Origin of the sequence: Providencia sp. PROV268, assembly GCF_028477805.1 — a bacterium.
Taxonomy (GTDB): Bacteria; Pseudomonadota; Gammaproteobacteria; order Enterobacterales; family Enterobacteriaceae; genus Providencia; species Providencia stuartii.
In genome coordinates, this window is sequence record NZ_JAMPLW010000005.1 from 115,343 (window position 1) to 173,013 (window position 57,671).

Genomic DNA, 57,671 nt, shown 5'->3' on the forward strand with positions numbered 1-57,671 from the left:
TGATAATAGTATCAGAATTAAATCTGCCTCAGGGATTGAGAAAATATTGGGGATCACATGCCATAGTTCTTGAAAGAACTTAATCGTTAATGCAAATAGAGTCAGTGATAGGCCAAAGTAGATAGGGGCAAGTAACCAACGTGATGCATACAGCGTCTTTTCAAACAATTTTTCCATATAAACCTTTTACTGTGTGATGAATTAATCGTGTTAAAAGTAAACTCGTCTATTTTAGCGAGTCTAAATTCAGACTGCGATATTTAGTTTGGTTATGAAGATATAATCACTGAGAAAAACGTATTATTATGGCTTAGTGGCGTTTAAGATAAGTGATAGATAAACATTTAGCCTCACAATTCCTTTTGTTATTTGTTGCGTTATACTGACATTCGAATTAGGTTTGGGTAACGATTATGATCATTGCGAGTAAGGTATAAAACTCGCGGCGATAACAACATGGAAGAAAAAGGTATTTATTGATGTTGCGATTTCGTCATAGGCTAAAGAAACTTAAAAAAATTAAAATGTTACGTCGTCAACGAGCTCGCGATCGTTTTTTTTACAGTGAAAATAGAATAACCAATATGAAAAATGTGAAAGTCGTCGTACTAACTGGGGCGGGTATTTCTGCTGAATCAGGCATTCAAACTTTTCGTTCTTCGGATGGTTTATGGGAAGAACACCGCGTTGAAGATGTGGCAACACCGGAAGGGTTTGCTCGTGACCCACAATTAGTGCAGCGTTTTTATAATGAACGCCGCCGCCAACTTCAACAAGAGAATATTAAACCAAACCCTGCACATTATGCTTTAGCGCAATTAGAAGATTTGTTAGGGGATAATTTTCTGCTAGTGACTCAAAATATCGACAACTTACATGAGCGTGCGGGTAGTAAGCGTATTATTCATATGCACGGTGAGTTATTAAAAGTCCGGTGTAGTTGGTCAAATCAGGTATTAGAGTGGAAAGGGGATTTATCCACAGATGAACGCTGCCATTGTTGCCAATTTCCTCAACCGCTAAGGCCGCATATAGTTTGGTTTGGTGAGATGCCATTAGGTATGGATGAAATTTATCAGGCTATTGAGAATGCGACACTCTTTATCGCAATTGGCACGTCTGGTCACGTCTATCCTGCGGCAGGTTTTGTGCATGAGGCAAGGCTAAATGGTGCACATACTGTCGAGCTAAATTTAGAGCCAAGTCAGGTTGAGAGTGAATTTGAAGAAAAACATTATGGTTTGGCTAGTGAGGTCGTGGTTGATTATGTGAAGCATCTTATTGCCGAACTGACGATGGCGAGTGAAAGCAAGATTTAACACGCGATTTAATGAAGGGGGGTAAAACCCCTTCATCATATCACTTTCTTGCATGGCGTGATGTTAGACGTTTTCATCTAACATAGCAGGCATTGTAATCTCTTTTACACAAGTTGCGTTACTCGTACTTAAAATAAACTTGACGGCATTAAGGACGTCTTGCAAGGGGATTAATGCACCTTCAGTGCGTGAAATAACGTCATCGACAGGCACTGATAGGGGGTATTCCGTTGCTAAATAACCGAGATTAATCACAGAAATAGCTATTTTATCTTGGCGTAATGTCTCCCTTAGCGAGTGAACAATACCGCGTAGTGCATACTTTGAGGCAGAAAAAGCCACTTCATGACCGTTATGGTTATCTAATCCCCACGTTGAGCCAATTAAGATGATTTTGCTATTTTGGCCAAGTCGTAAATTAGGCAACATTGCCTTGAGGTGCAAGATACAGGCACTGATATTGGTTTGGATCATCGTGAGCAGTTCAACATCATCCGTTGATTCAAATCGATAATCGTCGGTGAACGCATATTTTTCCCAAATGCCGACATTATAAATTAGGCAGTCAATCGGGCTATCTTGCAGGGTGCTCTTTACGGTTTGTACAGAATTCGTTTCCGATAAATCAGCTTGGATCCAATGAAAATTGTTATTGGAGAAAGAAGGCATAGAGCGAGAAACGCCATAAATAGTATCTTGTGCGGTAGGAATACCTTCAATTAATGCTTTTCCCAACCCTTTACTGACACCATAAACTAAAAATTTTTTTGTCATCGATATTCTCTTTATTTTAAGCTGAATGAAATAGATACCGTCGCGATGGTTTGCTTTGCATAGATAATAATAGAGGAATAAAAATAATGCTATTGGGAAGTATAAGCTTTAATTCAGCGATGGCTAAAATAAATAATAGGCAAAGTTAAACAGTTGACTAAAAAATAATAATCCCCTGATAACTGGATAATAATAAGTATAAGAATAGTTTTATTTTGTTGAATGCTGCTATCAAAAATAGGGTTAGGCGATTTATTTTATGGAATTTATTATTTGTTATTAGATATAAATAAATATGCTTATGATAAATATGTTCTGACTAAGAACAAATAATTATTTCTGTTTATCAGAGTAACTCGATAAAGATTAAGGACGGTTAGTTCTTAATGCGAGATAAATATGAATGTCTTAATCATTTCAGGTAGCCCCATGCTAAAGTCGCGTTCATCAGCATTGCTTGATTATGCTCAACAATGGCTGAGTCAGTTTAATTTGATAATTCAACGGATAAGTGTGAATGAATTTGATGCGAGTGTGCTGTTACAGGGTAAATATCAACATGCACAAATTCAAAAATTTATCCAACAAGTCAAAGAAGCTGACGGTATTATTATTGCGTCGCCGGTTTACCAATCCTCATACAGCGGCGTACTTAAAGCCGTGATAGACCTATTACCTCAACGCTCTTTATTACATAAAACAGTATTACCCATCATGACAGGGGGGAGTGAACATCATCAGCTAGCATTAGATTATGCCTTTAAACCATTACTTACCGCATTGAAAGCAGAAGAGATTATTAGTGGCATCTATACCAGTGACCAGCATTTTCAGTATTCAGAAAATACGCATCAATATCTTATTTCCCAAGAAATAATTGAGCGACTAAATAGTAATTTACAGGCTTTTTATCACACGTTAAATAAAAATTATTTTCAGCATATTAACTATCAGACTCAATTACCATTAATCAATGAAATGAGGCTTTAAGTATGGGCTACTCACGTATTGTTATTTTGAGTTGGTTAGTGCCACTGAGTTTATTAATCGTTTGGCAATTTTCAGTCAGTACAGGTTGGCTTTCGAGCCGAATATTACCTGAGCCTCTACAAGTTTTTAGTGCGGGGTGGAACCTTATAAAAAATGGTGAACTTTGGGAGAACTTAGGAATTAGTGCATTACGTGCGGGCATTGGATTTATTATTGGCAGCTCAATCGGATTAATATTGGGATTAATAACAGGACTTTCTCGATTAGGTGAACTCTTATTAGATAGTTCCATTCAAATGATCCGTAATGTGCCCCATTTAGCACTAATTCCCTTGGTGATCCTTTGGTTTGGTATTGATGAATCGGCAAAAATATTTCTTGTCGCACTAGGAACCTTTTTCCCAATTTATTTGAATACGTTGCATGGTATTAAACATCTCGACCATAAATTAATTGAAATGGCAAAAAGCTATGGTTTACACGGTTATAGCCTATTTCGCCATGTTATTTTCCCGGGAGCACTACCTGCAATATTTGTAGGGGTACGTTTTTCATTGGGCTTGATGTGGCTGACATTAATTGTTGCAGAGACGATTTCGGCTAATGCGGGGATCGGCTACTTAGCGATGAACGCTCGCGAGTTTTTAAGAACGGATATCGTGGTTTTCACCTTAATTATTTACGCCTTATTAGGAAAAACAGCCGATACACTCACCTATTTACTCGAAAGGGTTCTACTTCAATGGCATCCCAAATGGCATAAAAAAGAGGTCACAGCATGATAACGAAAACACAATGTTTTGCAGCCAATACGGGGATCCCAATTCAATTAGAGGGCGTGATAAAAGGCTTTAGGGGAAATAACGTCTTACGGTCACTCAATTTTGCTATCCCCGCTGGGCAATTCGTGACCATCGTGGGGCACAGTGGTTGCGGAAAAAGTACCTTATTACGTTTGTTGGCTAATTTAGATTCGCCAACATCAGGGGAGATCACCGTGGCAAAACAGCCTTTATCCAATTTTCATGGGGATATTCGCATCATGTTTCAGGAGCCTCGGCTCTTACCTTGGAAAACGGTGATTGAAAATGTGGCGCTCGGGTTAAACAGAACGTCGCACAATGAGGCACTTAAGGTGCTAGCCTCCGTGGGTCTGTCAGACAAGGCGGGTGAATGGCCAGAAGAACTTTCAGGAGGACAAAAACAACGAGTCGCTTTAGCGAGAGCATTAATCCATCAGCCTCGTTTGTTACTACTCGACGAGCCTTTTGGGGCATTGGACGCCTTAACACGTATGGAAATGCAACAACTGCTGATCAAATTATGGCACCAGTATCAATTTACGGTGGTTTTGGTCACGCATGATATTCATGAAGCAGTATGGACCTCGGAGCGAGTATTGATGCTAAAGGAAGGGATGCTGCATCTGGATATTAATATCAACGAAAACTACCCCAGAAACTTAACCAATGCCTTTTTAATTGATTTGGAATCACAAGTACTCAATGCGTTGACTGAGCGAAAGTTTGCTTGATCACTGAAAATAAGGAATCTCAAGATGACGATACAACAAAAACTGCAATTGTTTTGGTTTTTACCAACGCAAGGGGAAGGGCGTTATTTAGGAACTCAAAAAGGCGGTCGAGCAGTCACACTCCAATATTTACAGCAGATTGCGATTGCAGCCGATAGCCTTGGTTTTCATGGTGTCCTGATCCCGACAGGAAAAAGTTGTGAGGATCCGTGGATAACGGCGGCATCCTTACTCTCAGTCACACAAAAATTACGCTTTTTAGTCGCGGTGAGACCCGGCTTACAGTCACCGACATTGGCGGCTCGAATGACATCAACATTGGATAGGCTCTCTGATGGTCGTGTGTTAATCAATGTGGTGACAGGTGGTGATCCTGTTGAAAACAGAGGCGATGGTATTTTTTTAAATCACAGTGACAGATATAAAGTAACTAAAGAGTTCCTTGATATATACAGACGCCTGATGAGAGGGGAAGCGGTTGATTATCAGGGTGAACATATACAGGTCGAAGATGCCAGTTTGCTATTTCCTCCGGCACAACCATACGGGCCTCCTCTCTATTTTGGCGGGTCATCACCAGAAGCAATGGAGATTGCCGCTGAACAGATTGATACCTATTTAACATGGGGAGAGCCACTTGCGGAGGTTAGTGAGAAAATTAATGCGGTGAAAAGACATGCTCAAGCTAAAGGGAATCATGTGGAATTTGGTATTCGGTTGCATGTGATTGTGCGAGAGACGGAGCAAGAGGCCATTGATGCCGCCAACCGCCTTATTTCACACATTGATGATGAAACAATTGCCAAGGCGCAATCGGTCTTTTCTCGGATGGACTCCGCCGGCCAAAAACGCATGCAATCATTGCACAGCGGTTCAAAAGATAACCTTTTCATTGCCCCTAATTTATGGGCGGGGATTGGCTTGGTGCGTTCTGGGGCTGGTACAGCTTTAGTGGGCGATCCTCAGCAAGTTGCGGCACGTATCAGGGAGTACCAATCGCTTGGGATCAGCAAATTTATTTTTTCAGGGTATCCACACTTAGACGAAGCCCATCAATTTGCAGAATTAGTGATGCCGCTGTTAGTGGATAAAGAGGCCGCGGTATCACCGCAACACGTTAGGTCACTTGGTGAAACGATCGGTATCCACATGCGACCAAAGCAGGCAGTGTAGGGTAATAGCCTCACTATTTTATTCGATTCTTGCCAATAATTATTGTTGGCAATGCAACACTATTTAGCGTGTTAGGAGAGCCTTGGTGAAAAAGTTTATTTTATTGATGGTATTGTGGGTTATGTATACCTTTACCAGTTTTGCTTATTCAGAAACGAAAGTGATTAATATTGGGTATCAGAAAGCGAATATTTTAGCATTGCTTAAATATCGAGGAACGCTAGAGCCGGTATTTAAAGAATATAATGTGAATGTTCGCTGGATTGAGTTTCCAGCAGGCCCTCAAATGCTAGAAGGCTTAAATATTGGCAGTATTGACCTTGCGGCAACAGGGGATGCACCACCAATATTTGCTCAGGCGGCTCAAGCAGATTTTGTATATTTAGGCCATTCCCCCAGTAACCCTCAATCAGAAGCGATTGTCGTACCTAAAAACTCGCCCATTCAATCCGTAAGTGATTTAAAAGGCAAGCGGGTTGCCTTAAATAAAGGCTCCGATGTTAACTATTTGCTAGTTGCTGCCTTACAGCGGGCCGGATTGAAATATAACGAAATAACGCCAGTTTATTTACCACCATCAGATGCCAGAGTGGCTTTTGAACAAGGTGCTGTCGATGCATGGGCAATTTGGGACCCTTTTTTAGCAGAAGTTGAAACAAGCTTGCCTGTACGTGAAATTGTGAATGGGGAAAATTTAGCTTCTCACTATACGTTTTTCCTTGCTAGTCGGCAGTTTGCTGAAAAACAACCACAATACGCTGAAGCGATTATTACGCAATTGAGCCAGCAAAGTGAGTGGGCAAATGCCAACCCGCAAGAAACGGCTGCAATTTTGTCTGCATCAACGGGGCTCGATAAAAAAATATGGTTAAAAGCGTTACAACGCACAAATTATGGTTTTATTCGTATGAGTGATAGTGCATTTTTAGAGCAACAAAATATTGCGAATATCTTCGCGAAGATACGTTTAATACCTGTTGCTATTGATGTCAAAAAGGCACAATGGAAAGTAGAAGCTAATGCAAATAAAGCCTAACTTTATCAACAATAAGTCATAACAAGATAAATTTTATTAAATATTGATAAGGCGACAAAACTTATCAATAAGTGGTACTCGATTTATCTTATCAGTATTATTTTATCGGAAATAAGCCACCATTAGCCCCAAAGGTGATTTAAAACAAGAATTATTCATACGTTCTTTCTCATAATAATCTTATTGATACTTGGGGGAATTACGTATGGATAAACTTTTAGAGCGGTTTTTTGAATATACTGCTTTTGATACACAATCAAAATTAAATGCTAAAACAATACCTAGTAGCACAGGCCAGCTAAAATTTGCTCGTGCACTGGTCAAGGAACTAAGAGAGCTCGGTTTTGAAGATGTCGCTCTTTCAGAACAGGGGTGTGTGACCGCTTGTTTATCTGCGAATGTTGATTGGGATGTTCCTACTATTGGTTTTATTTCACATTTAGACACTTCCCCGGATTGCTCTGGTAAACATGTTTCCCCCCAGATTTTAGAAAATTATCGAGGTGGTGATATTGCTTTAGGCATTGGTGATGAGGTGCTATCTCCAGTGATGTTTCCTGTATTGCATGAGATGATCGGCAAAACATTGATCATGACAGATGGTAAAACCTTACTTGGTGCGGATGATAAAGCAGGTATAGCAGAGATAATAACCGCATTTGTGCGTTTAAAGGCCAATAATGTGCCACATGGTAAAATTTGTCTTGCCTTTACTCCTGATGAAGAGATAGGGCGTGGTGCTCAATATATTGATTTAAATGTTTTTGACGCACGCTGGGCTTATACCGTTGATGGGGGGGCGGTCGGTGAACTCGAGTATGAAAACTTTAATGCCGCGAATGTAGCGATAAAAATCGTGGGAAATAATGTACACCCAGGTACGGCAAAAGGGGTGATGGTGAATGCGTTAACACTGGCAAACCGTATTCACGCTGAATTACCGAGAGAAGAAACACCGGAAAATACCGATGGTTACGAAGGTTTTTATCACCTGAACTCCATGAAGGGGACAGTTGAAAAAGCAGAAATGAACTATATTATTCGTGACTTTGATAGCCAAAAATTTGAAGAGCGTAAGAAAAATATTATCCGTATTGCAGAAAAAGTAGGGCAGGGATTACACCCAAGCTGCTACATTGAACTGACTATCGATGATAGCTATTACAATATGCATAAAGAGGTAATGAAACATCCACATGTTATTGAAATAGCTCACCAAGCCATGAGAGATTGCGGTATTGAACCTATCGTGAAGCCGATTCGTGGTGGAACCGATGGCGCTCAACTGTCATACCGAGGCCTACCTTGCCCGAATATTTTTACGGGTGGCTATAACTTTCACAGTAAGCATGAATTTATTACCCAAGAGGGCATGGAGCAGGCTGTAAGCGTGATAATGCGTATTGTTGAGTTGACGGCTGAACGTGCGCGCAATTAAACCGTAGGCGTAGGCTAAGAGTCTGCACCTTATGAATTCACCATAAGGTGCAGAATGATATTATTGATTAGTCATCAAAGTACCAATAACCACTATTGATGAGCGCAGTCATTAGCGCAATAAAATTCACGTCATCAATTGCATCACCAAGCTGCTGAGCATTCACCGCGTCATAACGGCATAGGCTATCTGCCGCAGCATAACAAGTCGTTTCTAAGCATTCACCATTAACAAAGAATTGATCGCCGACACGTAATGCCCTGAGGCCATTGAGTTTATACAAGGTCTCTTGCTGTGTTTTAAGCAGATCGTACACCTCATCTTGCTCATAAGGCGGCTCTGGCGGTGCAAGGTCTAGCTCATGGCGTGATTGTGAAATAAATTCACCGAGCCATTTACGGAAAAGCTCAGGGTCGTGGAGCATGGACTCCATCATTTCACGTAACTTGATTTGTTCGCCCTGCAAGATTTCAGCTGGGTTATCTCGGAATGAGAGGTCAGGGTCACTATAGCGGTAGCTCCCCAAATCATTGGAAATCAAATAATCCGCAAAGCTACTAATAAGCTCACGGGTATTCGGTGCACGGAAGCCAACAGAGTAGTTGAGAGAAGGCTCAATGGCGTAACCTTCATGTGGGAACCCAGGTGGAATATACAGAATATCCCCCGGCTCCATCTCTTCATCAATGATGGCATCGAATGGTTGCACTTGCAGAAGATCAGGGTGAGGGCAGTGTTGTTTCATCGGCACTTTTTCACCAACGCGCCAACGCCTACGACCTTCACCTTGAATGATAAAAACATCATATTGGTCTAAATGTGGGCCGACACCGCCGCCAGGAACAGAGTAGGAGATCATTAAGTCATCCATTCGCCAGTCAGACAAGACTCTAAAGGGTTTCATCAACGCCGCGCTGGGATGATGCCAATGGTCAACGGCTTGTACTAGGATAGACCAATTATCTTCGCCTAAGTGGTCATAACTTTCAAAAGGACCATGAGCAACTTCCCATAACCCTTCTTTATGGCTGACTAAACGGCTGTCAACCTCATCTTCCATCGCCAGTCCCGCGAGTTCATCAGGCGAGATAGGATCAATAAAACGTGTAAAACCATTTTTAATGAGTAAAGGGCGTTTCTGCCAATGACTATCCAGAAAACTCTGCCAGTCAAGATTCAGTTTATAATCCATCTTATTGTCCTGCGTTAACATATCTATTGATAGTATACCTGAATTTGCCGCCATAGCAGGGGTTAAACAAGCGCGATGATCACAGATTAATTATCTTGATTCACTTCTTGCCGACGAAAAGTTACTTCCACTCGTGCACCACCGAGCGGGCTGTCACTGATCGTAATATCGCCATCATATTGGTCAATAATTTCAACGGCGATAGATAAGCCAAGGCCTTGACCGGGCCTTAAGGTATCAACACGTTGCCCCCGCGCAAAAATAAGGTTACGTTGGCTTTCGGGTACACCGGGGCCATCATCATCGACAGTGATCACCAAATGGTCATCCCCAACACGGGCGGTCACTTCGACGAACTCAAGGCAGTACTTACAGGCGTTTTCCATTATGTTGCCCATCACTTCCATAAAGTCATTCGGCTGGCCTAGCCAAGTCACTTCAGGCGAAATATCAACGGTAATCGAGACACCTTTATTTTGATAAACCTTATGTAAGGCGCTAGCAAGGCTATCGAGCAAAGAGGGAACTGAGGATATCTCGCGCAACATAAGGTTATTGTCACCTTGAGCAGAAGCCCGATGCAAGTAATAACCCACTTGTTGAGAAATACGACCAATTTGCTCAAGCATCACAGGCTCTGCTTGCTCAATCGTCATCTGTTTACCTGTTCTTAGTGAACGCAAAGTGGACTGTAAAACGGCAAGAGGAGTTTTTAGGCTATGGGTTAAATCAGAAAGCGTGGTGCGATATTTGCTATAACGCTTACGCTCGTTAGTCAGCAAATTATTTAAGTTTCGAACCAAGCCACGCAACTCATAAGGTGGATTTTCATCCAACATCTCGCGTTCACCTTTTTCTAGGCTACTAATTTGTGAAACGAGCGATTTAATGGGGCGCAAGCTCCAATAAGCGGCGAGCCAAAGTAGAGGGATCACTAAAATAAGATTAGCAAGCAGTACATAGCCAAACCATTCCCAGACTAACCCCGTTTTTTGTAAGTCCTGAGGCAATGTATCAACGACCACAATAGTCAGCGGTGGGAGATTTTCTGTCGCACCATATTGATTGACGGACACTGAGTGGGTTAGCGGCTCGTCATTATGGTTCATATCATCAAGTTTACTGTTAAATTCAGGGTTGTTTTGTAACAATAGGCGAGTTTCACCGATATCAGTGTCAATTTCATACAACCCTTCTTTTTTTAACCAATCACGGCGAATGAGGTTTTCGACGTTAGGCATTTCCCGTTGGCGCCATAGGACCTGCCCGTTTTCATTGTATATTATGATTAACGTTGGATTATTTAAGGTGAAATTAGGCGGCACGCGAATATCAATTTTGTTATTTTGCCACTGCACTAAACTATAAATAAGATTGCTTTGGCTACGTAACAAGGTATAGGTCGTTTTATCAAAACTAATTAAATAGCCTAATATGGCGACAATACCATAGGAGAGCGTTAGGGCGAGGATCACCGCTGAGGTCGCACACAAAAAGCGTGCCCTCAGGGATAAAGGCTTAAATTTAAATTTCTTTAGCCGCATATTAGCCATTCACATCAAAACGATAGCCTTGCCCACGGACAGTCACTATCACGTCATTAGCATGAAACTGCTGTATTTTTTTACGTAAACGGCCCATTAACACATCAATTGTATGGCTTTCACGTAGCTCAGCATCAGGGTAGAGCTGGCGCATCAACGAATCTTTGCTAACCACTTTCCCATTGTTACGTAGCAAAGTTTCAATAATCGTGTATTCAAAAGCGGTTAATTTAACGGGTTCACCATTTACCGTGAACTCTTTTCTTGATAAATCAATGACGAAGCCATCTAATTCTAATACCTGAGAGGCGAGGCCACTATTTCTGCGCATCAGAGCTTGCATACGTGCAACCAGCTCTTCAAGATGAAAAGGCTTAGTAACATAATCATCTGCACCACTATTGAGCGCTTGGACCTTTTCTTGCCAACTTTCACGTGCAGTTAGTACCAGTACAGGAATGTTGATTTGTGTACTGCGCCAGCGCTTGATCATAGATAAACCATCTTCATCAGGTAACCCTAGGTCGACCATCGCAATATCGGGACAGCTTTCACGTAAAAAATAGTCAGCTTCTTTAGCGTCTTCGGCTGCATCGACTTGATGACCAAGCTCTTTGAGTTGAACCGTTAGGTGGTGACGAAGAAGAGCATTGTCTTCAACGATAAGAATACGCATCTAAAACCTCACATTAAAAAGAGAGAATTGCTCGATATTATTGCAACAAGAATAGCATTAGAAGCTCTATGGTAAAAAGATAAGCGCTTTACAACAAGTGATTAAGTAAACCAAAGGCAAACAAACCCAAGATATGGGCAGAAACAGTAAAAGTAGGCGGGATATTTCCTGCCTACTTTTGCTTAGAGAGAGGACTTAAAAAGGTGAAAATTATTTTAACTCATCAATAAAAGTGACAGCGTAACCAATGTAATTAGCTGGCGTCATCCCTTTCAAGCGCGTTTTTTCTTCTTCTGGAAGGGCAAGTCCGTCGATAAATTGCTGCATGCCTTCAGCCGTGACGCGTTTACCGCGAGTAAGCTCTTTAAGCTTCTCATAAGGTTTTTCAATGCCATAACGGCGCATAACGGTCTGAATAGGCTCAGCAAGTACTTCCCAGTTTTGGTCTAATTCATCGAGCAGGTGTTGCTCATTAACTTCTAATTTATTTAAACCTTTTAGGGTAGATTGATAAGCGATTAGCGAATAGCCAAGACCAACCCCCAGATTACGCAATACAGTCGAGTCAGTCAGGTCACGTTGCCAACGTGAAACCGGCAGTTTGCTCGCTAAATGGCCCAATACTGCATTCGCTAAACCTAAGTTACCCTCTGAGTTCTCAAAATCAATAGGGTTAACCTTATGTGGCATGGTTGAAGAACCAATTTCACCAGCAATGGTTTTTTGTTTGAAGTGATTCAGTGCAATGTAGCCCCAGATATCACGGTCAAAATCTAACACAATGGTATTAAAGCGTGCGACACAATCGAACAACTCGGCAATATAATCATGCGGCTCGATTTGCGTGGTGAATGGGTTCCAAGTAATATCTAAAGAAGTGACAAATGTTTCGCTAAACTCGTGCCAGTTAACTTCTGGGTAAGCTGCGATATGCGCATTATAGTTACCAACCGCACCATTAATTTTACCTAAGATCTCAACTTGCTCTAACTGACGGTATTGGCGCTCCATACGGTAAGCAACGTTCGCAAACTCTTTACCGATTGTTGACGGTGTTGCCGGTTGACCATGGGTACGTGACAGCAAAGGTAGGTGACGATATTCCTGAGCCATTGCTTTAACTTTGTCAATAATTTGACGCCATTGTGGCAGTAGCACTTCTTCTCGCGCTGTTTTTAGCATCAGCGCATGAGATAAGTTGTTAATGTCTTCAGAAGTACAGGCAAAGTGAATAAATTCAGAAACAGCGTGTAATGCAGGTACTTGCGCCACTTTTTCTTTTAGAAAGTACTCGACGGCTTTCACATCATGGTTAGTTGTACGCTCGATCTCTTTAATGCGCATAGCATCTTTTTCGCTGAAGTTCGCAACAATTGCATCTAGGTAAGCGTTTGCGTCATCGTCAAATGATGGAACTTCTTTGATTTGAGCGGTTGCCGCCAGTTTTTGTAGCCAGCGAACTTCAACTTGCACGCGAAATTTCAGTAAGCCAAACTCACTAAAAATAGTGCGTAGTGCGCTGACTTTATCACCGTAACGGCCGTCAATCGGGGATACAGCGGTCAGTGAGGATAATTCCATTGGTAGCAACTCCAAATTTTAAAAGTGAGACAGAATTTCTTTCGCCTGATTACTCAGACGGCTTCGGGAAAACATTAATTGCAGACGACTTCCCCCAACTTGCTGCCAGAGCACAGCACTACGGATACCACTGAGCAAAAGTGTTCTGACTTTCGCTTGAACCAGTGAATTTTTTAAAATATCAGGGGAGCCAGTCACTTGAATCCGAGGGCCTAGTGGACTAATTACATCCACGTAGATCCCCGCTAGTGCGTTAAAAACACCGTCAGACATAGGGTCAAAATAGCTTGCTTGACGCTCAAACTGTTCGATTCGTTGCCCGAGCTTATCCATAGCTTGTTGATTCTTATTGAGGCGGCGTTCTAGTACGATAATACTGAGCATATAGCGGGTCACTTCAGCGGATAATGCGCTTGCGTTATTGCCGCCAGATAACATGCCAAGCATCGCACCAAGACCTGTTTTTAGGTTGACAGGGTCATTCCCATAAACATCGATGGTGGAAGATGGATTCATGTTGGTTAAGCTATTGACCATGACTTCAAGATCATGGTCGTTACAACTACCTTCTTGTGCAAGTTTTTGAACCATGTAACTGGCTTGGCAGATGCCCGCGAGCGCAAGTGTAATATCGCGATAATTTTTAGCCACAACTACTCCTGAATACGAGATTCGATAATACCGCCACCTAGACACACTTCATCAAGGTAAAATACGGCTGATTGACCTGGAGTCACTGCTGCAACAGGGTAATCAAAAATAACTTCAACTTTCCCGTCATTAAGTGGCGTGACAGTACAGGGGATGTCAGCTTGACGATAGCGGGTTTTGACAGCACAACGCAGTGTTTGTGTTAAAGGCTCTCTGTCGACCCAATCTAATTGTTGGGCGATCAAACCTGTTGACATCAGACGAGGATGTTCATGCCCTTGTGCAACAATTAGGCGATTATTTTCAACGTCTTTATCGACAACGTACCAAGGTTCATCCGAGCCTTCTTTCATACCACCAATACCCAGCCCTTTACGTTGGCCTAGCGTGTGGTACATCAAACCTTCGTGTTGACCAATGGTTTCACCATCAACGGTCACAATAGGGCCTGGTTGTGCAGGTAAATAGCGCCCAAGGAAATCACGGAATTTACGCTCACCAATAAAGCAAATCCCCGTAGAGTCTTTTTTCTTTGCGGTGACTAAACCGACTTCTTCTGCAATACGGCGGACTTCTGGTTTCTCTAATTCACCAACAGGGAATAGGCTTTTAGCAATTTGCGCATAGCTGAGGGTATAGAGAAAATAGCTTTGGTCTTTATTGTTATCTAAGCCTCGAAGCAATTGGCTTTTACCATTCACATCGTGGCGGCGCACATAATGGCCCGTTGCGATATAGTCGGCACCGAGATCTTCTGCGGCAAATTCAAGGAAGGCTTTGAATTTGATCTCTTTGTTACACAAAATATCAGGGTTTGGCGTACGGCCTGCTTTGTACTCGGACAAAAAGTGTTCAAACACATTATCCCAATATTCTGCTGCAAAATTAATGGTATGAAGTTCAATGCCTAATTTATCGCAAACAGATTGTGCATCAGCAAGATCGGTCGCGGCGGAACAATACTCTTCGTCATCATCCTCTTCCCAGTTTTTCATGAACAGACCAACAACCTGATACCCTTGCTGTTGAAGCAAATAAGCTGAAACGGATGAGTCTACACCTCCGGACATACCGACGATGACTTTTTTTTGGCTGTTATCTGACATGGAATACTCTCACTGCGGAAAAATTAAGCCCCATACTTTACCATGTTGTACCCTTGTTACGCCAGCGTTAGCAGGGGGAATATTCTAATCATGATTTCTGCTCGAAATGGGTATTGGCATACCCGCAAACGATAAGTATCTGTTAGCGCTTAGAGCCAGCCGTGTTGTGACACAACGTGAATCAGCCAAAGTGCTCCCCAAATGCGGATAACACATCAAGTGGATATTGGGTGCCTTCGAGAAAACAGCGTATGCTTTCGGCGACAATCGGTGAACGCAAGCAATCACTGTTCAAAATATCCTGCGCGCTCACCCAATAGCAGCAAGTGATATCGCTATCTTGTGGCTGGGTATCACAACGCTCAGGCAGTTCCAATGCAAAGAGAAAGCGAATAAAGGGGGTGTTATCGGGAGCTATCCATTGGTGAATTTTAAGCAGTTTTTGCGGTCGCCCTTTAATGCCCGTTTCTTCGAATAATTCACGTTCAGCAGCGGCTAATAGTGTTTCATCTGCTTCTAGATGACCTGCGGGTTGGTTCCACGTCGGTTTGCCATTAACCCATTCTTCAACAACCAAAAACTTATCCTTCGCATGGACAATCGTTGCGACAGTAACATGAGGTTTAAACAAGAGTGATCTCCTTCCATTCACCAGGTGCTAAATTATTAAGAGTATACTCACCAATTTGATAGCGAATTAGCCGCAAAGTCGGATAACCAATATGCGCCGTCATGCGCCTAACTTGACGATTTCTTCCTTCACTAAGTGTGATTTTTAGCCAGCTAGTCGGGATGTTCTTACGTTCACGAATTGGTGGGGTTCTCGGCCATAACCAATCAGGTTCATTGACTCGTTCTATACCAGCAGGGCGTGTCGGACCATCTTTAAGAGTCAGACCTTGGCGAAATTTCACAAGAGCCGCGTCATCAGGGATACCTTCAACTTGCGCATAATAGACTTTATTGGTGTTTTTTTGCGGTTGTGTTAAACGCGCTTGTAATTTCCCATCATTAGTCAAAATGAGTAATCCTTCGCTGTCACGATCTAACCTGCCAGCCGCATAAACATCGGTTATTGGAATATATTTTTTTAGGGTATCTCGGCCTTGCTCATCGGTAAACTGCGGTAATACATCGAAAGGTTTATTAAATAAGATCACTTTACGCGACGTAAGGGGCTTAGATTGAGTCCGAGATGACAATGAAGAACGAAAATGCTCAGAGGTGGCTTTTGACCCAAACTTGCGCGGCGCTTTCTTACTGGCTGGTGGTCTAGCTTTATAATTCGATGTAGACATGAGAATCCATTTTAACAGATTAACTAAATATTGATAAAAACAGGCCAACAAAATGTTGGCTGAGCTTTCAGTGTAGTTGATTTTTAAGAAAAATGACACAAAAGAGCAAGGAGGGAGATGAGGTTTATTGTCAATCACAAAGAGAAGATAAAAAATGTCATTTAAAGAGGGGCATTTAAAAAAGTTCAAAATGAAAGATATAAAAGTATAAGGAGACGGAGATAGTTTATTATTTATTAAGCTTGAGAATAATTTTTTATATTTAAAGTTGTATCTCTATCTAGAGATGTTAATTTTATACATCTAAGGCGTATGAGCTTATCTTATTGATAAACTTAATAGAAGAATAATAGAGCTTATTTTTATCAGTGGTTATTAATTAAAAAAAACAAATAATATAATAAAAAACTTTAAAATCATTAAATCTGTTAAAACCTATTAATTTACAATGATAAATTGCTTTAATAAACCTAGTTTATGTGAGCAAAACGAATTTTTCTTAATAGCATTTAAGATAAACTGCAAATAGTCTCTTTTTTCAACAACTATTCATTTATTCACTAAATCATCGAAGCAACATCTTGGTTACGTAATTTCTTTAAGATTAGACTTTTATCGTACCTTGTTGATTTAATGGGAAATGTGTTAACTAAATCAACAAAAAATGTGAGTCAGTTAGTACGTTTAATGCGATCCGCATAAAACCTTGAACGACTAACCATTGGCGTTAGAGAAAGTTTGAAGTAGTATTGACAGGTCTCTTACAAAAAATTAACAAGCAAATGCGCAAGTGAAAGGAGAGGTTAATGGAAAGCAAAGTAGTAGTTCCGGCAGAAGGCGCTAAAATTACCATTGATGCTAAAGGCAAACTGAATGTTCCGAACAACCCGATCATTCCTTACATCGAAGGTGATGGTATTGGTGTTGATGTGACGCCAGCGATGTTGAAAGTGGTTGATGCAGCAGTTAAAAAAGCCTACAACGGCGAGCGCAAGATTTCTTGGATGGAAATCTATACCGGCGAAAAATCTACTCAAGTTTATGGTAAAGATGTTTGGTTACCGCAAGAAACTCTCGATTTAATCCGTGATTACCGTGTTTCAATTAAAGGCCCTCTGACAACCCCAGTTGGCGGTGGTATTCGTTCTTTGAACGTAGCGCTACGTCAACAACTCGACCTCTATATCTGTCTACGCCCTGTGCGTTACTATAAAGGTACGCCAAGTCCTGTTAAGCAACCTGAACTCACTGATATGGTTATCTTCCGCGAAAACTCAGAAGATATCTATGCGGGTATTGAATGGAAAGCAGGTAGCGCAGAAGCAGATAAAGTCATTAATTTCCTGAAAAATGAAATGGGTGTAACTAAGATCCGTTTCCCAGAAAATTGTGGTATTGGCGTTAAACCTTGCTCAGAAGAAGGAACAAAACGTCTAGTTCGTGCTGCGATTGAATATGCTATCGATAACGGTCGTGATTCAGTGACTTTGGTTCATAAAGGCAACATTATGAAGTTCACTGAAGGTGCCTTTAAAGATTGGGGTTACCAACTGGCATTAGAAGAGTTCGGTGGTGAGCTACTTGATGGCGGCCCATGGGTGAAAATTAAGAATCCAAAAAATGGCAAAGACATCATTATCAAAGATGTGATTGCTGATGCGTTCTTACAACAAATTCTTCTGCGCCCAGCGGAATATGATGTTATCGCATGTATGAACCTAAATGGTGACTATATTTCTGATGCATTGGCGGCACAAGTTGGTGGTATCGGTATCGCTCCAGGTGCAAACATTGGTTCAGAATGCGCACTGTTTGAAGCAACACATGGTACAGCACCTAAGTATGCAGGTCAGGATAAAGTGAACCCAGGTTCAATTATTCTTTCCGCAGAGATGATGTTACGTCACATGGGCTGGACTGAAGCGGCTGACCTAATCGTTAAAGGTATGGAAGGCGCAATCGAAGCTAAGACCGTAACTTATGACTTCGAACGTCTGATGGACGGCGCTAAACTACTGAAATGTAGCGAGTTCGGCGACGCAATTATTAGCCATATGTAATTTGTTGCGTAATATAATTAATAACGGGAGCGTAATGGCTCCCGTTTTTTGTTGTCTTAAATTAATTTGATTGTTCTTTTTGGGTTACCTGCCTTAAGGTAGGTATTATATTATTTCTACCATAATTAATTTACCAAAAGACAAAAGTGATAGACCTAGTATTGAAGAGCTTAGAAAAAAATATATGGGGAAGATATAAAAATATTTGTTGGTTTGTATTGGTATAAAAGTAATACAATAACATATTAATAACAGGAGTTTTATGGATGGGCTAATTGTTATTACATTCTCAATCATTATCGGTTTTATTGCTCTGGTCCTTATCCTTCCGGTTATTATTTTGTCACTGTTTGATAAAAGCAGGGAAGCAAAGAAGCAATCAGTAACAAAGTATCAACGTGAAATGGAGAAAATAGAGAAGCCAGAGGTAATAGCAAAACAGATTGATAATGAAGAAAGGATGACCTTGATAATTTTTAGTATAGTTATTCTTATCGTATTGGTAGTAATAATTTATATTCTCTTTTGCTACAGATAACCCGCTTCTTAAGGCGAATTACTCGGGAAATGTAGCTGATTATCGTGAGCAACAGCGATAAAAATGACGGGATCATTTAGACATGCTAGAAATATGATGGATGTTTTTAGTTAGGGTTTAGTGTTTGTGCGGAATTTTGCTATTATTATTACCTATCGCATTTTGAGCTAAAAGTGGAGGGAAAATGTTATCCATCCAGACAGAGAGAATGCCCTTCTGATTAAAGTCATTTAGTAAATAAAAATTCAGAAGGGATATGTTATGAACTATACAAAATTTGATGTAAAAAATTGGGTTCGCCGTGAGCATTTTGAGTTTTATCGGCATCGTTTACCATGTGGTTTTAGCTTAACAAGCAAAATTGATATCACGACGTTAAAAAAGTCATTGGATGATTCAGCGTATAAGTTTTATCCGGTAATGATCTATCTGATTGCTCAGGCCGTGAATCAATTTGATGAGTTGAGAATGGCGATAAAAGATGATGAATTGATCGTATGGGATTCAGTCGACCCACAATTCACCGTATTCCATCAAGAAACAGAGACATTTTCAGCACTGAGTTGCCCATACTCATCCGATATTGATCAATTTATGGTGAATTATTTATCGGTAATGGAACGTTATAAAAGTGATACCAAGTTATTTCCTCAAGGGGTAACACCAGAAAATCATTTAAATATTTCAGCATTACCTTGGGTTAATTTTGATAGCTTTAATTTAAATGTTGCTAATTTTACCGATTATTTTGCACCCATTATAACAATGGCAAAATATCAGCAAGAAGGGGATAGACTGTTATTGCCGCTCTCAGTACAGGTTCATCATGCAGTTTGTGATGGCTTCCATGTTGCACGCTTTATTAATCGGCTACAAGAGTTGTGTAACAGTAAATTAAAATAAGCTCAGGTTAAATTAAAGGGTTTCATATCTAGTGAAGCCCTGTTTTATTATGTTTTGAGTTAACTTATCTTCAATGGCGGTCATAGAACCGACTGTTTACCCTCAAATAAATGTGTGAGCCGAATTATTATATCATCCTTCCGCAAAAGGCTAAAAACCATAAACAATAAAATGTTTTTTGTCGGCTTTTGTTCGCACTTTTTATCTGTTTCTAGGCATTTTATGATAATTTTTTAAAGGTAAGCTTGAAATAACACGTCGATGCCAAGATATCTATCAAATCATGATATATAAACTAAATGGGATAAAGAATGAATAAGATAAAATTTGTTGAACAAGCTCTAACGGATGTGCTTGGCAAAGAGATTGGTTCAGTGGAAGTGATTGAACAATATTTTTCGCCAAACTACATACAAATTGTCGACGGTAAAAAAATTAATTATGAAGAATTTGTTGCGCATCTTAAGGTATTAAAAGAGGCCACGAATAATATTAGTATTACCATAAAATCCATTGCCGAAGGGCAAGACTGTGTACATACCCAACATATTGCACATGCTGAGAAAAAGAGCGGCGATGTCAGTGAATTTGAAGTATTTGCCTGCTTCCATTTATCTGAAGGGAAAATCGTGCGTTGTGAAGAATTAACACGCATGATTGCTGGTGAAAAAGCAGATGGTGACCTTGGCTCTCGAGTTTAATTATAGCACTATCATTAATTTACTAAAAACATTGAAAATAAGTCAATCATGTTAACGCCATGTTGCAATGGTGACTTTTTTACTGTTATTTCGCTGAAAAACATAAAGAGTGACGAAAAAGATTTTTATCGTCACTCAATTTGATTTAATTATGAAGGGTAAGTTAACACTAATCCAACGCCAACTTCTTTAATGGCTGCAAACTTGGAAAGATGAATTTTAGCCGCTAAATCCGTACAATGGCAGGGATGTATTTGATCGACATTAAGTTGGCTAAAATAGTGCCCAGTTTGATTTAAAACCTCATCAGAGGCTTCTTGTAAATGGAAACCACCGATGACTGTCACTATCTTATCTATTTTTGTCACTTGTTTTGCATATTCAACAATATTGCAAATACCTGAATGCGAACATCCGGTAACTATAATCAACCCTTCCGTGGTTTTTATTGCCAATGCACTATCGTCCCAAACATAGTCATCAATAGTTTGATGGTCTGCATTAATCGTCGTTCCAATAGGTTCTTTCCCTTCAAAAGTATTATTTCTCGGGATCTGCCCTAAGAATATAACATTGTCGGAAAGGTAAAACGGCTTATCTGTTTCATAGTTATCAAAATAAGCCTTTAATACATCTTTGGGGATATTGGCACCAATCACTTTGGTGTCAAATTGCTTTGGAAGAAGTGCATCTGGATGGTAAATCAAGCGGATCTTTTGTGGAAAATAGCAATTACGTCTATCGTAGTGCTGTATTAAATGATTCAGTCCCCATGTATGGTCGTTATGTCCGTGAGACAGGGCTAAATCAGTGATCGTAGCAAGGTCTATCCCTAATGTGTGTGCGTTATCGATAAAAATATCGGAGTAACCAGTGTCAAAAAGAATTTTATGGCCATCAGCTTCGATATGGTAGCAAACACCTGGCTCACCACAAAAGTAGCTATCGATAAGGGTATTGTTATCAACAAGTACAGATATTTTTATTGTCATTTTTACTCATTATTTAATTGGTGAATAGCTAATTAGTCTTACTGTTATATCAGACAAAAAGCAATGAATATCCAATTAAAAATGCTTTTATAGACAGTCGTAAAGGCAGTTACTGAGTAACTACCTTGTTTGGACGAGTATGGCTTATTCTTGGTTATGCGATTTGGTTGGTGTAGAGGTAGGTTCAATGTGAAAGGTCGCAATGACCTCCTCAAGTAATTCAGATTGAGTTTTTAAGGATTGTAATGAACCTTGCAATTCTTTCGTCATTGCCGCATTCGCTTGGGTGGTGTTATCGAGTTCATTAATTGCAATATGGATTTGTCCAACACCATGAGTCTGCTCATTAGACGCATGCGAGATGTTCTGTATCATTTCATTAATATTAGCGGTACTTCTTGCGATAGCCACAATATTATCGTTAGCATCAGCGGCTAATTGGAAGCAGTGATGAATTTTTTCATTTGAATTATCAATCAGCACTTTGATTTCTTTAGATGCTTGATTACAGCTCATCGACAGCTCACGTACCTCATTTGCAACAACAGCAAAACCTTTGCCATGCTCGCCAACTCGGGCGGCCTCTACTGCGGCATTTAAAGCCAATAAATTAGTTTGAAAGGCAATATTATCAATGGTTGATGTGATTTTGCTGATCTCTTTAGAGAAATCGACGATATCATCCATGTTCTCAACGACGTCAGAAATAAGTTCACTACTCTTATCAATAGTAATGCCGTTCTGTGCCATTAGTTGGCAGGATTCATGAGTATGGGCGCTATTAAGTTTAAAGGATGAATCTAATTCCTCTATACTTGCAGCCGTTTCCACAATAGCAGCAGCTTGTTGATCTGCACGAATAGATAGGTCCTGATTCATTTGAGTGATATCACCGATCTCATCTTTGATAGTATGGGTATTAGAATAGATATTTTTGACGATATTAATTAACTTACTCTGCATATTCGAAACATGCTGTTTCAACAGTTTAATTTCTGCTAACCCTTTATTGTCAAAATGATGGTGAAGGACCCCTTGACTGACTTTTTCTATGCCATCAATGACTTGATTAAGAGGGCGAATAAATAAATGTTGTAGAACTAAACGTACGAGTAAGGTTACCAATGTTAGGCTAATGATCACCGCGATAATACCAATCAGACTTTTGCGATACAATTCTTCGCTTGCCGCGGTGATATCATGATAACCCTGATTTAACTGCTGATGATAATAATTGAAATTTTGTTCGAAAGTATCTTGAAAACCTTGTGTAGGTTGATTTAAGAATTCATAAGTTTTTCCTTGAACTAAAAATAGAGATAGTTCCATTAACGCTGAATGTAATTGAGTATAGCTTTGTTGTAACTCATTAAATGCTAATTCGTTTTTATTTTGTGTTAATTCTGTAAAAGTTGCCCATTGTGATTCGGTTTTATTCATCTTCTCCTGAAATTGTTGAACTAAACTATCAATATCAGTATTAGCAGTTTGCATTTTGTTTATCACTAACAAATGTCTTGAGCTGGCTCTATTTAAGGTATTTCGAGCCTGTAAAAGAGATTGCCATGTATCATTTAGTGCAGACTGCTCTTGATAAATATCATCTAGTCTTTCTAGTGCCGTTTGATAATTTTTAAGATAACTAAAAAATAACCAACATGAAGAGAGTAATAGTAGGATCAGTAATCCAGATAATATCCAAATGAGAGTTGTTGTTTTAAGACCTGAAAATGAGAACCGGGAAAAAGGGGAATCAGTTTTTTGTGAAGTCGCGAACATCATTATTATTTCCTTACATACTGTCGGTAACATGTTTCAACACGTACAAATAAACGACTTATTTGATATAAGGTGATGATCAAATCGCTAAGTGATTTGCTACACACCTTATGGTGGTCATACAGAAGTCAGGTGTAGGTATTCCCTAATGGTATCGGCAGGAAATGCGTATACTTTATATTCAAACTGAATGCTAACCGAAATATAACGAGGGCTTAATCGAGGAAATTGAAATTAACTTATTGTTTTATAATGATTATTTTTTGGTGGCACAGCAATGTACCTAAGCAAAAAAATAACTGATTACTTTTTTATATTTAGAGATAATATAACTGTTAATGTTATTAAATAATAAGATACCACTATGCTTTCATTGTTCTTAAAGTGTTCATTAGGGGCATTAGCCGTTTTAATTATTGCTTTACTATCAAAAAGTAAGACATTTTATATAGCAGGTTTAGTACCTTTGTTCCCAACATTTGCCTTGATCGCCCATGTGATCATTGTTCAAGAGCAGGGAGCATTAGCACTACGTAAGACCGCATTATTTGGTATATGGTCATTAATTCCATATCTATTGTATTTACTGACAGTCTATTGGCTCGCCACAAAATTTTCAGCGTGGTTTTGTTTAGGGTCTGCGACGGTTGTCTGGTGTCTCTCAGCGGCGATATTGATCTACCTCTGGAGAATATATCAATAATTCACAAAAGACAGTGCTATATGTCTCCTTATCAGGAATAATTATTTTTTAATGTAAATAATTCATTCTGCGCTCACTTATTTGTCGCATTTTGTTACAATTTCAATATAGTAATTAGGTACGTTTTATAAAAAATCGCTGTGGTAAAAATGTTATTAAGAAGCCTAGTTCTGTTGCTTATGGTTGGTGGTGCTTATATTGCGGGTATTATGACGAATATCGCTCAAGTATCAGAATTCGACACTAAAAAGAAAATTGAAAACTCAGTAGAAGATTTTCTCGCTTACCCAACGGCGGCTAAGTATCGAAATGTTAATTACCATGTGCTGAATAAAACCCAGGATGGTGAAGAAACGGGTTATTATTGTGGTGAAGTATTTGGGTTTAAAAATGAGTTACCCTATGGCTTTAAACGGTTTATCGTGCGCTCCCATAAAAATGCGTCAGGTAACACGATGGTATCCATTCCTTTTGTTGAAGAAATTGATGACATTATCCCAATAGAACAATTTGAATTTGTATGGGAAAAATATTGCCAGCCAAACAAGCAGGCTGATTTATCAAAAAATCAGCTTTCATCATTTCTAAATGACTAGGCGGTTTTAATCGCAAATGTCGCTAAAAAAGTCGGCAGGTAATGGTCAATAACAAATCGAGGGTTAGGTTGCCAATCTTCATAAAACCCAGCGAGCTGAAAACCGGCCTTTATTTGTCCACCAATTAAATCGGTTAATGAATGACCAAAAACAAAAGCTTCTTGATTTTGCTGTTTCAAGTGGATTTGTTCCTGGGTTAATGCCTCTATTTCAGAAAAAGGCATTTTATAAGTCGGCTTAATTATTTGTTGCTCCTTATATTGTGGGTCACGGTCACCGACAAAAACGATTGGGTTAAAAAAGCTGGATAGTAGTCTGCCATGTGTATTTAAAACACGATGACATTCACGCCAAACAGGATTTACATCCGGTATATAAAGATTAGAAATAGGGTGGAAAATGAGATCAAAGTGGTTATCTGGGAATACGTGTAGATCTCGCATATCACCTTGGATAGTTTCTAGTTTTAAATTCTCACGAATAGCAACTTGTCTATCTTGTTCTAATTGTTTATCTGATAGGTCAAAAACAGTGACATCAGCACCAGCAGCAGATAAAACAGGGGTTTGTTGCCCTCCCGCTGAGGCTAGACATAGAATTTTTTTCCCTTTTATATCGCCAAGCCACGCTTTAGGTAATGGCGAAGGCGTCAAATGAACTTGCCATTCACCTTGTTTTGCTTTTGCAATGGTCGGAGAGTCAACGGGAATTGACCAAGGCTGTTGCAGTAAAGCTTGCTTATCCCATGCTTTTTGATTAGCGGCTAAAAAATCAGTCATAAAAAGAACTCCTCAAAACATTATTTTACTAATGTAACGTAAGAAACGAGGAATGAAAACAAAAATGTACTACTTGGTACATTTAATGGGGGTATTGTGGAAAATGGAACTGTAGCGCTATGATGGTTTATGGTTTAACTAAATAGTAGAGAATATGCTCGAAGGTAAATTCAGCAATTTTCTGCATACCTAATTTCTGATGTGCTTTTAAAGAGCGTATGTTACTACTATTAATAAATGCGACGGGTTGACCGGTCTGTTTAGCACATATCGTGTCATACAGGGATTTAAGAATACTTTTCCCTCGATATGCAGTATCAATACATACGGGACCGTAAAACCAATTATTTTCTATAATGGGGGCAAAGTGTTGGGTGATATATTGCGCCAATGCAGGGAGGGCTTTAGCGAGAGGGCTAAAACTAAAAACGACGCCAACAATATGTTCATTTTCATAGGCTACAACGGTATGACTTGCGCTAGCAAACATCCCTTTAACTTTACCTAAAGGGTACTCACCTAATAACCCACCACCTTGTGATTGTGCGTTAATTTGCAACAATTGGGCAACTTTTTCACAATCCGTTATTTCCATTAATCGGTACTGGATCATAATACGATTCCTCAAAATCTCTTCATTTATTGATGAATATAGCAGGTGGTTTTACCAATAAGGATCCGCAGTGTCGATAGTGAGAGTGAAAAATAAATTCTAATGAATTTTATTTGTTTTGATCTCATAATGGTCAAAATTATCTGCTCAACGTTAACCAAAATGCTTGCTAAATCTTATCCTATTTTATTATTAGTGATTTCGAATGTTTTTATGATGTTTGCATGGTATGGACACTTAAAGTTTACAGATAAACCACTGTATAGCATCATTTTTTTCAGTTGGTTAATTGCATTTGTAGAATATTGCTTTGCGGTTCCAGCCAATCGGCTAGGGCATCAATATTATAGTGCAGCTGAATTAAAAACGATGCAGGAAGTTATCACACTTTGTGTCTTTGTGGTGTTTTCTGTGCTTTATCTTGGGGAGAGTATTTCGATAAACCATATTATTGGCTTTATTTTGATCTTTGCGGGCGCCTTTTTTATCTTCAAAGGCCCATTTTAAGGGCTTAAATATGTCTCTCCCCTGTCTTAAATATAGGGGAGAGACGAGCGACTATACCCAACCTTTCTCGCGGAACTGTTTTAATACAATAACAAATTGCTCCATCTCTTCGGGGGTACCTAGCGTTAAACGGCTCCAACCCATTGCTGGTGGAAATTCACGTCCAACCATAATGTGCGCATCGGCCATTCTTTTTTGGTATGTTTTGACATCACCTTTAACTTTATGAAAGATAAAATTCGCTTGTGAAGGGGCATAGGTAATACCGAGTTCATCTAATGCGGTTTCAACGATTTTTCTAGATAAGTTATTGGATTTCAGACTATATGCAATAAATGATTTATCCTGCAAAGAAGCAAGAGCGGCAACGGCGCCAGCCGTATTGGTATTATCTAAAGGTAAAAACGCATCAATGGCAGCAATAACTTCAGGGGTTGCGATACCGTAACCAACACGCAGTCCTGCTAACGCAAAAATCTTTGAAAAGGTGCGAGTGACAACAAGGTTATTTTTACCCTGTTTCACAAGCTCAATGGCACTGATAAATTTCGGGTCTTCAACGAATTCAGCGTAGGCTTCGTCTACGATGAAAAATTGTTTATCTGAAGATTTATGCATCCATTCGCTTAATTCGCTTGCTGGTGTGATCATCGCCGTTGGGTTATTTGGGTTACAGATATAAATGATTGATAACCCATCAAATTCATCAGCAAGTTGTTCCATTTTTTTTAGGTCGAATGACAAATCTTCTTTTAACGGAACTTTAGTGATTTTACCTGCAAATGATTGAGTATATAACTCGGCGTAATTGAATGTTGGGTCGGGCGTAATAAGTTGAAGTCCTTGATTTTGTTGGCGTGCTTTTGCTGCTAGCATCGCAACGGCAGCTTGGATGGTTTCTGAAGAGCCATTTCCCAATGTGACATGCTTGTCGGTCAAGGCATAGTGTTTACCTAGTGCTGCAATTAGGTCAGCTCTAGCATCATCAGGATAGCGGAATGAACCGGGTAGAGCGGCAATAACGGCATCTTTTGCTTTTGGCGACATGCCGAGTGAATTTTCATTAAAATTAAGCAGTAAAGGGTGTTGCGCATCAAGCAAAAATTGCGTTTTTGTTTCCGCAATAGCTTGATTGAAAAGAGAGTTTACAGCTAATCCGCCCATAACGGCTGAGCTTGTTTTTAGAAAAGAACGACGATCCATGGTGTTTCCTTGCAAAAAAAATAGTAATCATTAGATTACTGAAAATAGATTTGTTGTAAATAATTATTTATCACAAGTGATTATTTATTCATTTTGTTAAGATCGGACTTTAAGCAAAATACAGGTTAATTATTACTTTAATATATTGATAAATATAAATAATCACTCAGAATTTATGGTTTGTTGTGATAAAAAATTTCTTTTCATACATCAATGGTTATATAATGAATTATATATCGAAGGTTGTATAATAATTTGGATGATAAAATGAAGTTATTTATGTTTTATGTTGGTGGCAATGCAGGGAAGTCAAATATAGAAGTTCATGATATTCAATTCGTTGTAGCCGAAAAACCGACAGATGCTTGGCCTGCATTGCGGGAAGCTTGGTTTGGCGATAAGGATAAGATCCATATCGACGGCTATGCAACGATTAATTGGGTGGATGGATTTAAAATCGAACTACATCAGGAGCCTTCTTTAACGACACAGCGGCTATACTTTATTAATGTTGGAGGGTATCAGCCATCTACTCTGGCCGAACTGCATGAGTTTGATCTATTCGTTGCTGAATCGGCGGCGGAAGCAAAGCAAAAAGCGATTAATGCATTATTAGTTAATTGCCAACAGCAGCATAAAGACAATTTAAAGGATGTTGATGATTGTCTCTTATTGGATCAAATTGGCAATTATTATATTCACCTTATCCCTCAGCCAGACGGTGAGCATTTTAAGCCTGAATGGCAAGGCTATCAGCCTATCGGTATATGATTTTTATCTCGTAGGTCGTTTGATGATGTGAGTTGTAGGGCAGTGTTAACTGCCCTAATTCGTTTATCGCTGTTGAGGGGTATTATTGTTTGAAATTTCAATAACGGAGACTCGAACAACGTATTGTTTACCACTTTCTCCCTTTGGCGCATCAGCTGCAATTTTTTTCAGGGTCTCATCTGGCTGAGTTGTCTGAATTGACGTTGAATATTGCATTGCTCCATTATGGCGACCATAGTGACGGCCAGAACCGTTGTAGTGACGGTTATTATCACAAGGGCGGTCATTATATTGTTGCTGATTGTGATAACCATTTTTATGCCAAGCACCATCACAATAATTATTATCGTTATATGCGAAAGAAGAAAAGCTAATGGCAAATAAACTTGCTGAAATAAAAAGAGGCTTTAAATAATTCATATTTATACTCCTGTTGGGTACCGACTAATAATTATTTTGGCTCTTTTATTTATTATTTCAATGTTATTTACCTAAATAAAGAGATATATCATAGTTTCATCACTAACTACTCTTATTTCCTTCACAATGAAAAAAAGTTGTATTGATCTTTAAAATAAAGTAACTATTTTTATTTTTTATAGGCAGTAATACGTAATAAACATATTGGTATTTTGAATACGCTTCTTCTTTCAATTACAATTAATTGATTTATAGGTAATTTTATGTTGATTGGCACGGGTTAAATTGGTTATGGCATGCTACCGTTATAGATCAGAGAAAAACTTTGCTAATTTACTCAATGAACTAATTGAAGCGACGGCAATCTCTTTATTATAATCGTCACATAAAACTAACAATCTATCAATAGCGTCTTCTTGCTCGATTGAACATTTATAATCACCTAAAGCATTAATTGCCGCTATTTTTACATCGTTGTTAGTACCATAAGTAAGCTCAACAAGATTTTTTACGATCCTCTCTTTCATTCTATTCCCATATTTAAATGATAATCATTTCTCGATTATAATATTATGAGTGAAATTAGAAAACGTTTTTTTTATTAATGAATAATGAAAAAATATAAAAATTAAATATCAAATTAATGTGATGGAATATTATATTGAATGAAAAATTAATTAAATTGACAATATTATAAGTTAATTAATAAAAGATAAGATATCCTTAATAACGGCTTATAGAACACGCTTGTTGTATTCACCAATAAATCAAATTTTAGCGAACTTGGCTCATTTTGTTCACATAAAACAAGTTAATATCGTTATAATTAGTCTGACTAGCTAAATGCCAAGAAGGATTATGTATTGAAACGAATAAAAACCAAACTGTTTATCGTCATTTTGATTATTATTGCTGGCTTTGTATATCAATATGTTACAGCAATTCATGACTCTGACATTCAAAAAATGGCTCAGCAATTGGTCGAAAATAAACTCGCCTCACAGCAACCTGTGAACTTCAATGACGTTAAGGTTGTTAAGCGGAATCAATACAAAGAAGGTGAAAGTGTAGGCGTATGCGGCACATATCAGGTCGGTAATGATGGTCGTGCACTACTTTTTGTTGCTAATATTGATATTCGTGACGGGCAATTTTCAGGAAAGAATCAGTTATTGTTGAGCGATAACGAGGACATTCAGGCCTCTATCAAGACGATATGCCAAAAAGAGCAACCATAACAGCTCATGAGATAATAGAATGTGCCCAGTTTCGATAGAGACTGGGTACATTTTTATAGATTGATGCTTATTTCGTTTTGTTCAACAGAAGCTCAGTTTGGATTTTGCAAGCGGAGATTGAGTCATTTAGCGATTTCGCGAATTCGTCCTGGCTCTTAAAGCTACCTTTATTATCGCGGATGGTTTTAATGACAACAGCCAAGTTCTTTTGTAAATCAGCTTCGTTTGTCTCTAATTTAGCGAGATCAACATTTTTACTTTTTAGCTGAGTAAGTGCATCTGCTGCTAATTCGTTGCTGCTTTTATCTGAACGATAGGCATCATTGAGTGTTTGGCCTGTAATATCACAATAATCAATGGCAGTTTGGCTAATATTTAGTGGTTCATTAGCGCCTAGTGCGATAATCGGTGTAAAGCATACAGCAAGTAAAAGACGTTTCATGGCAGTACCTCTAGTTTTACACTAAATGAATTTTAACTTTATCGGATAATAGACAGAGACTATAGCAGAATAGGCCGAAAAGAGGGTGTCCTAAGTATTATTTCGCATTTTGAAACAAAAAAAGAGCCAGTAAAAACACTGGCTGCCATATTGAGCAAAAGCAATGTAAATGAAAATTACGTTATATAATTTATCATACAACGGTAATAAGAAAAGCGGTTTTGTGACTAAGATTAGCTTATTTGTAACAAATATGATCTTGATCAGCAATTGCCATTATGGAGAGATGGAGGAGGAGAGAGTAACCAGCCTTTAATTTAATGAATATAAGTAAAGGCTGGCTAAAACATAGGCGAATAATTATTTTGACCAATGCCCATGATGGAGAACGTCTTCAACTAATTCATGAAGAACGATATGAGCTTCTTTGTCATCATGAAAACCAGAAGTTTCAAATGTAGTTGCTCCAGTATCATGAATAATATAGAGATCGCTACCTGGATAAACTTCTAATACCCTTGCTCTTAGTTCTGAAGCAAATGCGTCATAAAGGCTTTGGGATACAGCATCATCAGAGATTTTAATGGTGATTTTCATTTTTTAACCTTAAATAGGGTTTCGATTTAATTGTAAATTTTATGGTGATGTATAAATAGAAGCAATAATCATTTTTCAATGCTCTTTTTACGATGTTTCTTTAAATGTTCTATTTGCTTGTTTAATAAACAGTTTGAGGGTATTCACCCTTAATATAAGGCAATAAATTTATTGAATAATAAACTGAATATGTTGGTGAAATTAAATTATTCATTTTATTAGTAGAGCAGGAATTATTAATAATAAAGAAATATGTATTTATAAAAGGGAATAATATAAAATTTTGATTATTATATAACCAAGATGGTGAATAAAGCGATAATATCATAAAATCAAATGATTAACTTTATGATTTTACTCTTGCTGTGAGTGTAATTTGTTGATTTTAAATCAAAAGCATCATCTAGTACACATCTTTATATTAGGTATTTATATAACAAATATCAATCTCAAAATTTAAACTTAAAAAATGTTTTACACGGAAGATAAAAAAATATAGTTTTATGACTCTTTGTTTTGTATTTCATTGTGCACGTTTAGGGATTGGTTTCTTATAATCGAAAGGGTGCTTGGTGAGATGAAACATTACAAAGATTATCATTAATTATACAGCGATCTTTATTTACATATAATAAAGTAAGGGGAATGGTTTGGTAGAAATCGTAAATTATCTAAACGACATTGTTTGGGGGTCGCTCCTCATCTATTTATTACTTGGCGTAGGTGTTTACTTTACACTTCGTACAGGATTTATTCAGTTTCGCCATTTTGGTCATATGTTTGGTGTTTTAAAAAATAGTAATCAAGCCGATAAAGCAGGGATATCGTCTTTTCAAGCATTGTGTACCAGCTTAGCGGCTCGGGTGGGAACAGGGAACTTAACCGGTGTTGCCATTGCGATAACGGCAGGAGGCCCTGGAGCCATTTTTTGGATGTGGGTGGTTGCGATGTTAGGGATGGCAACCTCATTTATTGAATCAACCCTCGCTCAATTGTACAAAACAAAAGATGACCAAGGAAATTATCGAGGCGGTCCTGCCTACTATATGCAAAAAGGATTAAACCGCCGTTGGATGGGCGTGTTATTTTCCATCTTTTTAATTATTGCATTTGGATTGGTATTCAATGCCGTTCAAGCAAACTCAATTGCACAAGCAACTGCTGTAGCATTTGATTTTAACCCTCTATATGTTGGCATTGCGCTTGTGGTGATGAGTGGTGTTGTTATTTTTGGCGGATTAAAATCAATTGCAAAGGTTGCTGAGCTAATCGTTCCTATTATGGCATTGGCTTATTTACTGCTAGCATTTTGGGTACTTGGACATCATATTGAACGCTTACCTGACGTCTTTATGATGATTATCCGCAACGCTTTTGGGTTACAGGAAGCGGCAGGGGGGGCAATTGGTTACGGTGTTGCTCAAGCGATGACTCAAGGTATCCAGCGCGGGTTATTTTCGAATGAAGCGGGGATGGGGTCTGCACCGAATGCAGCCGCTTCTGCCGCTCCATATCCCCCACATCCTGCTTCACAAGGTTATGTGCAAATGCTGGGTGTTTTTATGGATACGATTGTTATTTGCAGTGCGACGGCGATCATTATTCTCTCGTCTGGTGTACTTGAAAACCCAATGGATAAAATCAGCGGAATTGAATTAACGCAGCAGGCCTTATCATCTGTTGTGGGAAGTTGGGGTTCAACCTTTATTGCAATCGCAATCTTTTTCTTTGCATTCACTTCAATTATTGCCAACTATGCTTACGCAGAGAGCAATATGATATTCTTAGAAAATAATCACACCGCAGGTTTGCTTATCTTGCGCCTAGCTGCATTAGGCATGGTAATGTTTGGTGCCTTAGCCGAGATGCCATTGATATGGAAAATGGCGGATTTATCGATGGGGCTGATGGCAATTACTAATTTAATTGCCATCTTGCTGTTGTCTGGTATCGCGTTTAAATTAACCAAAGATTATAACTTGCAAAGGAAAGCAGGAAAAATTCCTACATTTGATATTGCTCAGCACCCTGAATTAAAAACGCAGGTAGAAGAGGGGATTTGGGATAAGGAAAATGTAGCCCAGTGGGATAAGCAAAAATCTATTTAATCATCATAAAAATAAGAGTCATGTCATTCTGGCTGGCTCTTATTTCCCTCTTATTGACGCCGATGTCAGCTAGCCCATTTTCACTCAATTTAATAAAGGTTATCAATAATACTTGCTTTCTAATAGGCTGAGCTTTAAGGTTTTTCTCATAAATTCAAAACTAACGGTTAAATTGAGTAAACAATGAAATTAGGGCAACATGCAGCAACATTTTATGGCGTAGTCTCTATTTTACTGTGGAGTACGATTGTTGGTTTAGTGCGAAGTGCGAGTGAAAACTTTGGTGCTGTTGGTGGAGCCGCATTAATTTATAGCCTTGGTACTGCCATTCTGGTTGTATTTATGGGGTTTCCCAAAATTCGTGCTTATCCTAAGCGCTACTTAATTTGGGGAACATTATTCTTTGTTAGTTATGAAATGTGTTTTGTATTAGCTCTGGGGTTGGCAAAAGACCGACAACAGGCTATTGAATTAGGGATGGTGAATTATTTATGGCCCAGCTTTACGATAGCATTAGCTGTTTTGTTTAATCGCCAGCGGTTTACTCTATTGCTTGGTATTGGGCTACTGTTAGCATTTGCTGGGTTAATATGGGTCATTTCGGGTGATCAACCTATTTCAGTCGCGGCAATTGCGGATAATATTTCAAGTAACCCATTAAGTTATTTACTCGCTTTTATTGGAGCTGTCCTCTGGGCGTTTTATAGCAATGTGACTAAGCGTATTTCTGGGGGGCATAATGGAATGGTGCTATTTTTTCTACTCACTGCGATAGGGTTATGGATACTTTTTGCGTTTGAACCTAATAAGCAATTCAATATTTCATGGCACAGTATCACATTGCTGTTAGTGGCATCCTTAGCAACAGGCGGTGCGAATGCGTTATGGACGCTCGCTGTGATCCGAGGCAATGTCGCTTTATTAGGTACGTTATCTTACTTTACACCTGTCATATCAACGGCGTTTTCGTCAATTCTATTAAGCACTGCGCTGACATTAGGTTTTTGGCAAGGAGTGGTAATGGTAACTCTTGGGTCGATTATCTGCTTTCTTGCAACTCGGCGGCCATCTAAGGTAAAAAGCGCCCAATAAAGTAGGGCGCTATCGTTGGTAATTAATTATGCTTTTTCATCGGTTAATTGCACGGTTTTGTTGCAAAAGAGGTTGCCAACAAACAGTGAAATTATGAAAGCGATAACCCCCGGTATTAACCAGCCCATACCTTGTTCAAATAGTGGTAAGTTTGAAACAAGGAAGCCCTTCACATTATCACTTAGCAACGTCATATTATTTAATGTATCTAATAGGCTCATAAAGACGATAACAGCGATAGTAATACCGTAAGTGACTCTTGGTGCAGCCATATAACGTCTTGCAAATTGCAGGAATACAATGGTGACCGAAGATGGGTAGATCATTAATAGCGCAGGAATAGTCACTCTTAATAATGTGTCTAGGCCGAAAGTAGAGACAATGGTGGTCAGCAATGTGAAAAAGACCACCCAAAAACGGTAACCTAAGCGATGGTGGAAAGTCGCAAAGTAGTCAGCACAAGCACTCGTTACGCCAACAAGGGTTGTCATGCTAGCTAATAAGACAATCCCACACATGATCCATGTGCCAATTGAGCCGAATAATGTATCCACGTAACGTGAGAATATTTGACCACCATTGGTTGCTGTATTGGCTACAAGTTCACTGGTTGCGCCAAGATAGAATAAGCAAATATAGAGTGCAGCGAGTAAGCTAACAGAGATTAAGCCTGCTTTGATGGTAATAAAAGCCACTTGGCGAGGCTGAGTGATATTTTTTGATGCTAAAGCACGAGCGACAATCCCACCAAAGGCCATGGCAGATAGCACGTCCATGGTTTGATAGCCATCAATTACCCCACCAAAAAAGGCATAATCGGCATATTGTTTTACTGGTGCATTAATCGGAGATAATGGCTCTGCCACCACAGCGATCCCGACCACAACCAATAGAATAAGCAAGGCTGGGGTCATAAACTTGCCGATTGCGCTGATCATCGTGCCTTGTTTAAGCATAAAGAACAAAGAGCACACGTTAAAAATCAAGGCAAAGGTAAGGTGTGAGGTGGTGCTTTTTTCAATGAAACCTAATGGAATGAAGCCCATTTCAAAAGCCGTATTTGTCACCCTTGGCATCGCAAAGGTTGAACCTACAATTAAGTATAGCGCCACCCAAAAAATGACAGCAACCCACTTAGGTAAATCCACAGACAGGCGCTCACCACGGCCTTTAACGGCGACGGTAACCAGAGTCATAAAGGGCAGGATAACACCCGTAATAATAAAGCCAAGCGATGTGCTGAACCAATCTGTACCCGATTGGTAGCCTGCCATAGGAGGGAAAATAATGTTTCCTGCGCCTAAAAATAGTGCGAAGACCATCATCCCAAGAATTACCATATCTTTAGTCGAAAACATGTTACTACCTGTTTGTAATGTATATTTTGCAATGAATATTTTAGTATTACAGTATTTTTAAGGGGGCAGATAGTATCAAATTTAGAAAGCTAAGTAAGGTTTTAGTCATCCATTTGGCTTTTGGATGTAGGGAAATAGGGAAGGGAATGGGTAAACAAGCAGTCTGATTCTGTAAGATATGATTAATTGGCAGTGAATATCACTGCCAAAAAGATTATTGTTGGTTAATAAATTTATTTAGCGCAACGGCGACACCGTCTTCGTTATTGGTGGCAGTGACAAATTTTGCAATATCACGAACGTTATCGATAGCATTTCCCATAGCGACGGGAAATTTGGCGTATTGCAGCATTTGTATATCATTATTTTGATCGCCAATACTCATGACTTTATCAGGTGTAATGCCGAGTTTTTCACAAATTAGCTGTAGTGCTGCGCCTTTACTTGCCGTTTTACTGGAGATTTCTAAAAAGTAAGGGCTGGTTTTTATGAGAGAATAACTTTCAAAAGTATCTTCAGGAATATAACTGATCCCAACGCTCAGCTTTTCAGGCTGGTCTATCATCATCACTTTAGTAAATTTGAGACTGGGATCCATTTCGTTTGCTGGACAATATACGAGTGGAGTATTTGTCAAATAAGCATCATGGACGGTGTAATGGCTAATGTGACGGTTGGCGGTGAACATGGTGTTTTGTGCAAGTGCATGCATATGCACACCAACATCGTTAGCGAGAGAAACAAAATATTGGTAATCCTCAAAATCGAGAAGGTTTTCAATTAAATGGGTACCATCATTGGCTTGATGTATCACACTACCATTATTGCTGATGCAATAATCTGATGCATTATCTAGCCCAAGTTCTTGAAGGTAGGGGAAGATCCCAGAAAATGGCCGCCCAGATGCAAGTACGACACGGACACCTTTATTTTTTGCCTGAATAACCGCCTCTTTAACAGCAGGGGTGATTTGGTGTTGAGAGTTGAGTAAAGTGCCATCTAAATCAATCGCTACCAGTTTGATAGACATCAACGCCTCCGGTTAATGATGTTTTATTGAAATACCTTACTCTATTTACACAAAATGTAAATTAGCTAAAAAAGAGCAATAACGAGAAACCGGTGCAACATGAGCCATTTTATCGTTCGCCACGATCTTAAAATGATTAAGTAAATGATTTTTGCCGCTTATTGATAACCTAACTGAGTTAGAAAATAAAACGGCATAAGTGACAATGGCTTATGGCATTGGGTGATGTAGGGGGAGGGGCCTCAACGCAAATAAGGCATCTTCACTCACCGTTATGGGTTAAATGCAGTGGCTCCTTTACATCTAAATCAATATCAACATTTTGTCTGAAATCAAACGGTGTAATGCCGTATTCCTTCCTAAACATATAGGTAAAATGTGATTGTGAGCCAAATCCAAAGTCTAAGGCGATATCAAAAATAGACTGATCGCTATTTCTTAATAGGTTGACTGCACCCGCCAGTCGACGTTGGCGAATATATTTACCTAATGAAATCCCTGTGACTTCCTTAAAGATTTTCTGCATATGCCAGAGGGAGTAGCCTGAGTAGGCGGCAAGCTCTTCCAAATGGATAACACGACCTAAATGTTCTTCGATCCATTTGCTTAGAGCATCAACAAGTGCTAAGTGGTTGTCTTGTGGCATCTCGATTCAATTATTGAGGTCGTTGACCTTTTGGTGTTAGATTTTTGTTCAAAATACATCTGTTTTGTCGAATTGAGTCAACGAAAGCATTATTCCTCAATCACGTAATAGAAAACAATAGTAAAACAGATTGCATCCGAACCCCATAGGGCGAGTTTATACCCCTTTTAGCATGGTACAGCGATCTCGCATAAACGTATCTACCCAGCTTCATTTATTTAGAGATTAGCTAAGTATTTATTGGTAAGGCTAAAAAATAAACACGAATAGCTAATGGGCTAAATAAGGTAGCTGAAGTATACACAACTTCATTTGATCATGACAAAGGCCGCTTGTGCGGTATTACGATTAAATTGATGAAAAAAAAGCCAATTAAACACAATTTTTGGCAATGAGTAGGAAAAATAAGCATAAAGACGAAAATTGACATGAACTGCTTATTTTCCTCAAATTTTATTCTGATGGCTGAGGTAACATTTGGCATCAAAACATAGTCTATTCGCCAATAGTATCATTCTGTTTATCTTAGCTTTACCGTAATTTATTGATAATTAATAATTATGGTGCTGTTTTTTTAAGGGAGAGTATTGTTGAAATACAAATTGATCATCGGTGTATGCATCGTGATAACCTGTATTTTTTTATATCTTTTAGCCATGGATAGCCTTTGCGACCAAGGTGGTGAAAATTTTATATTTGGAATATGTCAAATAACTGACTTGTTACCGTTTTGATTTTATCCTTTAATACGCCATACTGTGCGTCTTGCGCATCTTTATCAGATAACATCAATATTTAATATGATAAAGGCTCAAGATAGGGCAGAGTATGTGTTTCAGTAGTGTTAATAATAAAATTCAAATAAACTTGTATGCTTAGCTCAATCAATAGAGATAACAAGCAAGTACATAGGATGATAAGGGTAAAGTTATGGCGCAAGAGCAGCAAACGCTAAAGCGTGGATTAAAGAATAGGCATATCCAATTGATTGCTTTGGGAGGTGCCGTTGGCACAGGGCTGTTTCTTGGAATAGCAACAACCATCAAAATGGCAGGCCCTTCGGTATTGTTAGGGTATGCATTATGTGGGGTTATTGCTTTTCTGATCATGCGCCAGTTAGGGGAAATGATCGTTCAAGAGCCTGTTGCAGGTTCATTTAGTCACTTCGCATTTAAGTATTGGGGAGGCTTTGCAGGCTTCCTCTCCGGATGGAATTATTGGTTTATGTTTATCCTCGTTGGGATGACGGAACTGACTGCCGCGGGGAAATATATGCAAGGGTGGTGGCCTGATTTACCGATTTGGGTTTCTGCCATCGTCTTTTTTATCGTTGTAAATGCGGTCAACTTTATTAATGTGCGCGCTTATGGTGAAACTGAGTTCTGGTTTGCCTTAATCAAGGTGGTTGCAATTGTTGCGATGATCCTCTTTGGTTGTTATTTACTGTTTAGTGGGCGAGGTGGTTCAGAATCTGGGCTGTCTAACCTATGGGAATATGGCGGCTTCTTTGCTAACGATTTTCTTGGTTTATTAATGGCTCTTGCTATTATTATGTTTTCATTTGGTGGCTTAGAGTTAGTCGGGATCACCGCCGCAGAAGCTGAAAAACCTGAACAAAGCATTCCTAAAGCGATTAACCAAGTTGTTTATCGTATCTTGATTTTCTATATAGGCTCGATATTAATTTTATTGCTGTTGTACCCATGGGTTAAATTAGATAACGATACAAGCCCATTTTATATCATCTTCCATAATTTAGGTGATGCTCTGGTCGCCAACGCATTAAATGTGGTTATGTTGATAGCGGCGCTGTCCGTTTATAACAGCGGCGTATACTGTACCAGCCGTATGCTATTTGGTCTTGCTCAACAAGATAATGCACCTAAGTTTCTGGCGAAAGTCAATAAAGGTGGTGTACCTATTATGGCATTAATTGTTTCAGGTATTGTGACTTCGGTAGGTATCTTGATCAATTTTGTGATGGAAGGGAAAGCCTTTGTATTTTTAATGTCATTAGTCGTGACAACGCTAGTCATTAACTGGATTATGATTTGTATTTCTAACTTAAAGTTTAGAGCGCAAATGAACAAGCAAGGTATTGAAACTAAGTTTAAAAGTATCTGGTATCCGTTCGGCAACTACTTGTGTCTCGCTTTCTTGGCATTGATCTTGATTGTGATTTTGATGATGGAGAGTTTGAGAATTTCTGTACTGATTATGCCATTATGGATAGGCGTCCTGTGGATTGGCTATCAATTCTCAGGTGCGAAAAAACAAGGAATGGCGAAAAAGAAGGCATCGACAGCTAATTAATTAGCACTCATATCAATTAGTGTAATTATTCAATACATTGATAGGAGACACTATGGATACACGGTTTGCTCAGTGCCACTGTGGCAGCGTTAAATTCAAAGTCACACTATCCGATGGATTGAATACCGCAAGAAGATGCAATTGCTCCTACTGTCGTATGAGGGGAGCAATTGCGGTCTCTGCTCCGTTATCAGGTATTGAAATTATCGAAGGCAAAGATAAATTGACGGAGTATCGTTTCAATACACGCCAAGCCGCCCACTTTTTCTGCTCAATGTGTGGCATTTATACCTTTCATCAACGACGTTCAAACCCTGAACAGTATGGGGTCAATGTGGCTTGCCTAGAAGGTGTTTCACCTTTTGATTTCGAGACAGTCAATGTGATGGATGGCGTAAATCACCCAAAAGATGGCGGTGGTGGCGTTATCGGGTATTTAACTTATCGGAAAGTTGCTGAATAACTTCATTTAAACAATAAAATAGCCAGTGACAGAGCGTTGTGACTGGCTATTTTTTTAGGTGCTTAATAAAAGGTTGGTATTACCATTGCCAACGTAACCAAGCAAAGAGCACGTTACCGTTGTTATATGTTCCAGGGATATAGGTTGCTTGCAGTGCTAATCTGTCATACTCCATAGAAACTAATGGAAGAGGAAGTGGCAGCGGGATGTAATAATAATCATCACGCGCGGTTACACTCAAGGTGAAGCCAGCCCCCATTTTAAAACCGTCTAGTTCCCCAGGGATCCACATTTTTTGATAAGCATAGCCCGCGATTGGCTCTACTTTATTATGAGAGTCCATGAATGCCATAGCATATAGTGCATGCCAGTCATTGTCTTCATCATAGCGATATTTACCTAGCCCAAATCCCCATGGGGTTTCGTTATAACTATCGGTTTTCTCTTTATCGTAAGTAAAGCGGTTATGCCATGTTAAAACGGGAACATAGATATCGTATTGATTTGAATCCCAAGTGGTACTGACATTTCGGGTAAATTTATCCCATAGCCCCTCAGACTCCTTATCAGTAGAAGGGGATGAAGCAAAGCAGAAGGCGGTCATCATTAAGGCTGATGCCCCTACAACTTGCTGCAATTTTTTGTTAACTCTCATGGTAAATCCGACTCAGGTTAATGCATGTTTTGGATATTGTAGATTGAGGTAGTGAGCCAAAAATATCACTGCTCACGAAATGATTGTGCTCATTAATTATTTTAGATTACCTAGGTGCGATATAACAGCATTAATTGATATTTACTAATATTGGCAATAGTCTTAATTATTTAGATACTAATGCGAGTATTATTCGGTTTTTCCTGAATAACAGGCGTCAGCAAGTGGTGGATAGGCTGGTTTGTAGCAAGGAAAAATGCGATACTCTATAAGTATTTTTGGCTCGGGGCGTCGATAAAGACTGAGAAGCACCCGTATTACCTGATCTGGATAATGCCAGCGTAGGGAAGTCGGAAGCGTCAATGATAAACCTTCCAATAAGACCGCTCCTTACGTTGTGCTTAGGAGTGAGATTTCATGAGAATCAATGCGTTAACCATCGCGGGAACAGACCCATCGGGTGGAGCGGGGATCCAAGCAGATTTAAAAACCTTTTCGGCTCTTGGTGCTTATGGCACGAGTGTCATGACGGCGTTGGTGGCGCAAAATACCCGTGGTGTTCAATCAGTTCATGAACTCCCTGAGACGTTCGTGGCAGCACAACTTGAATCCGTACTCAGTGACGTACGCATTGACAGTGCTAAAATTGGCATGCTGTTTAATCAGAAAGTGATTGCGGTCGTTGCTCAGGCTTTAGAGCAGTACAACATCCCTCATGTGATTTTAGATACGGTCATGATTGCCAAAAGTGGCGATCCTCTACTACAGCCTGATGCCGTTGATGCAATGAGACGAAAGCTGTTGCCATTGGTATCATTGATTACCCCAAATTTACCTGAAGCTGCCTCGCTATTAGGTGAACACACTGCCAAAACAGAATCTCAAATGTTAAGTCAAGGGCATCGATTACTGGATATGGGGTGCCAAGCTGTTTTGATGAAAGGGGGGCATCTTAGCGACAGTGAAAGCCCTGATTGGTTAATAACTTCAGAAGGTGAATGGCGTTTTACCTCACCAAGAGTGAATACTCGTCATACACACGGTACGGGATGTACATTGTCTGCTGCACTCGCTGCATTAAGGCCACGCTTTAAGGATTGGCAACAGACTGTTCCGGAAGCAAAAGCTTATTTACAAGCGGCGTTAGAGCAAGCTGATAGCTTAGAAGTGGGGTCGGGGATTGGGCCGGTTCATCATTTTCATGCATGGTGGTAATGCATAGATTGAAAATGCCCTCGTATGAGGGCATAAGCGAGGCGAATTAAGCGATAGTCACGTCTTTACTGAGGTAAACATCCTGTACGGCATTGATCAATGCCACACCTTCTTGCATGGATTTCTTAAAGGCTTTACGGCCTAAGATGAGCCCCATGCCGCCTGCACGTTTATTGATAACCGCAGTGCGTACTGATTCGCTCAGGTCATTTTGCCCAGAAGCGCCACCTGAGTTGATAAGACCTGCACGCCCCATATAACAGTTCGCTAATTGATAACGAACAAGATCGATTGGGTTATCGGTTGTGAGTTTGGTATACACGCGCTCATCGGTGTGACCAAAGCCAATCGCTTTATAGCCGCCGTTATTTTCAGCCATTTTTTGTTTTACGATATCCGCACCGATAGTTGCCGCGATATGGTTTGCTTGCCCCGTTAAATCGGCACTTGCGTGGTAATCAACGCCATCTTTTTTAAATGCGGAATTGCGTAAATAAGCCCATAGAACGGTTACCATGCCGAGTTCATGTGCTCGTTCAAATGCCGCAGAAATCTCTTCAATTTGGCGACGAGACTCAGGAGAGCCGAAATAGATAGTCGCACCGACCGCAACGGCACCCATTTCAAACGCTTGTTCAACACTGGCATATAAGGTTTGGTCGTATTGAGTAGGGTAACTGAGGGTTTCGTTATGGTTCAGTTTGACTAAGAAAGGAATTTTATGCGCGTAGCGGCGCGAAACGGCAGCTAAGACACCATAGGTAGAGGCTACGCAGTTACAACCAGCCTCAATCGCTAATTCGACAATATTTTTAGGGTCAAAATAGAGCGGGTTGGCAGCAAATGAGGCAGCGGCTGAGTGTTCAACGCCTTGGTCAACGGGAAGAATAGACAGATAACCGGTGCCAGCTAAGCGACCATGGTTAAATAAAGTCTGCATTGAACGAAGTACACTATTGGGGCGGTTATTATCGATCATCACACGGTCAACAAAATCTGAGCCAGGCAGATAAAGGTTTTCACGAGGGATAGTTTGGCAACGATGGTCTAAAAGAGTTGAAGCTTCGGAACCTAACAGCTTAGCGATATCAGTCATGACTTCCTCCATTTAACAAAAGTCTAGGGGATGTTAATCATAAAATTTAAGATAACAAGCCACATTGAGGCGGTAACCGGCAGTGGATCGCTTCAGGTAGTAATTCAAAGGTGAAAGTTTCACCAGAAAGCGGCTCTCCGTCCAAATTAAATACCATTTCATGGGGCGATGAAATTTTTACCCAACGAGTTGTTTTTTCAATTAAATGCTGATTTTTATCATTGCTGAACAAATTGGTCAGTAGAGCGGGTATCACATCGCGAGCGGGTATGATGAGCAAATTCAATTTACCATCATCGATTAATGCATCGGGGGTTAATTGTTGTCCACCACCCGCCTGTATTCCATTACCGATAGCAACAACCAGAGTTTCGCCTTCCCAATGAAAATGCTCTGTTTCAATTCGACAGGTGTCGGTTTTCAGTGTGTCAGGGCGCAACAAGCCATTAATAACATAAGCTGCGCCACCCAGTGCTGACTTAAGAGCATCCGGCGTTTCTGTTGTGATCCGAGTGCCAAACCCCCCCGTGGCCATATTCATAAAAAAAGCATCATGATTGACTCTAGCAATATCTATCGCCACTGATTTGCCTTTTACTGCTAATGCTAAAGCAGCATGGATATCCATAGGGATGTTGGCGCCAGTAGCAAAATCATTAGCTGTACCTAGCGGTAAGATACCAATCGCGGGGCGTTGCTTTTCAGGTAAGCGCATTAACGCACTGGCTACAGCGTTAATTGTGCCATCGCCGCCACCGGCGATAATTGTTTCTGCACCTTCGCGGATTGCTTCATCAATAAAAGTAGGTAATTCACTGGTTTCCCATGGGATCCTCACCAAAATTGTATGACCTTCTTCACGTAGCTGGTAGATGGCTTTTCTTAGCTCAGGGTTGGCAGATTGTTTACCGTTGAGGATGATAAGTGCGCGATGAAGTTTATCGATAGCCATTTTGATCCTTGTAGTGATAACAACAGTGATCACAGTATAGACACAACGGAGGGATAAATGACAATAATTCAATAATCACATTGATAGATTAAATCATTCTATAGGGGAGATAAAAAAGAAATGGCTAGCTCAAGGGAGATTGAGCCAGCCAAGGAGGTGGTTCCTAGTCTTATTTTATGACTTTCTAGTTCTTCATTTTCGATTGTGACTATACGACATTGAATAGCTAATTGTTGTGATCTATTGCATAAAAATGGATATTAAATACATTTTTACGGTAAAACACTATTTATGAGAATGATTATCAATTGAAGTTGATGTTTTATACTGAGATAGTTTGAAACGGAAAAATAAAAAATGCTAGAAATTCAATCAATTAAATTAATGAATTCTAGCATTATAATCAATTAGCTTAATGCGTAACGAAATTAAGCCGTAGTTGATGATTCAGTTTGATGTGGTGAGCGAGTCGTTGTGCCTGATAGGTTACGTATTAGCAGGCCAAAATTTAGATCAACATCATCAGGAACAGGCAGATAAACAATATGACCGTTGCCCGGTGCCACGTCAATGGCTTCCCCTTTACGGTTATGGAGCGCATCAAGGGTAAACACAATGTTTCCAGCTGGAGTCATTAATTCTAAGCTATCACCTAGACTAAATTTATTTTTGACGTCAACTTCTGCGAGGCCGTTAACACGTTTACCCGTAAATTCACCCACAAATTGCTGAGTTTCAGAAACCGAATAGCCATATTCATAGGTTTGATAGGCATCATGGGTGTGACGGCGTAAAAAGCCTTCGGTATAGCCACGGTGAGCTAAGCCTTCTAAGGTCGAAAGGAGAGTTGGGTCGAATGGCTTACCGGCAACCGCATCATCAATTGCACGGCGATAGACTTGTGCTGTACGTGCACAGTAATAGAATGATTTTGTGCGTCCTTCAATTTTTAAGGAGTGCACACCCATTTTAGTCAAGTTTTCAACGTGTTCTATCGCGCGTAAATCTTTGGAGTTCATGATATAAGTGCCATGTTCGTCTTCAAAGGCGGTCATATACTCACCCGGACGTTTAGCCTCTTCGATCATAAACACTTTATCGGTCGGGGCACCTTCACCTAAAGTTGGCGCTATGTTTTTGACAGGGATAGGCTCATGCATATGCACGATATTTCCCACATCATCTTCTTTGCCTTCTTCAACTTTATATTCCCAGCGGCAGGCGTTGGTGCAAGTACCTTGGTTTGGGTCGCGTTTATTGATATAACCTGACAGTAGGCAACGGCCAGAGTAGGCCATACACAGTGCACCGTGAACGAATACCTCTAATTCAATATCAGGCACCTGTTTACGAATTTCAGCGATTTCTTCAAGTGAAAGCTCACGTGATAAAATGACGCGAGTCAGACCCATTTGCTTCCAAAATTTTACCGATGCCCAGTTAACTGCATTTGCTTGTACGGATAAATGAATATCCATGTCAGGGAAGGCTTCGCGAACCATCATAATCAAACCAGGGTCTGACATGATCAACGCATCTGGCCCCATTTCAATGACAGGGGTTAGGTCGCGAATAAAGGTTTTCAGCTTGGCATTATGCGGTGCGATGTTAACAACGACATAGAACTTTTTACCAAGTTCGTGGGCTTCTTGGATCCCTTTAGCAAGGTTTTCGTGGTTAAATTCGTTGTTACGCACGCGAAGGCTATAACGAGGTTGCCCTGCATAAACGGCATCTGCGCCATAAGCAAAAGCATAACGCATGTTCTTTAATGAACCTGCGGGCGATAATAATTCTGGTGTAAACATGTTGCTTCTCAGTCTGATATCAAGTCAGTACTTACCCTAGGGCGGATAAGCATTTTAAAGGGAGCTGATTTTAACTCTATTTTTCAGGAAATCAAAATATTCCCTACAAATAGTAAGTATAACTGACTTGCCTCAATGTCTAGGATTACACCTCATCCCAGCGATAACCTAAACCATAAATAGAGCGAATAAATGTTTTCTCGTTATCGAGTAATTCGAGTTTACGCCGTAAGTTTTTAACATGGCTATCAATTGTTCTATCGGTGACGATGCGGTGATCGTCATACAGAATATCTAATAGCTGGTCACGGGAAAAGACGGTGCCAGCGTTGTCCGACATAAACTTGAGTAAACGGAACTCGGCGGGAGTTAACTCAAGCAGTTGTTCGCCATAGCGGACTTGAAACGCATTTTCATCGATAATGAGCTGGGGCCTGCTTTTATCCGGAGAAGCCGCGCGTTGGCAACGCCGTAAAATAGTCTTCACCCTTGCGACTACTTCGCGAGGACTAAAGGGTTTACAGATATAGTCATCGGCACCAATTTCTAACCCTAACAGGCGGTCAATTTCTTCCGTTTTAGCCGTCACCATAATGATCGGTATCTCGCAAAATTTGCGCAGTTCACGGCAGATTGTTAGCCCGTCCATCCCCGGTAGCATCAAATCAAGGAGGATAATGTCGGGTTGTTGCTGACGCACATAGTCAATGACCTCATCACCACGCTGCAATATTGAAGGCTGATAACCTGCCGCCTGAAGGTAATCATAAAGCAGTTGCCCAAGTTTTGGCTCATCCTCAACAATTAATACGTTGGCACTTGAAGGCTCTAACACTGTCACTGTTCATTTTCCTTTTGATTGAGCGGTAAGTGGATAGCAATGCACACGCCGCCTAAAGGGGAAGGGCTAGCGTGTATGCTTCCCTTATGCGCTTCAATGATATTATAGCAAATCGCTAACCCTAAGCCAGAGCCTCCGCTAGCGCGGTTACGAGACCCTTCGGCTCGATAGAAACGCTCAAATAGGTGGCTACACTGCTGGATAGTTAACCCCGGTGCACTGTCTTCCCAATAAATAGAAAATTGATTCTCTTCAACCAAGGCTCGAATGACTATTTCACCTTGCGGGTCGGTATAACGTAGGCTATTTTCCATCAAATTGTAAAATAGCTGCGTGATTCGGTCTGGGTCAATATTGATGATCTGCTGCTCAGGTAAATTTAGCGTAACTGAAAGCTGTTTTTCTTCGAGCCGCCAGCGTGATTGCCCAACGGTCATATTAATTAAAGGCACAATATCAGCAGATTGGATACGATACACCAACGAGCCTCTATCCGATAGGGAAAGTTGATGTAGGTCGTTGACTAATTTGATTAATGTGTGTGTCTCTGCCAGTAATGAATTGATGGTCTCAGGTGTCGCTTGGCGAACGCCATCCTGAACGGCTTCGAGTTCACCTTGCAGAACGGATAGGGGGGTGCGCAGTTCATGAGAAATATCTGCCATATAGTCTCGGCGCATATGCTCATTTTTTTCCAGCGTTGATGCGAGGTGATTAAAGTCTTTTGCTAGCTGACCGAGTTCATCGTGACCGACTTCAGGAACGCGGGTTGAAAAGTCGCCATTGGCAAGTTGGTTCGTCCCATCTAACAGCCGTTTGATGGGTCTTAAAAAACCACGAGCTAAGAAAAATGTAGCAATCAAGGCAACGATTAATGATAAGCCAGCAATAAACCAACTGGTGAGCATCTGTTGATCATCAAAACGGCGGTCAATTTCATTGCTAATCCCATCTCCACTACTTGCAATGACCCAACCTACCGTTTTGCCATTAGATGAGATGACGGGTTGTCGGATAACATCATCCGGTAAAGGAACATCGCGGCCTAATATTCGGCGGTCTTGGCTATCATAAACCCAAAAATATGAGCGCCACCCCTTTGGTTTAGTCGGCGGTAGGGTGCGCTGGTGGTGTTCAATGCTGCGTAAAATATGAAAGAAAGCACGTTCATTACGGATCAAGAAGCGCCAACTCCCCGTTTCATCGTATTGCTCAGCAAGAGCGTCAGCGATCAGCTCAGCACGCTGTTGGTCATTTTCTTTAATATAGTCGGTAAAACCATGCTGGAAGCTTAAACGTACTCCTTGGTGCATGATCACAACGAGGAGTATGCATGTCGCAAAGATAGCCAAAAATAATCGAGTACTGACGCTATTAAATCTGAGTTTCATTATATATAAGCCCTTATTCGTTTAGAGCTACCGCTTTTTTGGTATAGCGCTGTCTGAGTTGATCGAAACATAAATAGACGACCGGTGTTGTGAATAAGGTGAGTAGTTGACTCATCACTAAGCCACCAACAATAGTGATACCTAATGGTTGGCGTAACTCCGCGCCATCACCACTGCCTAAAGCAAGTGGTAGGGCACCAAAAATTGCTGCCAGCGTCGTCATTAAAATAGGCCTAAAGCGCAGTAAGCTCGCACGCAAAATCGCCTCACGTGCGGTTAAACCATGCTGACGTTGTGCTTGGATAGCAAAATCCACCATGATAATGGCATTTTTCTTCACAATACCAATCAGCAGCATAATGCCGATTAGAGCAATTAAACTAAATGGGGTATCAAATAACTCTAAGGCGAGGAGAGCGCCGACCCCCGCCGAAGGTAGTGTGGATAAAATGGTCAGTGGATGAATATAGCTTTCATACAAAATGCCTAAAACAAGGTAGACAGTGACAATGGCCGCTAAAATTAAAAACAATTGTGATTTTAAGGTATCTTGGAATATCTGAGCCGTACCCGCAAAAGTGCCTCGTATTGTTGATGGCACACCAAGTGTGGTCATGGTTTTTTCGATAGCTGAAATGGCGTCATTGAGGGTATAACCTTCAGCGATGTTAAATGCGATAGTGGATGATGCCGATAACCCTTGGTGGTTAACACTCAAAGGGGCATTGGCGGGCTGCCAACGGGCAAAATAAGATAATGGAATAGCGTCTCCATGACTATTGATAACAAACATTTTGTCGAGAGAACTGACATCCTGAGTATATTCAGGCGCCACTTCCATCACCACCTTGTATTGGTTCATGGGCTCATAGATGGTGGATATTTGACGTTGTCCGAAGGCATTATTCAACAGGTCATTGGCGGCTCGCACATCAATACCAAGTTGAGCCATTAAATCCCTATCATAGGTAATGGCCATCTCAGCGCCTTTATCCTCTTTATCTGAGTTTACATCAGTCACTTGCGGGAGTTCGGCAATGGCTTTACGTACCGCAGGCTCCCATTCACGTAACGCATTGAGTTCATCGGCAAGTAATGAAAACTGATAACTGGAATGCGCTTGACGGCCACCAACACGGATATCTTGCACGGGCATCATAAATAAATTAGCTCCCGGCTCTTTAGCTAACTTAGCTCGAAGTCGGTTGATTACCGCGTTGGCACTCTCTTTACGTTCATCAATCGGTTTCAATGAGATAAACATGGAGCCGCTGTTTACACGGCTTCCACCAGTAAAACCTGTCACGCTATCCACGGCAGGATCGGCATTCACTTGCTGCATAAAGCGCGTCATTTTCTCTTTCATTGCTTGAAATGAAATGCTTTGGTCGGCACGAACAAAGCCAAGTAAACGGCCTGTATCTTGTTCAGGGAAAAATGTTTTTGGGATAGCGATATACAAATAAATGTTCAATCCGATAGTGGCGAACAAGATAGCGAGTACACTGCGTTTATGAGACAGTACCCAATTTAATGTCGCACCGTAACCGTTTTGTATACGGTGTAAGTAGCCGCCGATAACACTGGTTTTTTCAGCCTGTTTGCCTTTGTGTCGTTTAAGCAAATGGGCGCACATCATGGGGGTGAGGGTCAGCGAAACGACCAGCGAGATGCCAATTGCCGTGGCGAGGGTAATCGCAAACTCACGAAATAGCCGGCCAACTAACCCCTCCATTAATAATAAAGGAATAAAAACGGCTACGAGGGAGATGCTCATTGAAACAACCGTAAAACCGACTTCACTCACCCCTCTGACCGCAGCAATAAAGGGTTTACAGCCATTTTCGATATGACGTGAAATGTTTTCGAGTACCACAATCGCATCATCGACAACAAAGCCTGTTGCGACGGTCAATGCCATTAATGACAAGTTATTTAAACTGAACCCGCAAAGATACATGGCAGTAAAGGTGCCAATGAGAGATACAGGAACCGCAATTGCAGGGATCAGGGTGGCGCGACCAGAGCGCAGAAATAACAACACAACTAATATGACTAACGCAATAGCGATCATCAATGCGCGCTCGACTTCAACGAGTGAAGCGCGGATCGTCGGCGTCCTGTCTTGCGCTACTTTTAGGTCAATCGCGGCAGGGATCATCTCTTGGAAGTCAGGAAGCTCTGCGCGAATGCGATTTACGGTTTCAATGATATTAGCTCCCGCTTCGCGACGGATGACAATCAAAATAGCGGGCTCACCACCTGACATCCCTGCTGCACGTACGTCTTGAACCGAATCTTTCACATTCGCCACATCACTGAGTTTGACGGCATTGCCCTCTTTGTAGTGGACGATGATAGGTTGATAGTCCACTGCTTTTTTTAGCTCATCATTGGTTTGTACCTGCCAGCGGCTGTCATCGTTGTTAATGTAGCCTTGAGGTTGGCGCACGTTGGCGCTACTGATTGCGGAGCGCACCTTATCTAAGGAGACGCCTTGATTAAATAGAGCCGTTGGATTGAGCTCAACACGTACCGCGGGCAGGGAGCCACCACCAACGGAGACTTCACTGACCCCTTCAATTTGCGCTATACGCTGTGATAAACGGGTTGATGCAATATCATAAATCTCACCTGTACTCATCGTCTTAGAGGTTAAGGTTAAGATCATAATAGGGGCGTCGGAAGGGTTCGATTTATAGTATCGAGGCTTGCTTGGCATTCCGCTCGGTAACAAGGTTTGTGCCGCATTTATCGCGGCTTGTACTTCACGGGCAGCGTTGTTAATGTCTTTATCAAGATTAAATTCGAGGGTAATGGTGGTACGACCAAGCGAACTGCTGGAGGTCATTTCACTGATACCCGCAATACTTCCCAATGAACGCTCTAACGGCGTTGCAATAGACGATGCCATGGTTTCTGGGGATGCCCCAGGAAGTGACGCTGTCACGTTTATTACGGGGTAGTCAACTTGTGGCAGTGGTGCAACGGGCAAAAAAATGAAGCTCAGCGCACCACATAGCGAGATTGCAACGCTAATCAGTGTGGTTGCAACAGGGCGACTAATGAATAAGGCAAAGAAACGCTTCATTATGACACCTGTTGTTTGCGACTTTGGCGGCGTGCTTTTAAGTTATTTGAAAGGCTATCAAATAACAGATAAATCACCGGTGTCGTAAATAGGGTTAAGATCTGACTCATAATCAGCCCTCCCACCATACAGATCCCAAGTGGTTGACGAAGCTCTGCACCTACGCCGCTACTGAGCATCAGCGGTAATGCGCCGAGCAGAGCCGCCATGGTGGTCATCAATATTGGGCGGAATCGTAATAAACAGGCTTGGTAAATAGCATCTTTAGGAGACATGCCTTGCTCACGTTCGGCGGCAAGTGCAAAGTCAATCATCATGATTGCGTTCTTTTTAACTATCCCGATTAACAAAATAATACCAATAACAGCAATCACATCTAATTCGCTGCCAGCCATCATCAGAGCTAATAATGCCCCTACGCCAGCAGTAGGGAGTGTTGAGAGGATGGTAATAGGATGAATAAAGCTTTCATATAAAATCCCAAGAACGATATACATGGCGATGATTGCGGCGGCAATTAACCAAACCGTACTACTCAGTGCGGCTTCAAACGCTAAAGTAGCGCCTTGGAACTGAGTCGTAATGGATTTTGGCATATTAATTTGCGCTTCTGCATTTTTCACCGCATTAACCGCAGACTCAAGAGACGCATCGTCAGCAAGATTAAACGAGAAGGTCGCTGCTGGGAACTGATCCAAATGGTTAATCGCAAGCGGCCCATAGCCTTCCTGAATATTGACTAACGTGCTTAATGGCACAATGGCGCCATCGGTGCCTTTGAGACGAATATCATTCAGGGCGTTAATACCATCGCGAGTTTGCGTATCATGCTCAATAATAACGCGGTACTGATTCGATTGGGTATAAATGGTCGAGATCATGCGTTGACCGAACGCATTGTATAGGGCGTTATCAATTGCAGCCATCGTGATACCAAAACGACTCGCCGTATCTCTATCAACATTAACGTAGGCGACAAGTCCTTTATCCTGCCAATCACTGCTGACATCCACTAACTCGGGCTGTTGTTTTAATTGGCTCAATAGCTTAGGCACCCAAAGAGAAAGTTCATCTAGCGAGCCTGCTTGCAGCGTAAATTGATATTGGGTGCGAGCCAATTGGGTATCAATCGTGAGATCTTGCATCGGTTGCAAATACAAATTGACCCCAGAAACGCTATCAGCTAAACGTTGCAAGCGTGGAATAATCGTATTGACGCGATCTGGACGTTCATCTAAAGGCTTCAAGGTAATTTGAATGCGCCCATTATTGAGAGTCGGATTGGTTCCATCTATCCCAACATAAGTGGTGATATTTTCTACCGCAGGATCAGACAGTAATTTTTCAGCCACTTCCTGCTGTTTCTGTGACATAGCCACAAAGGAGATGGATTGGCGGCTTTCAATGGTGCCTTGAATGATCCCGTTATCTTGTAATGGAAAGAAACCTTTCGGGATCCACATATACAGTAATACAGTTAAAACCAGCGTGCCGATAGCAACGGAAAGTGTTAGCCAGCGGTGATTTAATATCCGCTTTAACCAAATGGCATATCCTGCGATCATGCGGTCAAAAAAGCGCTCGCAGGCGATTTCAAAGCGGTTATGTTTATGCTCTGATTCAGGTTTTAACAAGCGAGCACACATCATTGGTGTGAGTGTCAAGGACACTACCGCCGAGATCAGAATGGCAACGGCAAGGGTGATGGCAAATTCCCTAAACAACCGACCAACAATATCGCCCATAAACAGTAATGGGATCAGTACTGCTACCAAAGAAAATGTTAATGAAATAATGGTAAAACCAATTTCTCCCGCGCCTTTTAAAGCGGCGACGACAGGCTTGTCACCTTGTTCAAGGTAGCGCGAAATATTTTCAATAACCACGATGGCATCATCGACCACAAACCCTGTGGCGATAGTGAGAGCCATCAAAGTGAGGTTATTGACAGAGAAACCACAGAAATACATGACGGCAAAGGTGCCGACAAGGGAAAGAGGAACGGCAATACCGGGAATGAGTGTCGCGATACCGTTGCGTAGGAACAGGTAGATCACCATGACAACCAGTGCAATCGCAAGCATTAATTCAAACTGCACATCGCTAACGGAGGCACGGATTGTGCTGGTTCTATCCGTTAAAATTTTCACATCCACCGATTTAGGCAGTGTTTCAATTAGCTCAGGAAGCAGGTTGCGAATGGTATCAGTGGTTTCGATAACGTTAGCGCCAGGTTGGCGTTGTACATTAATAACAATAGCCTGTTGTGCATTTGCCCACGCGCCTAGATAGGCGTTTTCCGCCCCTTGCTCAATAGTGGCGATATCACCTAAACGGACGGGAGCACCGTTTTGAAAGGCCACAATTAAGCGGCGATAGTCCTCTAAGGATTTCATTTGGTCATTTGCAGAGAGGGTTACCGCGCGTGTTGGGCCATCAAAACTGCCTTTTGCTGAGTTGACGTTAGCATTGTTTATCGCGGCTCGGATCGTCTCGCTGTCTAATCCTTTTGCTGCCATCGCTTGTGGGTTTAAGTTCACTCGGACCGCTGGGCGTTGCCCACCCGCAAGGGTGACAAGCCCCACGCCATTGACCTGTGATATTTTTTGCGCAATACGGTTCTCAATCATGTCTTGAACTTGTGTCAAAGGCATGGCGTCAGAAGTGACGGCGAGAGTGAGTACTGGTGGATCCGCTGGGTTGACCTTATTGTAAATAGGCGGATAAGGTAAATCTGAAGGTAGTAAACTTGAGGCTGAATTAATGGCGGCCTGAACTTCCTGTTCTGCAACCTCCAAGGGGAGTGTTAGCTGGAACATCAAGGTGATCACAGATGCGCCCCCTGAACTTTGGGAAGACATTTGTTTTAGCCCAGACATCTGCCCAAACTGGGTTTCTAGCGGTGCGGTTACCGCGGATGTCATGACTTCAGGACTCGCTCCCGGATAGAGGGTGACCACTTGGATCGTTGGATAATCGACTTCTGGTAAAGCCGATACAGGTAGGAAACGATAGCCAATGATCCCTGCAAGCAGAATGGCTACCATAAATAAGGTGGTAGCGACTGGACGTAAAATAAATAAGCGGGAAGGGCCGCCACCTTTTTGGATCCCGGGTTGCATCAGGCTTTCTCCGCTGTATTTTTATTTTTTTGTGGTTTTGCGGATTTAGAAGCCGTTTCGGTGTTAACTACTTCCACGCTGGTGCCATCTGTTAAACGGTCGACACCGTCAGTAATCACTTTTGTATTTGCAGTTAGCCCACTTTCAATCACCACCTGCTGGCTATCTTGCATACCTACCGTCACAACATGTTTACTCACACGATTATCATCGTTCAGTACCCAAACATAATGACCTTCGTTACCCATCTGCAATGCCGCGGTAGGGATAACGACGGCATTTTGCAAGGTTTCGATCTGCATTTTGATATTCACAAATTGATTTGGAAATAAAGTTTGTAGCTCGTTCGTAAAACGTGCTTTCATTTTTAGTGTGCCAGTAGCAGGGTCTATCTGATTATCTATACTTAACAAATAGCCTTCGCTGATCATCGCGATATTATTTCTATCCCAAGCTTCCACTTTTACCGGTTGATTTGAGGACTGAGCTTTTTGTACGGCAGGAATGTCTCCCTCGGGAAGGGCAAAAAGCACATCAGCAGGTTGAGTCTGTGTGATAACCACGATTGGGGTTGCTGTGCCCGCAGAAATAAAATTACCGACGTCGACCTGTTTTAAACCAACACGGCCTGAAATAGGGGCTGTGATTTTACTGTAGGTTAATTGTAGCTTCGCATTATCAACGGCGGCTTGATCGACCTTAATACTGCCTTCTGCCTGTAAAACGAGCGCTTTTTGGTTATCTAGCTCTTGCTGTGAAATCACTTTTGTTCCCGCAAGCTTTTGATAACGATTTAAGTCTAATCGAGCATTTGCCAACGTCGCTTTATCTTTAGCCAGTTGGCCTTCTGCCTGAGCTAATTGGACTTCAAAAGGGCGAGGGTCGATTTCAGCAAGCAAATCGCCCGCTTTTACCTGTTGCCCTTCGGTAAAATGCAAAGACATCAATTGCCCTTCAACACGGCTCGTGACCGTGACAACATTGGCAGCTTGTACTGTGCCGAGACCAGTTAAGTAGCGAGGAACCACTTTTTCTTGCGCATTAGCGTATTGAACGGGGGCAAGCATACGGTGTGGCGCACTATTTGATCGTGTAGGACGAGCACTGTTTTGTGCTGTATCAGATGGCGTATTTTGAGAATAAAAATACCAACCGGCACCTGCAGCGACAATGATGGCAACGAAAATGGCTGAACGGGTTAGAGTGGTACGGCGTTTTTGTTTATTCATTTATATTTTCGCTTAATTCAAAGTCGAGTAAAAAAGCATCATATTATGATGATTAAATTAGCAGAGATGAACCTGCTATATAGTTAAAAATTAGTCAGTTGCGATATGTTAATAGTTTAGCGTGGGGGTTACACGTAAAAATGAAGGAAATATGAAAAAAACGTCAACTAGTGTGCAGAATCGGCAGATTAGTTGACTAACATTGTATAAAAAAACCTGTGGGAATTAATCACCACAGGTTTATACGTTAATGGATTAAAGAAATGAGGTCAATTAGCGAGTTGTACTGGTGTTTAATGCCCCTAATGTTTCTTTGTCTTGCTCAGCATTCACTGTCCATCCTTTCCATGCTAAAGGAATATAGGCGACAGCGACAGCCAGTAAAGAAACCGCGGCAACATAGTAGGCAGGTGCCATATGAGATTGTTGCAACCATGTTCCCGTTAACATTGGTGTCAGACCCCCAAAGACTGCATAGGCAATATTGTAGGCAAATGATAAGCCGGAATAACGGATTTCAGGTGGAAACGCGCGCGTACTGACAATTGGTGTCGTTGCAATCGCGCCAACAAAAAAGCCCATTAAGCCATAGTTAAAAATCAAAGTCGTTGCTGAAATCTCTGGCGACAAAGATGAATAAAAATACAATGCAGTCACCGCCAGACCACCCCATGACAAGGTCATTGAAGCGCGCGTTCCCATCTTATCGCCGAACCAACCCCAAAAAATACAGCCTAAAGTTAATGTCAATGTTGCTGCACAGTTAGCTTGTAAGGCGATATTTCGGTCAATTTGATAGATCCCTTGAAGCACGATATCAGGCGTCATCAAAATGGTTACAACGATGGCTGTTGATAATGACCATGTCAGTGCCGCGGTGATCAAGCAGGCTTGTTTATGAGACTTCACAACAGTCTTAACGGGTAACTCATCCGCTAAAGCTTTTTTAGCAGCCAACTCTTTAAAAATAGGTGTCTCTTCCAAAAAACGGCGTAAATAAACAGAAATAAAGCCAAAAATACCACCAAGAATAAATGGAATACGCCATGCAAAGTCATGGATCTCTTGTGAGGTATAACTGTTCTCAATGATGATAGCGACGATAGACCCTAATAAAATACCGCCTGTGATACCAGAGGTTAATGTTCCAACACCGAGGCCGTAGCGCTGTTTTGGGGTATGTTCAGCGATAAATACCCATGCCCCAGGCATTTCACCGCCAATCGCGGCGCCTTGCATAATACGCATCAATAACAGCAATATTGGTGCGGCAGCGCCAATAGATGCATAGGTTGGTAAGAAACCGATCACGAATGTCGGGAATGCCATCATGAAAATACTGAGGGTGAACATTTTCTTACGGCCGAGTTTATCACCAAAGTGTGCCATGATGATGCCACCGAGTGGGCGCGCGAGATAACCGGCCGCAAACAAACCGAGCGTTGCCAAGAGGGCGAGAACTGCGTTACCACTAGGGAAAAAGAGTTGTGAAATAATTTTCGCGTAAAAAACGAAAATAACAAAATCATAAAATTCAAGAGTTCCACCTAAAGATGACAACCCTAATGTTTTATAATCCTCTTTTTTCAATGGCCTTGCCGAGGGCTGGCTGGTTGTTTGCGATGTCATAATATTATCCTTTTAAAATACCGAATATATTTTTTTGTTTTAAATTCGGAATAACAGCTATATTTACCGACTACGCGTCAGTAAATAATATTAAGTATGTGCAGATAAATGGTATAAAACGTTGGATGGAATAACCTAGTTAATACTCTGTATCTTTATGCATACCCTCATTTATAGCAGGAAATTCCATATTTTGTAAACCGCAACTCTCAAAACAAGATGAATATTCTATCTGTATTATATTGATTGATTTTATCATCTATTGCTTAAAACAATAACATTATTTGATGTTAATAAATGATTTTTTGCAGCAGATCATATAGTTCTTTTTCAAAAAAGGCAGGGGAATTGGTTATTTCACATCTGTTTTCGCCGATTAATTCATCGATAAAGTAACAAATTATTAATTTGATTATTCGTAATTAATAATCTTAATAATAGTAATGAAAATTAAAAATAGCTGAAAAATGAAATAGCA

54 protein-coding genes and 1 riboswitch (1 of these 55 cut by a window edge) are annotated in these 57,671 nt (G+C 40.7%); of the genes, 22 read left to right on the forward strand and 32 right to left on the reverse strand.

Annotated elements, in window-relative coordinates; translation table 11 throughout:
• Positions 1–177: the 5' portion of a TIGR00645 family protein gene (locus PR699_RS04140; RefSeq protein WP_004920804.1), read on the reverse strand. 321 nt of this gene lie to the left of the window's left edge; only the first 177 of its 498 coding nucleotides appear in the window; it begins with the start codon at positions 175–177; its stop codon lies beyond the left edge, outside the window.
• A gap of 305 nt (positions 178–482) precedes the next feature.
• Here PR699_RS04140 and cobB point away from each other — a divergent pair, with 305 nt between their 5' ends.
• Positions 483–1,319 carry a Sir2 family NAD+-dependent deacetylase gene (gene cobB, locus PR699_RS04145; protein ID WP_014656156.1) on the forward strand — a complete coding sequence of 279 codons (837 nt, stop codon included), beginning with the start codon at positions 483–485 and terminating at the stop codon, positions 1,317–1,319.
• A 63-nt stretch (positions 1,320–1,382) separates the two neighbouring features.
• Here cobB and PR699_RS04150 read toward each other — a convergent pair whose 3' ends face one another.
• Positions 1,383–2,093: an SDR family oxidoreductase gene (locus PR699_RS04150; RefSeq protein ID WP_014656155.1), complete on the reverse strand. Its 711-nt coding sequence runs from the start codon at positions 2,091–2,093 to the stop codon at positions 1,383–1,385.
• 399 nt (positions 2,094–2,492) lie between these two features.
• Between PR699_RS04150 and ssuE the strand changes: the two genes are divergently transcribed.
• From ssuE to pepT, 6 genes are all read left to right on the forward strand, one after another.
• Positions 2,493–3,083 (forward strand): NADPH-dependent FMN reductase, encoded by a 591-nt coding sequence (gene ssuE / locus PR699_RS04155; RefSeq protein WP_014656154.1) that lies wholly within the window; start codon positions 2,493–2,495, stop codon positions 3,081–3,083.
• A gap of 2 nt (positions 3,084–3,085) precedes the next feature.
• The gene (ssuC, locus tag PR699_RS04160) at positions 3,086–3,865 is read left to right on the forward strand and encodes an aliphatic sulfonate ABC transporter permease SsuC (protein ID WP_004920799.1); all 780 of its coding nucleotides are present in this window, start codon (positions 3,086–3,088) and stop codon (positions 3,863–3,865) included.
• Positions 3,862–4,617, forward strand: a complete 756-nt coding sequence (locus tag PR699_RS04165) for an ATP-binding cassette domain-containing protein (RefSeq protein WP_004920797.1) — start codon at positions 3,862–3,864, stop codon at positions 4,615–4,617. Before ssuC ends, PR699_RS04165 begins: the two co-directional genes overlap by 4 nt.
• Positions 4,618–4,641: 24 nt before the next feature.
• Positions 4,642–5,790 carry an FMNH2-dependent alkanesulfonate monooxygenase gene (gene ssuD, locus PR699_RS04170; RefSeq protein WP_014656153.1) on the forward strand — a complete coding sequence of 383 codons (1,149 nt, stop codon included), beginning with the start codon at positions 4,642–4,644 and terminating at the stop codon, positions 5,788–5,790.
• Between the two features lie 106 nt (positions 5,791–5,896).
• Positions 5,897–6,826, forward strand: coding sequence for a sulfonate ABC transporter substrate-binding protein (locus PR699_RS04175; protein WP_148271227.1), 930 nt, complete (start codon positions 5,897–5,899; stop codon positions 6,824–6,826).
• Positions 6,827–7,031: 205 nt separating this feature from the next.
• Complete coding sequence (gene pepT / locus PR699_RS04180) at positions 7,032–8,264, forward strand: peptidase T (protein WP_014656151.1); 1,233 nt, start codon at positions 7,032–7,034, stop codon at positions 8,262–8,264.
• Between the two features lie 67 nt (positions 8,265–8,331).
• Here the strand turns inward: pepT and PR699_RS04185 are convergent, their stop codons facing one another.
• The 8 genes from PR699_RS04185 to rluE form a co-directional block, all read right to left on the reverse strand.
• Positions 8,332–9,456 (reverse strand): cupin domain-containing protein, encoded by a 1,125-nt coding sequence (locus tag PR699_RS04185; RefSeq protein WP_014656150.1) that lies wholly within the window; start codon positions 9,454–9,456, stop codon positions 8,332–8,334.
• An 86-nt stretch (positions 9,457–9,542) separates the two neighbouring features.
• A complete protein-coding gene (gene phoQ, locus PR699_RS04190; protein WP_169342236.1) occupies positions 9,543–11,000 on the reverse strand; it encodes a two-component system sensor histidine kinase PhoQ in 1,458 nt (485 codons plus the stop codon).
• A gap of 1 nt (position 11,001) precedes the next feature.
• Positions 11,002–11,676, reverse strand: coding sequence for a two-component system response regulator PhoP (gene phoP / locus PR699_RS04195; RefSeq protein ID WP_004920785.1), 675 nt, complete (start codon positions 11,674–11,676; stop codon positions 11,002–11,004).
• Between the two features lie 210 nt (positions 11,677–11,886).
• Entirely contained in the window at positions 11,887–13,257 is a 1,371-nt protein-coding gene (gene purB / locus PR699_RS04200; RefSeq protein ID WP_004920784.1) for an adenylosuccinate lyase, read from the reverse strand.
• Between the two features lie 18 nt (positions 13,258–13,275).
• Positions 13,276–13,908, reverse strand: coding sequence for a high frequency lysogenization protein HflD (gene hflD, locus PR699_RS04205; protein WP_004920781.1), 633 nt, complete (start codon positions 13,906–13,908; stop codon positions 13,276–13,278).
• Positions 13,909–13,910: 2 nt separating this feature from the next.
• Entirely contained in the window at positions 13,911–15,014 is a 1,104-nt protein-coding gene (mnmA, locus tag PR699_RS04210) for a tRNA 2-thiouridine(34) synthase MnmA (RefSeq protein WP_014656149.1), read from the reverse strand.
• A gap of 181 nt (positions 15,015–15,195) precedes the next feature.
• Complete coding sequence (locus PR699_RS04215) at positions 15,196–15,645, reverse strand: NUDIX domain-containing protein (protein ID WP_014656148.1); 450 nt, start codon at positions 15,643–15,645, stop codon at positions 15,196–15,198.
• The gene (gene rluE / locus PR699_RS04220; protein ID WP_014656147.1) at positions 15,638–16,312 is read right to left on the reverse strand and encodes a 23S rRNA pseudouridine(2457) synthase RluE; all 675 of its coding nucleotides are present in this window, start codon (positions 16,310–16,312) and stop codon (positions 15,638–15,640) included. The genes PR699_RS04215 and rluE overlap by 8 nt, the downstream gene beginning before the upstream one ends.
• 806 nt (positions 16,313–17,118) lie before the next feature.
• Here rluE and icd point away from each other — a divergent pair.
• The 4 genes from icd (at position 17,119) to PR699_RS04240 (ending at position 20,514) form a co-directional block, all read left to right on the forward strand.
• The gene (gene icd, locus PR699_RS04225) at positions 17,119–18,372 is read left to right on the forward strand and encodes an NADP-dependent isocitrate dehydrogenase (protein ID WP_004920773.1); all 1,254 of its coding nucleotides are present in this window, start codon (positions 17,119–17,121) and stop codon (positions 18,370–18,372) included.
• 262 nt (positions 18,373–18,634) lie between these two features.
• Positions 18,635–18,910, forward strand: a complete 276-nt coding sequence (locus tag PR699_RS04230) for a hypothetical protein (RefSeq protein ID WP_014656146.1) — start codon at positions 18,635–18,637, stop codon at positions 18,908–18,910.
• A 261-nt stretch (positions 18,911–19,171) separates the two neighbouring features.
• Positions 19,172–19,813, forward strand: coding sequence for a type A-3 chloramphenicol O-acetyltransferase CatIII (locus PR699_RS04235; RefSeq protein WP_004920769.1), 642 nt, complete (start codon positions 19,172–19,174; stop codon positions 19,811–19,813).
• Between the two features lie 311 nt (positions 19,814–20,124).
• A complete protein-coding gene (locus PR699_RS04240) occupies positions 20,125–20,514 on the forward strand; it encodes a nuclear transport factor 2 family protein (RefSeq protein ID WP_004920765.1) in 390 nt (129 codons plus the stop codon).
• Between the two features lie 149 nt (positions 20,515–20,663).
• Here the strand turns inward: PR699_RS04240 and PR699_RS04245 are convergent, their stop codons facing one another.
• A complete protein-coding gene (locus tag PR699_RS04245) occupies positions 20,664–21,506 on the reverse strand; it encodes an MBL fold metallo-hydrolase (RefSeq protein WP_014656144.1) in 843 nt (280 codons plus the stop codon).
• Between the two features lie 144 nt (positions 21,507–21,650).
• The gene (locus PR699_RS04250; RefSeq protein WP_014656143.1) at positions 21,651–23,288 is read right to left on the reverse strand and encodes a methyl-accepting chemotaxis protein; all 1,638 of its coding nucleotides are present in this window, start codon (positions 23,286–23,288) and stop codon (positions 21,651–21,653) included.
• A gap of 361 nt (positions 23,289–23,649) precedes the next feature.
• On the opposite strand from PR699_RS04250, the gene PR699_RS04255 reads away from it, so the two are divergent.
• A complete protein-coding gene (locus tag PR699_RS04255; RefSeq protein ID WP_014656142.1) occupies positions 23,650–23,988 on the forward strand; it encodes a GlpM family protein in 339 nt (112 codons plus the stop codon).
• Positions 23,989–24,137: 149 nt separating this feature from the next.
• Positions 24,138–24,584, forward strand: a complete 447-nt coding sequence (locus PR699_RS04260) for a hypothetical protein (RefSeq protein WP_041704994.1) — start codon at positions 24,138–24,140, stop codon at positions 24,582–24,584.
• On the opposite strand, the gene PR699_RS04265 is transcribed toward PR699_RS04260, so the two are convergent.
• Complete coding sequence (locus PR699_RS04265; RefSeq protein WP_272572840.1) at positions 24,581–25,363, reverse strand: class I SAM-dependent methyltransferase; 783 nt, start codon at positions 25,361–25,363, stop codon at positions 24,581–24,583. The two genes, PR699_RS04260 and PR699_RS04265, sit on opposite strands and share 4 nt — an antisense overlap.
• A gap of 127 nt (positions 25,364–25,490) precedes the next feature.
• Positions 25,491–25,976 (reverse strand): hypothetical protein, encoded by a 486-nt coding sequence (locus PR699_RS04270; RefSeq protein ID WP_014656139.1) that lies wholly within the window; start codon positions 25,974–25,976, stop codon positions 25,491–25,493.
• A gap of 162 nt (positions 25,977–26,138) precedes the next feature.
• Between PR699_RS04270 and PR699_RS04275 the strand changes: the two genes are divergently transcribed.
• Positions 26,139–26,483 (forward strand): DMT family protein, encoded by a 345-nt coding sequence (locus PR699_RS04275; protein ID WP_036943916.1) that lies wholly within the window; start codon positions 26,139–26,141, stop codon positions 26,481–26,483.
• 51 nt (positions 26,484–26,534) lie between these two features.
• On the opposite strand, the gene PR699_RS04280 is transcribed toward PR699_RS04275, so the two are convergent.
• Entirely contained in the window at positions 26,535–27,686 is a 1,152-nt protein-coding gene (locus PR699_RS04280; protein ID WP_014656137.1) for a histidinol-phosphate transaminase, read from the reverse strand.
• 267 nt (positions 27,687–27,953) lie between these two features.
• Between PR699_RS04280 and PR699_RS04285 the strand changes: the two genes are divergently transcribed.
• Positions 27,954–28,457: a DUF1543 domain-containing protein gene (locus PR699_RS04285; protein ID WP_014656136.1), complete on the forward strand. Its 504-nt coding sequence runs from the start codon at positions 27,954–27,956 to the stop codon at positions 28,455–28,457.
• Positions 28,458–28,520: 63 nt separating this feature from the next.
• On the opposite strand, the gene PR699_RS04290 is transcribed toward PR699_RS04285, so the two are convergent.
• On the reverse strand, positions 28,521–28,877 hold the full coding sequence (locus PR699_RS04290; RefSeq protein WP_004920739.1) for a hypothetical protein: 357 nt from the start codon (positions 28,875–28,877) through the stop codon (positions 28,521–28,523).
• A gap of 305 nt (positions 28,878–29,182) precedes the next feature.
• Positions 29,183–29,404 carry a hypothetical protein gene (locus PR699_RS04295; RefSeq protein ID WP_004920733.1) on the reverse strand — a complete coding sequence of 74 codons (222 nt, stop codon included), beginning with the start codon at positions 29,402–29,404 and terminating at the stop codon, positions 29,183–29,185.
• Positions 29,405–29,740: 336 nt separating this feature from the next.
• On the opposite strand from PR699_RS04295, the gene PR699_RS04300 reads away from it, so the two are divergent.
• The gene (locus PR699_RS04300; RefSeq protein ID WP_014656135.1) at positions 29,741–30,115 is read left to right on the forward strand and encodes a hypothetical protein; all 375 of its coding nucleotides are present in this window, start codon (positions 29,741–29,743) and stop codon (positions 30,113–30,115) included.
• A gap of 67 nt (positions 30,116–30,182) precedes the next feature.
• Here PR699_RS04300 and PR699_RS04305 read toward each other — a convergent pair whose 3' ends face one another.
• A complete protein-coding gene (locus PR699_RS04305) occupies positions 30,183–30,557 on the reverse strand; it encodes a hypothetical protein (protein ID WP_004920727.1) in 375 nt (124 codons plus the stop codon).
• Positions 30,558–30,917: 360 nt separating this feature from the next.
• Positions 30,918–31,154, reverse strand: a complete 237-nt coding sequence (locus PR699_RS04310) for a DinI-like family protein (protein ID WP_004920724.1) — start codon at positions 31,152–31,154, stop codon at positions 30,918–30,920.
• Positions 31,155–31,804: 650 nt separating this feature from the next.
• On the opposite strand from PR699_RS04310, the gene PR699_RS04315 reads away from it, so the two are divergent.
• Together PR699_RS04315 and yddG are read left to right on the forward strand one after the other, a co-directional pair.
• A complete protein-coding gene (locus PR699_RS04315) occupies positions 31,805–33,262 on the forward strand; it encodes a sodium:alanine symporter family protein (protein WP_004920719.1) in 1,458 nt (485 codons plus the stop codon).
• Positions 33,263–33,445: 183 nt separating this feature from the next.
• Positions 33,446–34,354 carry an aromatic amino acid DMT transporter YddG gene (gene yddG, locus PR699_RS04320; protein ID WP_014656134.1) on the forward strand — a complete coding sequence of 303 codons (909 nt, stop codon included), beginning with the start codon at positions 33,446–33,448 and terminating at the stop codon, positions 34,352–34,354.
• Positions 34,355–34,380: 26 nt separating this feature from the next.
• Here yddG and brnQ read toward each other — a convergent pair whose 3' ends face one another.
• From brnQ to PR699_RS04335, 3 genes are all read right to left on the reverse strand, one after another.
• Positions 34,381–35,712, reverse strand: coding sequence for a branched-chain amino acid transport system II carrier protein (gene brnQ, locus PR699_RS04325; RefSeq protein WP_004920713.1), 1,332 nt, complete (start codon positions 35,710–35,712; stop codon positions 34,381–34,383).
• Between the two features lie 214 nt (positions 35,713–35,926).
• Positions 35,927–36,742, reverse strand: coding sequence for a sugar-phosphatase (gene yidA, locus PR699_RS04330; protein WP_004920710.1), 816 nt, complete (start codon positions 36,740–36,742; stop codon positions 35,927–35,929).
• A 262-nt stretch (positions 36,743–37,004) separates the two neighbouring features.
• On the reverse strand, positions 37,005–37,388 hold the full coding sequence (locus tag PR699_RS04335) for a helix-turn-helix domain-containing protein (protein ID WP_004920708.1): 384 nt from the start codon (positions 37,386–37,388) through the stop codon (positions 37,005–37,007).
• Between the two features lie 590 nt (positions 37,389–37,978).
• Here PR699_RS04335 and mgrB point away from each other — a divergent pair.
• The 3 genes from mgrB to PR699_RS04350 all read left to right on the forward strand — a co-directional run bounded on the left by mgrB (position 37,979) and on the right by PR699_RS04350 (position 40,164).
• A complete protein-coding gene (mgrB, locus tag PR699_RS04340; protein WP_004920705.1) occupies positions 37,979–38,122 on the forward strand; it encodes a PhoP/PhoQ regulator MgrB in 144 nt (47 codons plus the stop codon).
• Positions 38,123–38,318: 196 nt separating this feature from the next.
• Positions 38,319–39,701: an amino acid permease gene (locus PR699_RS04345; RefSeq protein WP_004920703.1), complete on the forward strand. Its 1,383-nt coding sequence runs from the start codon at positions 38,319–38,321 to the stop codon at positions 39,699–39,701.
• A 52-nt stretch (positions 39,702–39,753) separates the two neighbouring features.
• The gene (locus tag PR699_RS04350; RefSeq protein WP_036940567.1) at positions 39,754–40,164 is read left to right on the forward strand and encodes a GFA family protein; all 411 of its coding nucleotides are present in this window, start codon (positions 39,754–39,756) and stop codon (positions 40,162–40,164) included.
• A 79-nt stretch (positions 40,165–40,243) separates the two neighbouring features.
• Here PR699_RS04350 and pagP read toward each other — a convergent pair whose 3' ends face one another.
• The gene (pagP, locus tag PR699_RS04355; RefSeq protein ID WP_014656133.1) at positions 40,244–40,819 is read right to left on the reverse strand and encodes a lipid IV(A) palmitoyltransferase PagP; all 576 of its coding nucleotides are present in this window, start codon (positions 40,817–40,819) and stop codon (positions 40,244–40,246) included.
• Positions 40,820–41,093: 274 nt separating this feature from the next.
• Positions 41,094–41,184: riboswitch (TPP riboswitch) on the forward strand.
• 52 nt (positions 41,185–41,236) lie between these two features.
• Here pagP and thiD point away from each other — a divergent pair.
• Entirely contained in the window at positions 41,237–42,034 is a 798-nt protein-coding gene (gene thiD / locus PR699_RS04360; RefSeq protein WP_004920698.1) for a bifunctional hydroxymethylpyrimidine kinase/phosphomethylpyrimidine kinase, read from the forward strand.
• 46 nt (positions 42,035–42,080) lie between these two features.
• Here thiD and fbaB read toward each other — a convergent pair whose 3' ends face one another.
• The 9 genes from fbaB to PR699_RS04405 form a co-directional block, all read right to left on the reverse strand.
• A complete protein-coding gene (gene fbaB, locus PR699_RS04365) occupies positions 42,081–43,130 on the reverse strand; it encodes a class I fructose-bisphosphate aldolase (protein WP_036940565.1) in 1,050 nt (349 codons plus the stop codon).
• A 46-nt stretch (positions 43,131–43,176) separates the two neighbouring features.
• A complete protein-coding gene (gene yegS, locus PR699_RS04370; RefSeq protein WP_004920694.1) occupies positions 43,177–44,082 on the reverse strand; it encodes a lipid kinase YegS in 906 nt (301 codons plus the stop codon).
• Between the two features lie 428 nt (positions 44,083–44,510).
• Positions 44,511–45,890 (reverse strand): tRNA 5-hydroxyuridine modification protein YegQ, encoded by a 1,380-nt coding sequence (gene yegQ, locus PR699_RS04375; RefSeq protein ID WP_004920692.1) that lies wholly within the window; start codon positions 45,888–45,890, stop codon positions 44,511–44,513.
• A 145-nt stretch (positions 45,891–46,035) separates the two neighbouring features.
• On the reverse strand, positions 46,036–46,731 hold the full coding sequence (gene baeR / locus PR699_RS04380) for a two-component system response regulator BaeR (RefSeq protein ID WP_014656131.1): 696 nt from the start codon (positions 46,729–46,731) through the stop codon (positions 46,036–46,038).
• A complete protein-coding gene (gene baeS, locus PR699_RS04385; protein WP_014656130.1) occupies positions 46,728–48,122 on the reverse strand; it encodes a two-component system sensor histidine kinase BaeS in 1,395 nt (464 codons plus the stop codon). Before baeS ends, baeR begins: the two co-directional genes overlap by 4 nt.
• A gap of 13 nt (positions 48,123–48,135) precedes the next feature.
• Positions 48,136–51,213: a multidrug efflux RND transporter permease subunit MdtC gene (gene mdtC, locus PR699_RS04390; RefSeq protein ID WP_004920683.1), complete on the reverse strand. Its 3,078-nt coding sequence runs from the start codon at positions 51,211–51,213 to the stop codon at positions 48,136–48,138.
• Positions 51,213–54,335, reverse strand: coding sequence for an MdtB/MuxB family multidrug efflux RND transporter permease subunit (locus tag PR699_RS04395; protein ID WP_004920682.1), 3,123 nt, complete (start codon positions 54,333–54,335; stop codon positions 51,213–51,215). Before PR699_RS04395 ends, mdtC begins: the two co-directional genes overlap by 1 nt.
• Positions 54,335–55,564 (reverse strand): MdtA/MuxA family multidrug efflux RND transporter periplasmic adaptor subunit, encoded by a 1,230-nt coding sequence (locus tag PR699_RS04400; RefSeq protein ID WP_004920679.1) that lies wholly within the window; start codon positions 55,562–55,564, stop codon positions 54,335–54,337. The genes PR699_RS04395 and PR699_RS04400 overlap by 1 nt, the downstream gene beginning before the upstream one ends.
• 273 nt (positions 55,565–55,837) lie before the next feature.
• Positions 55,838–57,193 (reverse strand): MFS transporter, encoded by a 1,356-nt coding sequence (locus tag PR699_RS04405; protein WP_004920676.1) that lies wholly within the window; start codon positions 57,191–57,193, stop codon positions 55,838–55,840.
• Positions 57,194–57,671 lie beyond the last annotated feature (478 nt).

Excerpts from the sequence above, each read along its gene's own strand:
- thiD (WP_004920698.1), top strand. The coding sequence starts at position 41,237 with ATGAGAATCAATGCGTTAACCATCGCGGGAACAGACCCATCGGGTGGA.
- PR699_RS04335 (WP_004920708.1), bottom strand. The coding sequence starts at position 37,388 with ATGCCACAAGACAACCACTTAGCACTTGTTGATGCTCTAAGCAAATGG.
- PR699_RS04185 (WP_014656150.1), bottom strand. The coding sequence starts at position 9,456 with ATGGATTATAAACTGAATCTTGACTGGCAGAGTTTTCTGGATAGTCAT.
- ssuE (WP_014656154.1), top strand. The coding sequence starts at position 2,493 with ATGAATGTCTTAATCATTTCAGGTAGCCCCATGCTAAAGTCGCGTTCA.
- baeS (WP_014656130.1), bottom strand. The coding sequence starts at position 48,122 with ATGAAACTCAGATTTAATAGCGTCAGTACTCGATTATTTTTGGCTATC.
- brnQ (WP_004920713.1), bottom strand. The coding sequence starts at position 35,712 with ATGTTTTCGACTAAAGATATGGTAATTCTTGGGATGATGGTCTTCGCA.
- PR699_RS04280 (WP_014656137.1), bottom strand. The coding sequence starts at position 27,686 with ATGGATCGTCGTTCTTTTCTAAAAACAAGCTCAGCCGTTATGGGCGGA.
- PR699_RS04310 (WP_004920724.1), bottom strand. The coding sequence starts at position 31,154 with ATGAAAATCACCATTAAAATCTCTGATGATGCTGTATCCCAAAGCCTT.
- pagP (WP_014656133.1), bottom strand. The coding sequence starts at position 40,819 with ATGAGAGTTAACAAAAAATTGCAGCAAGTTGTAGGGGCATCAGCCTTA.
- PR699_RS04270 (WP_014656139.1), bottom strand. The coding sequence starts at position 25,976 with ATGATCCAGTACCGATTAATGGAAATAACGGATTGTGAAAAAGTTGCC.
- PR699_RS04395 (WP_004920682.1), bottom strand. The coding sequence starts at position 54,335 with ATGCAACCCGGGATCCAAAAAGGTGGCGGCCCTTCCCGCTTATTTATT.
- yidA (WP_004920710.1), bottom strand. The coding sequence starts at position 36,742 with ATGTCTATCAAACTGGTAGCGATTGATTTAGATGGCACTTTACTCAAC.
- pepT (WP_014656151.1), top strand. The coding sequence starts at position 7,032 with ATGGATAAACTTTTAGAGCGGTTTTTTGAATATACTGCTTTTGATACA.
- PR699_RS04240 (WP_004920765.1), top strand. The coding sequence starts at position 20,125 with ATGAATAAGATAAAATTTGTTGAACAAGCTCTAACGGATGTGCTTGGC.
- PR699_RS04285 (WP_014656136.1), top strand. The coding sequence starts at position 27,954 with ATGAAGTTATTTATGTTTTATGTTGGTGGCAATGCAGGGAAGTCAAAT.
- PR699_RS04175 (WP_148271227.1), top strand. The coding sequence starts at position 5,897 with ATGGTATTGTGGGTTATGTATACCTTTACCAGTTTTGCTTATTCAGAA.
- purB (WP_004920784.1), bottom strand. The coding sequence starts at position 13,257 with ATGGAATTATCCTCACTGACCGCTGTATCCCCGATTGACGGCCGTTAC.
- PR699_RS04290 (WP_004920739.1), bottom strand. The coding sequence starts at position 28,877 with ATGAATTATTTAAAGCCTCTTTTTATTTCAGCAAGTTTATTTGCCATT.
- yegS (WP_004920694.1), bottom strand. The coding sequence starts at position 44,082 with ATGGCTATCGATAAACTTCATCGCGCACTTATCATCCTCAACGGTAAA.
- phoP (WP_004920785.1), bottom strand. The coding sequence starts at position 11,676 with ATGCGTATTCTTATCGTTGAAGACAATGCTCTTCTTCGTCACCACCTA.
- rluE (WP_014656147.1), bottom strand. The coding sequence starts at position 16,312 with ATGTCTACATCGAATTATAAAGCTAGACCACCAGCCAGTAAGAAAGCG.
- PR699_RS04165 (WP_004920797.1), top strand. The coding sequence starts at position 3,862 with ATGATAACGAAAACACAATGTTTTGCAGCCAATACGGGGATCCCAATT.
- PR699_RS04265 (WP_272572840.1), bottom strand. The coding sequence starts at position 25,363 with ATGACTGATTTTTTAGCCGCTAATCAAAAAGCATGGGATAAGCAAGCT.
- PR699_RS04400 (WP_004920679.1), bottom strand. The coding sequence starts at position 55,564 with ATGAATAAACAAAAACGCCGTACCACTCTAACCCGTTCAGCCATTTTC.
- PR699_RS04350 (WP_036940567.1), top strand. The coding sequence starts at position 39,754 with ATGGATACACGGTTTGCTCAGTGCCACTGTGGCAGCGTTAAATTCAAA.
- PR699_RS04230 (WP_014656146.1), top strand. The coding sequence starts at position 18,635 with ATGGATGGGCTAATTGTTATTACATTCTCAATCATTATCGGTTTTATT.
- PR699_RS04245 (WP_014656144.1), bottom strand. The coding sequence starts at position 21,506 with ATGACAATAAAAATATCTGTACTTGTTGATAACAATACCCTTATCGAT.
- mnmA (WP_014656149.1), bottom strand. The coding sequence starts at position 15,014 with ATGTCAGATAACAGCCAAAAAAAAGTCATCGTCGGTATGTCCGGAGGT.
- PR699_RS04295 (WP_004920733.1), bottom strand. The coding sequence starts at position 29,404 with ATGAAAGAGAGGATCGTAAAAAATCTTGTTGAGCTTACTTATGGTACT.
- PR699_RS04255 (WP_014656142.1), top strand. The coding sequence starts at position 23,650 with ATGCTTTCATTGTTCTTAAAGTGTTCATTAGGGGCATTAGCCGTTTTA.
- PR699_RS04345 (WP_004920703.1), top strand. The coding sequence starts at position 38,319 with ATGGCGCAAGAGCAGCAAACGCTAAAGCGTGGATTAAAGAATAGGCAT.
- PR699_RS04305 (WP_004920727.1), bottom strand. The coding sequence starts at position 30,557 with ATGAAACGTCTTTTACTTGCTGTATGCTTTACACCGATTATCGCACTA.
- PR699_RS04150 (WP_014656155.1), bottom strand. The coding sequence starts at position 2,093 with ATGACAAAAAAATTTTTAGTTTATGGTGTCAGTAAAGGGTTGGGAAAA.
- ssuD (WP_014656153.1), top strand. The coding sequence starts at position 4,642 with ATGACGATACAACAAAAACTGCAATTGTTTTGGTTTTTACCAACGCAA.
- phoQ (WP_169342236.1), bottom strand. The coding sequence starts at position 11,000 with ATGCGGCTAAAGAAATTTAAATTTAAGCCTTTATCCCTGAGGGCACGC.
- yegQ (WP_004920692.1), bottom strand. The coding sequence starts at position 45,890 with ATGTTTACACCAGAATTATTATCGCCCGCAGGTTCATTAAAGAACATG.
- mdtC (WP_004920683.1), bottom strand. The coding sequence starts at position 51,213 with ATGAAGCGTTTCTTTGCCTTATTCATTAGTCGCCCTGTTGCAACCACA.
- PR699_RS04235 (WP_004920769.1), top strand. The coding sequence starts at position 19,172 with ATGAACTATACAAAATTTGATGTAAAAAATTGGGTTCGCCGTGAGCAT.
- fbaB (WP_036940565.1), bottom strand. The coding sequence starts at position 43,130 with ATGACTGATATCGCTAAGCTGTTAGGTTCCGAAGCTTCAACTCTTTTA.
- icd (WP_004920773.1), top strand. The coding sequence starts at position 17,119 with ATGGAAAGCAAAGTAGTAGTTCCGGCAGAAGGCGCTAAAATTACCATT.
- PR699_RS04275 (WP_036943916.1), top strand. The coding sequence starts at position 26,139 with ATGCTTGCTAAATCTTATCCTATTTTATTATTAGTGATTTCGAATGTT.
- PR699_RS04405 (WP_004920676.1), bottom strand. The coding sequence starts at position 57,193 with ATGACATCGCAAACAACCAGCCAGCCCTCGGCAAGGCCATTGAAAAAA.
- PR699_RS04250 (WP_014656143.1), bottom strand. The coding sequence starts at position 23,288 with ATGATGTTCGCGACTTCACAAAAAACTGATTCCCCTTTTTCCCGGTTC.
- PR699_RS04260 (WP_041704994.1), top strand. The coding sequence starts at position 24,138 with ATGTTATTAAGAAGCCTAGTTCTGTTGCTTATGGTTGGTGGTGCTTAT.
- ssuC (WP_004920799.1), top strand. The coding sequence starts at position 3,086 with ATGGGCTACTCACGTATTGTTATTTTGAGTTGGTTAGTGCCACTGAGT.
- yddG (WP_014656134.1), top strand. The coding sequence starts at position 33,446 with ATGAAATTAGGGCAACATGCAGCAACATTTTATGGCGTAGTCTCTATT.